Source organism: Pseudomonas sp. NPDC089534, assembly GCF_044749305.1.
Taxonomy (GTDB): Bacteria; Pseudomonadota; Gammaproteobacteria; order Pseudomonadales; family Pseudomonadaceae; genus Aquipseudomonas; species Aquipseudomonas ekonensis.
The window spans coordinates 55245-112915 of sequence record NZ_JBIVHR010000003.1 but is presented as its reverse complement, the minus strand read 5'-3'; the positions used below and the strand labels follow the sequence as shown (position 1 = coordinate 112915).

General features: G+C 64.7%; 47 protein-coding genes (1 of these 47 only partly in view). 20 read left to right on the top strand and 27 right to left on the bottom strand.

The window, feature by feature from the left end; all coding sequences use genetic code 11:
• Positions 1-9630 carry the 5' portion of an amino acid adenylation domain-containing protein gene (locus ACIP0B_RS01890; RefSeq protein ID WP_400829347.1) on the bottom strand. Its footprint begins 3438 nt before the window's first position, so only the first 9630 of its 13068 coding nucleotides appear in the window; the start codon lies at positions 9628-9630; the stop codon falls past the left edge of the window.
• A gap of 306 nt (positions 9631-9936) precedes the next feature.
• Positions 9937-16338: an amino acid adenylation domain-containing protein gene (locus ACIP0B_RS01885; RefSeq protein WP_400829345.1), complete on the bottom strand. Its 6402-nt coding sequence runs from the start codon at positions 16336-16338 to the stop codon at positions 9937-9939.
• A gap of 474 nt (positions 16339-16812) precedes the next feature.
• On the opposite strand from ACIP0B_RS01885, the gene ACIP0B_RS01880 reads away from it, so the two are divergent.
• The 4 genes from ACIP0B_RS01880 (at position 16813) to ACIP0B_RS01865 (ending at position 20314) form a co-directional block, all read left to right on the top strand.
• Complete coding sequence (locus tag ACIP0B_RS01880; RefSeq protein ID WP_400829343.1) at positions 16813-17607, top strand: helix-turn-helix transcriptional regulator; 795 nt, start codon at positions 16813-16815, stop codon at positions 17605-17607.
• 68 nt (positions 17608-17675) lie between these two features.
• Complete coding sequence (locus tag ACIP0B_RS01875; protein ID WP_400829341.1) at positions 17676-19088, top strand: efflux transporter outer membrane subunit; 1413 nt, start codon at positions 17676-17678, stop codon at positions 19086-19088.
• A gap of 141 nt (positions 19089-19229) precedes the next feature.
• Positions 19230-19835, top strand: a complete 606-nt coding sequence (locus ACIP0B_RS01870; protein ID WP_400829340.1) for an SCO family protein — start codon at positions 19230-19232, stop codon at positions 19833-19835.
• Positions 19835-20314 (top strand): copper chaperone PCu(A)C, encoded by a 480-nt coding sequence (locus ACIP0B_RS01865; protein ID WP_400829339.1) that lies wholly within the window; start codon positions 19835-19837, stop codon positions 20312-20314. The genes ACIP0B_RS01870 and ACIP0B_RS01865 overlap by 1 nt, the downstream gene beginning before the upstream one ends.
• Positions 20315-20364: 50 nt before the next feature.
• On the opposite strand, the gene ACIP0B_RS01860 is transcribed toward ACIP0B_RS01865, so the two are convergent.
• The 4 genes from ACIP0B_RS01860 to ACIP0B_RS01845 all read right to left on the bottom strand — a co-directional run bounded on the left by ACIP0B_RS01860 (position 20365) and on the right by ACIP0B_RS01845 (position 22727).
• Positions 20365-20781 carry an organic hydroperoxide resistance protein gene (locus ACIP0B_RS01860; protein ID WP_400829337.1) on the bottom strand — a complete coding sequence of 139 codons (417 nt, stop codon included), beginning with the start codon at positions 20779-20781 and terminating at the stop codon, positions 20365-20367.
• Between the two features lie 161 nt (positions 20782-20942).
• Positions 20943-21956, bottom strand: coding sequence for an ABC transporter substrate-binding protein (locus tag ACIP0B_RS01855; RefSeq protein ID WP_400829335.1), 1014 nt, complete (start codon positions 21954-21956; stop codon positions 20943-20945).
• Between the two features lie 127 nt (positions 21957-22083).
• Positions 22084-22281, bottom strand: a complete 198-nt coding sequence (locus tag ACIP0B_RS01850) for a hypothetical protein (protein ID WP_085586371.1) — start codon at positions 22279-22281, stop codon at positions 22084-22086.
• Positions 22278-22727 (bottom strand): hypothetical protein, encoded by a 450-nt coding sequence (locus ACIP0B_RS01845; protein ID WP_170930065.1) that lies wholly within the window; start codon positions 22725-22727, stop codon positions 22278-22280. Before ACIP0B_RS01845 ends, ACIP0B_RS01850 begins: the two co-directional genes overlap by 4 nt.
• A gap of 433 nt (positions 22728-23160) precedes the next feature.
• Between ACIP0B_RS01845 and ACIP0B_RS01840 the strand changes: the two genes are divergently transcribed.
• Entirely contained in the window at positions 23161-23430 is a 270-nt protein-coding gene (locus ACIP0B_RS01840) for a hypothetical protein (protein ID WP_400829333.1), read from the top strand.
• Between the two features lie 27 nt (positions 23431-23457).
• On the opposite strand, the gene ACIP0B_RS01835 is transcribed toward ACIP0B_RS01840, so the two are convergent.
• The 3 genes from ACIP0B_RS01835 to ACIP0B_RS01825 form a co-directional block, all read right to left on the bottom strand.
• Entirely contained in the window at positions 23458-23640 is a 183-nt protein-coding gene (locus ACIP0B_RS01835; RefSeq protein ID WP_400829331.1) for a hypothetical protein, read from the bottom strand.
• A 112-nt stretch (positions 23641-23752) separates the two neighbouring features.
• Complete coding sequence (locus ACIP0B_RS01830; protein WP_400829355.1) at positions 23753-24976, bottom strand: methyl-accepting chemotaxis protein; 1224 nt, start codon at positions 24974-24976, stop codon at positions 23753-23755.
• Between the two features lie 604 nt (positions 24977-25580).
• Positions 25581-25985 carry a TraR/DksA family transcriptional regulator gene (locus ACIP0B_RS01825; protein ID WP_065260998.1) on the bottom strand — a complete coding sequence of 135 codons (405 nt, stop codon included), beginning with the start codon at positions 25983-25985 and terminating at the stop codon, positions 25581-25583.
• A gap of 442 nt (positions 25986-26427) precedes the next feature.
• Here ACIP0B_RS01825 and ACIP0B_RS01820 point away from each other — a divergent pair, with 442 nt between their 5' ends.
• The gene (locus ACIP0B_RS01820; protein ID WP_400829328.1) at positions 26428-27303 is read left to right on the top strand and encodes a MurR/RpiR family transcriptional regulator; all 876 of its coding nucleotides are present in this window, start codon (positions 26428-26430) and stop codon (positions 27301-27303) included.
• A 67-nt stretch (positions 27304-27370) separates the two neighbouring features.
• Here the strand turns inward: ACIP0B_RS01820 and ACIP0B_RS01815 are convergent, their stop codons facing one another.
• A complete protein-coding gene (locus ACIP0B_RS01815) occupies positions 27371-28741 on the bottom strand; it encodes a hypothetical protein (protein ID WP_400829327.1) in 1371 nt (456 codons plus the stop codon).
• Positions 28742-29062: 321 nt separating this feature from the next.
• Between ACIP0B_RS01815 and ACIP0B_RS01810 the strand changes: the two genes are divergently transcribed.
• The 5 genes from ACIP0B_RS01810 (at position 29063) to ACIP0B_RS01790 (ending at position 33056) form a co-directional block, all read left to right on the top strand.
• Positions 29063-29668: a glutathione S-transferase gene (locus ACIP0B_RS01810; RefSeq protein WP_400829325.1), complete on the top strand. Its 606-nt coding sequence runs from the start codon at positions 29063-29065 to the stop codon at positions 29666-29668.
• Positions 29669-29670: 2 nt separating this feature from the next.
• A complete protein-coding gene (locus ACIP0B_RS01805; protein WP_400829323.1) occupies positions 29671-30774 on the top strand; it encodes a DNA alkylation repair protein in 1104 nt (367 codons plus the stop codon).
• Positions 30775-30988: 214 nt separating this feature from the next.
• Positions 30989-31648 (top strand): hypothetical protein, encoded by a 660-nt coding sequence (locus ACIP0B_RS01800; RefSeq protein ID WP_400829321.1) that lies wholly within the window; start codon positions 30989-30991, stop codon positions 31646-31648.
• An 87-nt stretch (positions 31649-31735) separates the two neighbouring features.
• Complete coding sequence (locus ACIP0B_RS01795; protein WP_400829319.1) at positions 31736-32929, top strand: DUF6166 domain-containing protein; 1194 nt, start codon at positions 31736-31738, stop codon at positions 32927-32929.
• Complete coding sequence (locus ACIP0B_RS01790) at positions 32922-33056, top strand: hypothetical protein (protein ID WP_400829317.1); 135 nt, start codon at positions 32922-32924, stop codon at positions 33054-33056. Before ACIP0B_RS01795 ends, ACIP0B_RS01790 begins: the two co-directional genes overlap by 8 nt.
• Positions 33057-33183: 127 nt before the next feature.
• On the opposite strand, the gene ACIP0B_RS01785 is transcribed toward ACIP0B_RS01790, so the two are convergent.
• The 3 genes from ACIP0B_RS01785 to ACIP0B_RS01775 form a co-directional block, all read right to left on the bottom strand.
• Positions 33184-33825 (bottom strand): hypothetical protein, encoded by a 642-nt coding sequence (locus ACIP0B_RS01785; protein WP_400829315.1) that lies wholly within the window; start codon positions 33823-33825, stop codon positions 33184-33186.
• Positions 33826-34019: 194 nt separating this feature from the next.
• On the bottom strand, positions 34020-34379 hold the full coding sequence (locus ACIP0B_RS01780) for a DUF6124 family protein (protein WP_400829313.1): 360 nt from the start codon (positions 34377-34379) through the stop codon (positions 34020-34022).
• A 554-nt stretch (positions 34380-34933) separates the two neighbouring features.
• Entirely contained in the window at positions 34934-35275 is a 342-nt protein-coding gene (locus ACIP0B_RS01775; RefSeq protein ID WP_400829311.1) for a hypothetical protein, read from the bottom strand.
• A gap of 170 nt (positions 35276-35445) precedes the next feature.
• Between ACIP0B_RS01775 and ACIP0B_RS01770 the strand changes: the two genes are divergently transcribed.
• The gene (locus tag ACIP0B_RS01770; protein WP_400829309.1) at positions 35446-36816 is read left to right on the top strand and encodes a hypothetical protein; all 1371 of its coding nucleotides are present in this window, start codon (positions 35446-35448) and stop codon (positions 36814-36816) included.
• A gap of 36 nt (positions 36817-36852) precedes the next feature.
• Positions 36853-37221 (top strand): hypothetical protein, encoded by a 369-nt coding sequence (locus tag ACIP0B_RS01765; protein WP_400829307.1) that lies wholly within the window; start codon positions 36853-36855, stop codon positions 37219-37221.
• Between the two features lie 28 nt (positions 37222-37249).
• Here the strand turns inward: ACIP0B_RS01765 and ACIP0B_RS01760 are convergent, their stop codons facing one another.
• The 4 genes from ACIP0B_RS01760 to ACIP0B_RS01745 form a co-directional block, all read right to left on the bottom strand.
• Positions 37250-38323 carry an NAD(P)/FAD-dependent oxidoreductase gene (locus ACIP0B_RS01760; RefSeq protein WP_400829353.1) on the bottom strand — a complete coding sequence of 358 codons (1074 nt, stop codon included), beginning with the start codon at positions 38321-38323 and terminating at the stop codon, positions 37250-37252.
• Between the two features lie 79 nt (positions 38324-38402).
• Complete coding sequence (locus ACIP0B_RS01755; protein ID WP_400829305.1) at positions 38403-38765, bottom strand: DUF6124 family protein; 363 nt, start codon at positions 38763-38765, stop codon at positions 38403-38405.
• Positions 38766-39256: 491 nt separating this feature from the next.
• Positions 39257-39565, bottom strand: coding sequence for a cupredoxin family copper-binding protein (locus ACIP0B_RS01750; RefSeq protein ID WP_400829303.1), 309 nt, complete (start codon positions 39563-39565; stop codon positions 39257-39259).
• Between the two features lie 14 nt (positions 39566-39579).
• The gene (locus tag ACIP0B_RS01745; protein ID WP_400829301.1) at positions 39580-40548 is read right to left on the bottom strand and encodes a metallophosphoesterase family protein; all 969 of its coding nucleotides are present in this window, start codon (positions 40546-40548) and stop codon (positions 39580-39582) included.
• A gap of 153 nt (positions 40549-40701) precedes the next feature.
• On the opposite strand from ACIP0B_RS01745, the gene ACIP0B_RS01740 reads away from it, so the two are divergent.
• Complete coding sequence (locus ACIP0B_RS01740) at positions 40702-41214, top strand: sigma-70 family RNA polymerase sigma factor (protein WP_400829299.1); 513 nt, start codon at positions 40702-40704, stop codon at positions 41212-41214.
• Entirely contained in the window at positions 41207-41950 is a 744-nt protein-coding gene (locus ACIP0B_RS01735) for an anti-sigma factor family protein (RefSeq protein ID WP_400829297.1), read from the top strand. The genes ACIP0B_RS01740 and ACIP0B_RS01735 overlap by 8 nt, the downstream gene beginning before the upstream one ends.
• 82 nt (positions 41951-42032) lie before the next feature.
• On the opposite strand, the gene ACIP0B_RS01730 is transcribed toward ACIP0B_RS01735, so the two are convergent.
• Entirely contained in the window at positions 42033-42467 is a 435-nt protein-coding gene (locus ACIP0B_RS01730; protein ID WP_400829295.1) for a hypothetical protein, read from the bottom strand.
• 107 nt (positions 42468-42574) lie between these two features.
• A complete protein-coding gene (locus tag ACIP0B_RS01725; RefSeq protein WP_400829293.1) occupies positions 42575-42787 on the bottom strand; it encodes a DUF4287 domain-containing protein in 213 nt (70 codons plus the stop codon).
• 223 nt (positions 42788-43010) lie between these two features.
• Here ACIP0B_RS01725 and ACIP0B_RS01720 point away from each other — a divergent pair, with 223 nt between their 5' ends.
• Complete coding sequence (locus ACIP0B_RS01720; protein ID WP_400829291.1) at positions 43011-43451, top strand: carbohydrate-binding module family 20 domain-containing protein; 441 nt, start codon at positions 43011-43013, stop codon at positions 43449-43451.
• Between the two features lie 148 nt (positions 43452-43599).
• On the opposite strand, the gene ACIP0B_RS01715 is transcribed toward ACIP0B_RS01720, so the two are convergent.
• Positions 43600-44484 (bottom strand): LysR family transcriptional regulator, encoded by an 885-nt coding sequence (locus ACIP0B_RS01715; RefSeq protein WP_400829289.1) that lies wholly within the window; start codon positions 44482-44484, stop codon positions 43600-43602.
• A 133-nt stretch (positions 44485-44617) separates the two neighbouring features.
• Between ACIP0B_RS01715 and ACIP0B_RS01710 the strand changes: the two genes are divergently transcribed.
• Positions 44618-46264 carry a GMC family oxidoreductase gene (locus tag ACIP0B_RS01710; protein WP_400829287.1) on the top strand — a complete coding sequence of 549 codons (1647 nt, stop codon included), beginning with the start codon at positions 44618-44620 and terminating at the stop codon, positions 46262-46264.
• A gap of 127 nt (positions 46265-46391) precedes the next feature.
• Positions 46392-48014 (top strand): MFS transporter, encoded by a 1623-nt coding sequence (locus ACIP0B_RS01705; protein WP_400829285.1) that lies wholly within the window; start codon positions 46392-46394, stop codon positions 48012-48014.
• Positions 48015-48286: 272 nt separating this feature from the next.
• Here ACIP0B_RS01705 and ACIP0B_RS01700 read toward each other — a convergent pair whose 3' ends face one another.
• The 6 genes from ACIP0B_RS01700 to ACIP0B_RS01675 all read right to left on the bottom strand — a co-directional run bounded on the left by ACIP0B_RS01700 (position 48287) and on the right by ACIP0B_RS01675 (position 54449).
• Positions 48287-48745, bottom strand: coding sequence for an REP-associated tyrosine transposase (locus tag ACIP0B_RS01700; protein WP_400829283.1), 459 nt, complete (start codon positions 48743-48745; stop codon positions 48287-48289).
• A gap of 382 nt (positions 48746-49127) precedes the next feature.
• The gene (locus ACIP0B_RS01695; protein WP_400829281.1) at positions 49128-49496 is read right to left on the bottom strand and encodes a DUF427 domain-containing protein; all 369 of its coding nucleotides are present in this window, start codon (positions 49494-49496) and stop codon (positions 49128-49130) included.
• 202 nt (positions 49497-49698) lie between these two features.
• Complete coding sequence (locus ACIP0B_RS01690; RefSeq protein WP_400829279.1) at positions 49699-51105, bottom strand: serralysin family metalloprotease; 1407 nt, start codon at positions 51103-51105, stop codon at positions 49699-49701.
• Positions 51106-51303: 198 nt separating this feature from the next.
• Positions 51304-52065, bottom strand: coding sequence for a hypothetical protein (locus tag ACIP0B_RS01685; protein WP_400829277.1), 762 nt, complete (start codon positions 52063-52065; stop codon positions 51304-51306).
• 24 nt (positions 52066-52089) lie between these two features.
• Entirely contained in the window at positions 52090-53574 is a 1485-nt protein-coding gene (locus ACIP0B_RS01680) for an alkaline phosphatase D family protein (protein ID WP_400829275.1), read from the bottom strand.
• A gap of 8 nt (positions 53575-53582) precedes the next feature.
• On the bottom strand, positions 53583-54449 hold the full coding sequence (locus ACIP0B_RS01675) for a lipase family protein (RefSeq protein ID WP_400829273.1): 867 nt from the start codon (positions 54447-54449) through the stop codon (positions 53583-53585).
• 311 nt (positions 54450-54760) lie between these two features.
• Between ACIP0B_RS01675 and ACIP0B_RS01670 the strand changes: the two genes are divergently transcribed.
• Together ACIP0B_RS01670 and ACIP0B_RS01665 are read left to right on the top strand one after the other, a co-directional pair.
• On the top strand, positions 54761-56707 hold the full coding sequence (locus tag ACIP0B_RS01670; protein ID WP_400829271.1) for a DNA topoisomerase III: 1947 nt from the start codon (positions 54761-54763) through the stop codon (positions 56705-56707).
• A gap of 44 nt (positions 56708-56751) precedes the next feature.
• A complete protein-coding gene (locus ACIP0B_RS01665; RefSeq protein WP_400829269.1) occupies positions 56752-57255 on the top strand; it encodes a GNAT family N-acetyltransferase in 504 nt (167 codons plus the stop codon).
• Between the two features lie 13 nt (positions 57256-57268).
• Here the strand turns inward: ACIP0B_RS01665 and ACIP0B_RS01660 are convergent, their stop codons facing one another.
• Complete coding sequence (locus ACIP0B_RS01660; RefSeq protein ID WP_085580026.1) at positions 57269-57640, bottom strand: hypothetical protein; 372 nt, start codon at positions 57638-57640, stop codon at positions 57269-57271.
• Positions 57641-57671: the final 31 nt, after the last annotated feature.

Here is a 57671-nt window from a genome sequence, read left to right as displayed (position 1 = left end):
CCAGATCTGCGCCAGCGCGGTCTCGACCGGGCCCTGCGGCGCTTCGTAGCCACGGCTCAGCCAGGCGTCCGGCCCCGGCTCGGGCAAGGCCTTGCGGTCCAGCTTGCCGTTGGCGGTCAGCGGCAAGGCGTCGAGCCGCACATAGGCCGCCGGCACCAGCGCCTGCGGCAGCAGGCTGTGCAGATGGCTGCGCAGCGCGTCGATGCCGACCGCTGCCTGGGCGGTGAACCACGCCAGCAATTGCCCGTCGCGCACCAGCGCCACGGCCTCCTGCACCGCCGGATGGCGGGCCAGCGCCGCTTCGATTTCCCCCAGCTCGACCCGCACGCCGCGCAGTTTCACCTGATCGTCGTTGCGCCCCAGGTAGTCGATGTTGCCGTCGGGCCGCCAGCGTGCGAGGTCGCCGGTGCGGTACATGCGCGCCTGCGGTTCATCGCTGAACGGATCGCCGAGGAACCGTTCGGCCGTCAGCTGCGCCCGGTTCAGGTAACCCCGCGCCACCCCGGCGCCGGCCACGTACAGCTCGCCGGCCACGCCGACCGGCACCGGACGCTGCTGCTCGTCCAGCAGGTAGACCCGGGCGTTGGCCATCGGCTTGCCGATGTGCAGCGTACCGCCCGCCTCGACCGGGCCGGAGGTGGCGACCACGGTCGCTTCGGTCGGGCCGTAGTTGTTGACCACGGCGAAGGTCTGTTCGCGGTCGAACCGGCGCAGCCGGTCGCCGCCGATCAGCAAGGTGCGCAAGGTCGGGTGCTGCAGTTCGCGGCTGAAGGCGTATTCGGCCACCGGCGTCGGCAGGAAGCTGACCTGCAACGGCTGCGCCCGCCACCAGTCGAGCAGTTCGTCCAGGTGTTCGTTGCCGATCGCGGCCGGCGGCAGGTGCAGGGTCGCGCCCATGCACAGCGCCGGCCAGACTTCCCAGGCCATGGCGTCGAAGCCGAACCCGGCGACGCTGGCGGTGTGGCTGCCGGCGTGCAGGTCGAAGGCTTCGGCGTGCCAGTGCACGAGGTTCTCCAGGGTCGCGTGCTCGACCATCACGCCCTTGGGCTGGCCGGTGGAGCCGGAGGTGTAGATCACGTAGGCCAAGTGCGCCGGGGTCAGGGTCGGCAACTGCGGATTGCGGTCCGGCTGCACTTGCCAGTCGCCGGCGTCCAGGTTCACCACGGGCAGTGCGCCGGTCAGGTGCAGGGTCGCTGTCTGCGCCAGCGCCGCCACCGGGGCGCTGTCCTGCAACAGGTAGGCGATGCGCTCGGCCGGGTACGCCGGATCCACCGGCACATAACCGGCGCCGGCCTTGAGGATCGCCAGCAGCCCCACCAGCATGTCCGGGCTGCGGTTCACGCAGATCGCGATGCGGTCGTCCGGCCGCACGCCGAGGCCGAGCAGGTGATGGGCCAAACGGTTGGCGCGGCGGTTGAGCTGGCCGTAGGTCAGTTGTTCCGCACCTTGGATGACCGCAGGCGCCTGCGGGTTGCGTTCGGCCTGGGCCTCCACCAGGGCATGGATCGTTGCGCCGCGGGGATAGGCCGTCACCGGCGGGTTGAAGCCTTCGAGCAGGCGTGCCTGCTCGGCGGTCGAGAGGATCGGCAGACGGTTCAGCGCCACGTCCGGCGACTGCTCCAGCGCGTCGGCCAGGCGCTCCAGCGCCGTGTGCATGTAGGCGCAGATCCGCTGCGCGCCGATCCCGCCCGCCGCCAGCACCGCGAGGGCGAACCCTTCGCCCAGGTCATCGACGCTCAGGGTCAGCGGGTAGTTGCTGCGCTCTTCGCCGCCGAGCAGTTGCACGCCCTCCCAGATCCCTTCGCCGTCGCGGGCCTGGTGTTCGGCCGCGCTGTAGCGGTAGTTGAGCAGCGCGCTGAACAGCGGCGACGATCCGGCCACCCCGCTGCAACGCTGGGCCAACGCCAGCGAGGCATGCTCATGGCCGAGCAGCGCGGTGAGCCGGGCATGCACGGCCCTGACGCCGTCGCGCACGCCTTGGCCGACATCGACCCGCAACGGCAAGGTGTTGATGAACACCCCCAGCGTCCGGTCGGCGCCCTCGCCGCCCTGCATCCGGCCCATCAGCACCGTGCCGAACACCACGTCGCGCCGGTTGGCCAGCACGCCCACGACCTGGGCCCAGGCCAGGTGCATCAGGCTCGCGGCGCTGACGCCCAATTGCCGCGCCTGGTCGCGCAGGCGAAGGCTCAAGTCGTCGTCCAGCGGTTGCAGGGCTTCCTCGATGTCGCGTCCGTCGCCCTGCACATCGTGCAGGCCGAAAGGCAGCGTCGGCTCGTCGATGTCGCCGAGCATCTCGCGGAAGAACGCCTCGTGTTCCTGTTGGCCCGCACCCAAGCGCGCCTGGGCCACATAGTTGCGGTACGGCGTCGGCGCGGCCAGCGTGTCGGCGCGGTCGAACATGAACGCGCGCATTTCCTGGCCCACCACTTCCATGGCGGTGTGGTCGAGGATCAAGTGATGGAACAGCACGATCGCCACCACCCGGCGCTGCGCCGGGTCCTCGGCGTAGACCATGCGCAGCAGCGGCGCGCGGCTCAGGTCGAAGCGGTGATGGCGGGCGTCGAAGCGTTGGTGCAGCTGTTCGAGGATGTCGCCGTCCGCAGGCGCCAGCGCCACGTGCTGCAACGCCAGGTCGGCGTGGCGCCAGACCACTTGCTGCGGGCTCGGCAGACCTTCCCAGACCACGCTGGTGCGCAGGATGTCGTGACGGGCGATGACCTTCTGCAACGTGGCGGCGAAGGCATGCAGGCGCTCGACGCTGTCGAAGGCCATGCGCGATTGCAGCAGGTACGGGTCGCCCTCTTCGGCGCTGAGGTGGTGATAGAGGATGCCCTCTTGCAGCGGCGCCAGCGGGTAGATGTCCTGCACGTTGGCGGCGCCGAACGGCACCGTGGCGACGATGCGGTCGATGGCGGCCTGATCCAGCTCGGTCAGGGTGAGCATGCCCGGGGTGATGTGCGTGCAGCCGTCGGCAATGCGGTTGGCCGGCACGTCGATCTCGCGCCCGCTGCCCACCGCAGCAGCCAGCGCCGCCAGGGTCGGCTGGCTGAACAGAGCGCGCACGTCGGTGCTCAGGCCGATCCGGCGCATGCGTTCGATCAGGCTGACCGCCAGCAGCGAGTGGCCGCCCAGCTCAAAGAAATGGTCGTGCCGACCGACGCGCTCGACCTTGAGCAAGCTGGCCCAGATCTGCGCCAGGGCGATTTCGACTTCGCCCTGCGGCGCTTCGAAACCACGGCTGATCAGCGCCTCCCGATCCGGCGCCGGCAAGGCCTTGCGGTCCAGCTTGCCGTTGGCGGTCAGCGGCCAGGCGTCCACCCGCACGAAGGCGGACGGGATCATGTAGTCCGGCAGTTGGCCTTGCAGGGCCGCGTGCAATTCGGCGGCGGTCGGCGGCGAAGCGTTGTCGCGCGCAATGAACCAGGCCACCAGGCGCTTGTCGCCCGGCTCGGCCTCGCGCACCAGCACCACGGCTTCGCTGACGCCGGCGCAGGCGGCGAGCCGGGTCTCGATCTCGCCGAGCTCGATGCGGAAACCGCGCACCTTCACCTGATCGTCGTTGCGCCCCAGGCACTCCAACTGCCCCGGCGCCATCCAGCGGGCGAGGTCGCCGGTGCGGTAGAGCAACGCACCGGGCCGGTCGCTGAACGGATCCTTGAGGAATTTCTCGGCGGTCAGGTCCGGCCGGTTCAGGTAACCCAGCGCCACGCCGTCCCCGCCGATGTACAGCTCACCGGTCGCGCCGCACGGCACCGGCTGTTGCCGGGCGTCGAGCACGTACACCTGGGTGTTGGAGATCGGCCCGCCGATGGACACGCTCTCGGCGTCCGCCGCCACGTCGCGCACCTCGAAGGTAGTCGCGTAGGTGGTGGTTTCGGTCGGCCCGTAGCAATGCACGATGCGCAGGTCCGGCGCCTCGGCCCGCAGACGGCGGAACGCCGCCGGGTCCCCGCGCTCGCCGCCGCACAGCAGGATGCGCAGGCCTTTGAGCGCCTGCGGGATCAACTGCACGTACTGGTTGAACAGCGCGGTGGTGACGAACAGCACCGTCACCCCGGACGCCGTCAGCTCACGGCCGAACGCCTGCGGATCCAGCAGGGTCCGATGATCGATCACCACGACCTGGCCGCCGTTGAGCAGCGCGCCCCAGACGTCCATGGTGCTGGCGTCGAACGCCGGATTCGACGCGAACGCCACCCGGTCTTCGGCATTGAAATCGGCATAGCCGTTGTTGATCACCAGCCGCGCGATGGCCCGGTGCGGCACCAGCACGCCCTTTGGGGTGCCGGTGGAGCCGGAGGTGTACATGATGTACGCCACCGATTCGGACGATTGCCGCAGTTCAGGGTTGTGGGCCGGGTGATGGTTCAGCGCCAGTGTGTCGAGGTCCAGGCGCCACGATGCGTAGTCGGCGGCCTCGTCGGTGCGGGTCAGCAGCAGGACCGTCCGGCTGTCCTGCGCCATGAACGCCTGGCGCTCGGCCGGGGCGTTGATGTCCAGCGGCACGTACACCGCCGCGCACTTGCCGATCGCCAGTTGCGCCACCAGCAGGTCCAGCGACCGGGGCAGCAGCGTCGCCACGCTGTGGCCCGGCTGCACGCCCAGCTCGATCAGGTAGTGGGCAAGCTGGTTGGCACGGCGGTTGAGTTCGCGGTAGCTCAACTGCACATCGCCCTGCACCGCCGCCAGCGCGTCCTGACGCAGCGCGGCCTGTGCCTCGAACAGACGGTGGACGGTCTGCTGGCACGGGTATTCGCGCCCGGTCAGGTTGAAGCCGATCAGCAGCCGCTGACGCTCGCCCGCCGACAGCACCGACACCTGATGCAGCGGCTTGGCCGGGTCGTGTTCCAGTGCGTCGGCCAGCCCCTGCAGAGCCGTTTGCAGCAGGTGGCAGACCCGTGCGCCGTCCACCGCCGGCACGGCCTGCACCGTCAGGCGCAGGCCTTGGCCGAAGTCGTCGACGTTGACCGCCAGCGGGTAGTTGCTGCGTTCGCGGGAACTGAGGACGTGGATGCCGTCCCAGTCCAGTCCCGGTGCCTGCGGCGCGCTGTGACGGTAGTTGAGCAAGGTGCTGAACAGCGGCAACGCGCCCGGCACGCCGCTGCAGCGCAGGGCCTGGGCCAGTGACGCCTGTTCATGGCCGAGCAGTTGCGCCAGCCGCTCGTGGGTCGCGCGCACGCCCTCTTCCACTGAAACCGCCCCGGCGCCGACCCGCAGCGGCAAGGTGTTGATGAACATCCCCAGCGCCCGGTCGGCGCCCTCGCCGCCCTGCATCCGCCCGAGCAGCACGGTGCCGAACACCACGTCGTCGCGGCCCGACATCTGCGCCAGCACCTGGCCCCAGCCCTGGTGCACCAGGCTCGCCAGGCTGATCCCGCGCCGCCGGGCCTGCTCGCGCAGGCGCCCGACCAGGCTGTCGTCCAGGGCCATTTCGCTCTCGATGACGGTGCTGCCGTCGCCGTGCACGTCGTGCAGGCCGAACGCCACGGTCGGCTCTTCGATGTCGCCGAGCATCTCGCGGAAGAACGCCTCGTGGGCGTCGGCCCCGGCGCCGAGACGGGCCTGCGCCACGTAGTTGCGGTACTGCACCGCCGCCGGCCCTTGGGCGGCGCGGCCGTTGAGGGCGTCGCCCATCTCCGCCACCAGCACCTCCAGCGCGGTGTGGTCGAGCACGATGTGATGCAGCAGCAGGATGCCGATCCAGCGGTTGCGTTGCGGATCCTGGGTGTAGGCCAAACGCATCAGCGGCGCGCGTCTGAAGTCCAGACGGAAGCGGCGCGGATCGAAGCGCTCCTGCATCTGACGCAGGACATCGCCGGCCTGCGGATCGGCATCGACCCGCTCCAGCGCCAGCGGCGCCTCGCGCCAGACCACCTGCACCGGCTCCTCAAGGCCCTCGCTGACCACACTGGTGCGCAGGATGTCGTGGCGGGCGATGACGCTGTTCAAGGCCCGCACGAATGCCTTGACCTGCGCCAGCGTGTCGAAGGCGAACTGCGCCTGGAGCACGTAGGGGTCGCCCTCGGCGGTGGCCAGGTGGTGATAAAGAATCCCGGCCTGCAACGGGGCCAGGGCATAGATGTCCTGCACGTTGGCGACCCCGCCGGGCACCGTTTCGACGATGCGGTCGATGGCCGCCTGATCCAGCGTGGCCAGCGGCAGCCTGTCCGGGGTGATGCGGGTGCAGCCTTGCTCGATGCGGTTGGCCGGCACGCTGACCGTCTGCGCCGCGCCCAGGGTTGCCGCCAGCGCGGCCACGCTCGGCTGACCGAACAGCACGCGCACGTCGCAGTGCATGTCCTGCTGACGCATGCGTTCGATCAGTTTGACCGCCAGCAGCGAATGGCCGCCCAGCTCGAAGAAGTTGTCGTGCCGGCCGACCGTCTCCAGCCCCAGCAGCGCCTGCCAGATCGCGGCGATGCGGGTTTCGGTTTCGCCCACCGGCGCTTCGTGGCCACGGCGGGCGAAGGCTTCGCCGTCGGGCGGCGGCAACGCCTTGCGGTCCAGTTTGCCGTTGGCGGTCAGCGGGAACGCGTCGAGCCGCACGAACGCGCTCGGCACCATGTAGTCGGCCAGCGACAGCAGCAAGCGGTCGCGCAGTTGCGCAGCGCTCGGCTCAACGCCCTCTTCGGCCAGCCAGTACGCCACCAGGCGCCGGTCGCCGGGGCTGTCCTCGCGGGCGATCACCACCGCTTCGCGCACCCCTTCGCAATCGGCCAGGCGCGCTTCGATCTCGCCCAGCTCGATGCGGAAACCGCGGATTTTCACCTGATCGTCGTTGCGCCCCAGGTATTCGAGGCTGCCGTCCGCCAGCCGGCGCGCCAGATCGCCGGTGCGGTACAGGCGGGCCTCGGCGCGGTGGCTGAACGGGTCGGCGATGAAGCGTTCGGCGGTGAGGGTCTCACGGTTCAGGTAACCCCGGGCCACCCCGGCGCCGCCGACGTACAGCTCACCGGCCACGCCGACCGGCAACGGCTCGCGGCGGGCGTCGAGCACGTACAGTTGCAGGTCGGGGATGCGCACGCCGATCGGGCTGGCCCCGACCGATTGCGCATCCGCCGCCTCCAGCGGCCGAAAGGTCACGTGCACCGTGGTTTCGGTGATGCCGTACATGTTCACCAGGCGGGTGCCGGCGTTGCCGACCCGTGCGTACCACGGTTTGAGCGATCCCGGCTCCAGCGCCTCGCCACCGAAAATCACCTCGCGCAGCGAGTGCTGCAACGGGCTGCGGCCCTGGGCGGCGATCATCTGGCGGAATGCGCTCGGCGTCTGGTTGAGCACAGTGACGCCGGCACGGCACAGCAGCGCGTAGCACTCGTCCGGCGAGCGGCTGATGCGCTGCGGCACCACCAGCAACTGGCCGCCGAACGCCAGCGCGCCCCAGATTTCCCACACCGAGAAGTCGAAGGCAAAAGAGTGGAACAGCGCCCAGACGTCCTGCGGGTTGAACTGGAACCAGTCGTGGGTCGCGGAAAACAGCCGGGCCACGTTGCGGTGTTCGACCATCACCCCTTTGGGCAGGCCGGTGGAGCCGGAGGTGTAGATCACATAGGCCAGGTGCGCCGGGGACAGTTCCAGCACCTGCGGGTTGACGTCCGGTTCGCCCTGCAGGTCGTGGTCGTCGAGGTCGATCTGCGGCACCGAAGAGGCCCCCAGCCGATCCCGTGCCCCGGCCTGCGTCAGCACCGCCACGGGCGCGCTGTCTTCGAGGGTGAAGGCGATCCGCTCCAGCGGGTAGGCGGGATCGATGGGCACATACCCCGCGCCGGCCTTGAGCACGGCCAGCAGGCCGACGATCATCTGCGGGCCCCGTTCGACGCAGATCGCGACCCGGTCGTCGGGGCGGATGCCCATGGCCAGCAGGCGGTGGGCCATCCGGTTGGCCTGACGGTTGAGTCCGCCGTAGCTGTAAGTCTTCTCTTCGAACAGCAGCGCCACCGCCTCTGGCCGGCTCTGCGCGTGGGCTTCGAACTGCTGATGGATCAGCGGCGTGTCGGGGAACGTTTCCAGCGGCGCGTTGACGCCGTGCAGCAGGTACTCGCGCTCGGCGGCCGGCAGGATGTTCAGGCTGTGCAGCGGCGCCTGCGGACGATCCTGCAAGGCGTCGGCGAGGCTTTCCAGCGCCGTGTGCAGGTAGCCGGCGATGCGCTCGGCGCCCAGGGCCTCGTCGGCCAGCGCGGTGATGCGCAGGTCTTGGCCGAGGTCGTCGATGTTGACGGTCAGCGGGTAGTTGGTGCGCTCGCGGGCGCCCAACACCTGCACGCCCGGCGCCAGGTCGATCACCTCGGCCACTTCCTCGGCGCTGCTGTGCCGGTAGTTGAGCATGGCGCTGAACAGCGGCGTCGGCACCGCCACGGCACTGCAGCGCTGGGCCAGCGCGAGAGACGCCTGTTCGTGGGCCAGCAGCGCGGTCAGGCGCCGGTGGGTCGCCAGTACGCCGTCGCGCACGCTGGCGTCGCCAACATCCACCCGCAGCGGCAAGGTGTTGATGAACATGCCCAAGGCCTGTTCGACGCCGTCGCCCGCCTCCATCCGCCCCAGCAGCACGGTGCCGAACACCACCGCCGTGCGCCCGGACAGCTGCCCCAGCACCCGCGCCAGCGCCAGGTGCATCAGGCTGGCCACGCTCACCCCCAACTGCCGCGCCTGCCCGCGCAGGCGCAGGCTCAAGCCGCCGTCGAGCATGCGCCAGGCCTCTTCGATGCCCTGGCCGTCGCCCTGCACGTTCTGCAGGCCGCCGGGCAGCGTCGGTTCGTCGATGTCGGCGAGCATGTCGCGGAAGAAGGCTTCGTGCGCCTGCCCGTCCGCCGCGAGACGGGCGCTGGCCAGGTGGTTGCGGTACGGCACCGCCGCCGCGACGTCGGCGCTACGCCCGAGCAGGTACGCCTGGATCTCGCGGCGCACCACGTCGAGCGCGATGTGATCCATGATCATGTGGTGGAACAACAGCAATGCGACTACCCGGCCGTTGGCCGGATCCTCGGCGAACGCCAGCCGCAGCAGCGGCGCCTGCTGCAGGTCGAGGCGGAAATGCCGCGGGTCGTGCCGCGCCAGCAGTTGCGTCAGCACGTCCTCGCGCCCGTCCAGGGAGACTTCTTCGCAGACCAGCGCAGCCTCGCGCCGGACCACTTGCAGCGGCTCGTCCAGCCGTTCCCAGACGAAGGCCGTGCGCAGGATGTCGTGGCGGCCGATCACCCAACGCAGCGCGTCGGCGAACGCCTCCAGCCGTTCGCGGCCGTCGAAGGTGAACCGCGCCTGCGACACGTAGGGATCACCCTCGGCCGCCGAGAGATGCAGGTAGAGCATGCCCTCCTGCAGCGGCGCCAGCGGGTAGATGTCCTGCACGTTGGCCGCCCCGCCCGGCACCGCCGCGACGAGGCGGTCGAGGGTGTCCTGATCCAGCGCCGCCAGCGGCAGCATGTCCGGGGTGATGCGCAGCGCCGGGCTCTGCCAGTCGCCGCCGTGGCGGGCGACCAGTTCCAGCAATTGCGCCTTGTGTTCGGCGAGGCTGTCCCACAACGCGTCGTCCAGCGCGTCGTCGCTGCCCAGAATGACCAGATCTTCATCGTCCTGTTGAAGGCGGATCGCATGGGTGGAGAGTACAGCCATCAGTTCACTGAATCGCATGGAGGTAACCTGCTGTAATTTCGGAAAAAGAAGCGCGCAGCATCGAGTCCGTGCCCGCTGCGCACAGCCTGGGAAAGCTAAAACATCGGGCCCCGTGGGGCTGACATGGGAAGCGGGGACATGTCCCGCGGGCTCCCGCCGACAGGCGAAGCAGGCCCCTGCGGCGAGGGAGCTTGCTCCCGCTGGACTGCGAAGCAGGCCCCTGCGCGCTCAAGACACACAGAAAGGGCCGCTGCGCGCCCCAGCGGGAGCAAGCTCCCTCGCCACAGTTCCCCTTGCCACAGGCTCCCGTACCGCCGGGGACGGTCAGAGCCGCCGCTTGCGGTCGAGCACCGGAATGGTGGTCTGCGGGATGTCCACCTGCCGGGCCTGGCCGTGGGTGTGCGCCGCCAGGGCCGCCAGCGTCGGCTGGCTGAACAGCGTGCGCGCATCCACGTGCAGCCCGGCCTGGCGCATGCGCGCCACCAGGCTCACCGCCAGCAGCGAATGCCCGCCGAGCTCGAAGAAGTGGTCGTTGCGCCCGACCTGATCCAGGCCGAGCACGTCGGCCCAGATCTGCGCCAGGCGGGTCTCCACATCGCCCTGCGGCGCCTCGTAGAGACGGCTGAGCACCGCCTCCGACCCCGGAGCAGGCAAGGCCTTGCGGTCGACCTTGTCGTTGGGGGTCAGGGGCAGCGCGTCCAGCCTCACATAGGCCCCCGGCGCCATGAACTCGGGCAGGCGCTCCAGCACATGGGCGCGCAAGGCCTCGATGGTCGGCGACACGAAACCCTCGCGCACGGTGAAGTACGCCACCAGCCGCTCATCGCGCACCGTCACCACCGCTTGGCGCACCGCCGGGTGCTCGGTCAGCCGCGCCTCGATCTCGCCCGGCTCCAGACGCAGGCCGCGCAGCTTGATCTGGAAGTCGTTGCGCCCGAGGAACTCCAAGTGGCCGTCCGCGCGGTAGCGCACCAGGTCGCCGGTGCGGTAGAGCCGGTCGCCCGGCACGAACGGACTGTCGATGAAGCGTTCGGCCTGCATCTGCGCCAACCCCAGGTAGCCCCGCGCAACGCCGACGCCGCCGATGTGCAACTGGCCGCCGACGCCCATCGGCACCGGTTGGTCGCGGGCATCGAGGACGTACAGGCGAGTGTTGCTCAGGGCCTTGCCGATGGGGATCACGCTGTCCGGCACCGGCTCGTGGGGCTCCAGTGTCCAGCCGGTGCTGTCCACCGTGGTTTCGGTCGGGCCGTACACGTTGTGCAGGCGCACCCACGGCAGGCGTCGGCGCACGGCACGGGCCAGCGCGACGGTCAGTTCGCCGCCGCCGTTGAGCACGTCGGTGAGGCTGGTGCACTGGCTGACGTCGTCCTGCTCGATGAACTGCTGCAGCAGCGCCGGCACAAACTTGACCACAGTGACGCCCTGCTCGCGGATCGCCTGCGTCACATAGGCCGAATCGCGGTTGCCGTCGGGCCGCGCCAGCACCAGGCGCAAGCCTGCGCACAGCGGCCAGAAGATCTCCCACACCGAACTGTCGAAGCTGAACGGCGCCTTCTGCAGCAGCGCGCCCTGCTCCGTCGGCGGGCTGATCCGCGAGCCCCAGTGCACCATGTTGCACAGGCTGCGGTGCTCCACCATCACCCCCTTCGGCGTGCCGGTGGAGCCTGAGGTGTAAATCACGTACGCCAGGTGCGAAGCGCTCAGGCCCGGCACCTGCGGATCGCCGGCCGGCGCATCTTGCCAACCGCCCCGGTCGATCTCGATCAGCGGCACGCCGGGCTCGCCGAGCAGCTGACGGGTCGCCCCGTGCACCAGCAGCGCCACCGGCGCGCTGTCCTGCAGCATGTAGCGCAGGCGTTCCAGCGGGTAGTCCGGATCCAGCGGCACATAGGCGCCGCCGGCCTTGAGGATGGCGAGCAGGCCGATCACCAGTTCCAGGCTGCGCCCGACGCAGATCGCCACCCGCGAATCCGGCTGCACGCCGAGCGTGCGCAGGTGATGGGCGAGACGGTTGGCCCGTTCGTTCAGTTCGCGGTACGTGAGGGCCTGCCCTTCGAACTGCAGCGCGACGGCGTCCGGCCGGCGCCGCACCTGCGCCTCGAACAGGACATGGGCGGGCTGTTCGAGCGGACAATCCACTTCGGTGGCATTGAGCCCGACCAGCAGTTGCCCAAGCTCTGCCGGCGGCAACACCGGCAGTCGGTTCACGGCCAGTTGCGGGTTCTGCTCCAGGGCCTCGACCAGCGCCTTCAATGCGGTCTGCGCGTACTCGCCGATCCGCTGCGCACCGATGCCCGCCACCGCCCGGGTGGTCAGGCGCATGCCGTCGCCCAGGTCATCGACGCTGAGGGTCATCGGGTAGTTGGTGCGCTCCTCGTTGGCCAGGGTCTCGATGCCCGCCCACGCCTGAACGGCAGACGCGTCCTGCGTGCGTTCGTCCGTGTGCCGGTAGTTGAGCAGCGCACTGAACAGCGGCGACGGCGACGCCACCCCGCTGCAGCGCTGGGCCAGCGCCAGCGACGCGTGCTCATGCCCCAGCAGCGCCGTCAGCCGGGCGTGGGTCGCCTGCACGGCGGCGCGCACGCCCAGGTTCACATCGACGCGCAGCGGCAGCGAGTTGATGAACACCCCCAGCGCCCGGTCGGCGCCCTCGCCGCCCTGCATCCGGCCCATCAGCACGGTGCCGAACACCACCCGCTCCTGTCCGGAGGTCGCCGCCAGCACCCGTGCCCATGTCAGGTGCAGCAGGCTCGCCACGCTCACCCCCAGTTGCCGGGCCTGCGCACGCAAGCGAAGGTCCAGGTCCGCCGGCAGCGCCTGCTGCGACTCTTCGATGCCGCGTCCGTCGCCCTGCACGTTCTGCAGGCCGAAGGGCAGCGTCGGCTCGTCGATGTCGCCGAGCATCTCGCGGAAGAACGCTTCGTGCTCCTCTTCGCTGACGCCCAACCGGGCCTGGGCCACATAGTTGCGGTACGGCACCGCCGGCGCCGGCGGCTCGCTCAGGCCCAGCAGGCTGGCCTGCATTTCTGCGCGCATCACCTCCAGCGCGATGTGATCCATGGCCAGGTGATGGAACAGCAGGATCGCGACGATCCGTCCATGGGCCGGATCCTGCGCGTGGATCAGCCGGATCAAGGGTGCCCGGCTGATGTCGAGGCGGTAGCGGCGGGCGTCGAAGCGCTCGTGCAACTGGCCCAGGATGTCCCCCTGCGCCGGGTCGAGGACAACTTCCTCCACCGGCAGTTCGGCCGAGCGCCACACCACCTGCACCGCAGCGTCCAGCCCTTCCCAGAGCACGGCGGTGCGCAGGATGTCGTGACGCGCCATAACCCCGCGCAGCGCCTGCGCAAAGGCGTCGAGACGCTCGGCGCCGTCGAACGCCAGATGCGATTGCAGCAGGTACGGATCGCCCTGCTGCGCCGTGATGTGGTGATAGAGGATGCCCTCCTGCAACGGCGCCAGCGGGTAGATGTCCTGCACGTTGGCCGCGCCGCCGGGCACCGTGGCGACGATCCTGTCGAGGGCCGCCTGATCCAGTCGCACCAGCGCCAGCATGTCCGGCGTGAGGTGCGTGCAGCCGGGCGCGATGCGGTTGGCCGGCACTTCGACCTCACGGCCGCTGCCCACCGCCGCCGCGAGGGCGGCCAGGGTCGGCTGACCGAACAGCACGCGCACGTCGCTGCTCAGGCCGGCCTGGCGCATGCGCTCGATGAGCCCGACCGCCAGCAGCGAATGCCCGCCCAGTTCGAAGAAATGGTCGTGACGCCCCACCCGCTCGACCTGCAGCACTTCGGCCCACAGCTGCGCCAGCAGGGTTTCGGTGTCGCCCAGCGGCGCTTCGTATTCGCGGCGGACCTGCGCCTCCGGCCCCGGATCCGGCAAGGCCTGGCGGTCCAGTTTGCCGTTGGCGGTCAGCGGCAGCGCCTCCAGACGCACGTAGGCCCCCGGCAGCAGCGTGCTCGGCAGGCGGGCCTTGAGGTGTTCGTGCAGCTCGCGGATGTCCAGCGCCCGGCCCTCGGTGAACCAGGCCAGCAACTGGCCGTCGCGCACCTGCACCACGGCCTCGCGCACGGCGTCGTGGCTAAGCAGCGCCGCCTCGATCTCGCCGGGCTCGATGCGCACGCCGCGCAGCTTCACCTGATCGTCGTTGCGCCCCAGGTATTCGAGGGTGCCGTCGTTGCGCCAACGGGCGAGGTCGCCGGTGCGGTACATCCGCCCTTCGGCGAACGGGTTGTCGAGGAAGCGCTCGGCCGTGAGTTCGGGTCGGTTCAGGTAGCCACGGGCGACGCCTGCGCCACCGACATACAGCTCACCGGCCACGCCGACCGGCACCGGGCGCTGCCGGTCGTCGAGCAGGTGCACCGTGCCGTTGGCGATCGGCTTGCCGATGTGCAGGGGCTGGCCTGCCGCGACCCGCCCGGAGGTGGCGACCACCGTGGCTTCGGTCGGGCCGTAGTTGTTGACCACCTCGAACGTCTGCTCGCGGTCGAAACGGCGCAGCCGGTCCCCACCGATCAGCAGCGTGCGCAAGGTGGGATGGCCGAGCTGACGGCTGAAGGCGTATTCGGCGACCGGCGTCGGCAGGAAACTCACGTCCAAAGGTTGCGCACGCCACCAGTCGAGCAGCGCGTCGATGTCTTCGCCGCCCTCCTGGAGCGGGGCCAGGTGCAGGGTCGCGCCGACGCACAGCGCCGGCCAGATTTCCCAGGCCATGGCGTCGAAGCCGAACCCGGCCAGGCTCGACGCATGGCTGCCGGCGCGCAGGCCGAAGGCTTCGCAGTGCCAGTCGATCAGGTTCGACAGGGTGCGGTGCTCGACCATCACGCCCTTGGGCAGGCCGGTGGAGCCGGAGGTGTAGATCACGTAGGCCAGGTGCCGGTCGGTGAGCGCCGGCACATCGGGCCTGGCCGGGTTGATCGGCCAGCGGCGCCGGTCCAGCTCAACCACCGGCACGGCGGAGGTCGGCAAGCGCTCGCGCAGATCGCTCTGGGTCAGCACCGCCACAGGAGCGCTGTCCTCCAGCAGATAGCGCAGACGCTCGGCCGGGTGCGCCGGATCCACCGGCACATACCCGGCGCCCGCCTTGAGGATCGCCAGCAGGCCGACCAGAGTGTCCAGCCCGCGACGGGCGACCACCGCCACCCGGTCGTCGGGCCGCACGCCGAGGCCGATCAGATGATGGGCCAACGCGTTGGCCTGCCCGTCCAGGTCGGCGTAGGTCAGCGGCCTGCCTTCATGAATGGCCGCCAGGGCCTGCGGACGCTCCGCCGCCTGCGCCTCGAAGCGCCATTGCACGGGCTGGCCCCGGCGGAAGTCGGTGCGGGTATTGTTCCAGCGCTGCAGCAACGCCGTTTCCGCCGGTGTGCCCAGGCTGAAGCCGTTCACCGCCAGGGCGGGATCCTCCAGCCCTTGCTCCAGCACCCACAGCAGGCGCTCGGCCAGGGCCTGGATGTCGTCGGCGTCGAAATAGGCTTCGTTGTAGACCAGGTACAGGCTGTCCTTTTCGTTGCTGCGGTTGCTCAGCAGATGGACCGACAGCGGCGTGCCCTCCTCGTGGTTCGAGACTTTGACCACCTCCCCTCGGGCCTCGCCGTAGCGGTATTCGTGGATGTCCTGCTCATAGGACACCGTCAGCTCGAACAGCTGCGAGCGATCCTCGCGCAGCAAGCCCAACGCCCGGTTCATCTCGCTGAGGGGAAAGCGCTGGTGGCGGAAGTCCTGTTTCAGCTCATCGCGGATCGCCACGATCAACTGGCTGAACGACAACTCGCGGCCGAAACCCATGCGAACCGCGCTGACCTGAGTGAACAGACCGAGGGTGGACTTGAAGCGGGCGCCGGAGCGGTTGAGCAATGGCACCCCCACCACCCATTCGTCGCGCTGGGCGGTGCGGCTGAAATAGACGTGCATCGCCGCCAGCAGCACATGGAACGCCGAGGCGCCGTATTCCCGCGCCACCTGTTTCATGCGCTCGTGCAGGCTGACGGGGAACGGCTGGGAAAAGATCCGGCTCGGCGCCGCTGCCGGCCCGTGGCGTTCCTGATGACGGGGCAACAGCAGGCGCTCGGGCACGTGGCGGTACTTGTCCAGCCAGTAGGCACGGTCTTGCGCGTACCGCGCACTGCCGTGATAGCGCGCATCGTCGAGGATGAAGTCAACGTAGGACGGCGCCTCTTGGGGCGGCTGATCGCCGCGGGCCAGCGCGTTGTAGATCTCGTCCAGCGACTTGAGCATCTCGCCGAACCCCCAGCCGTCGGTGATCAGGTGGTGGGCCAGGATCGACAGCCAGTGCCGTTGCGGGCCGAGCCGAATCAGCAGGAAACGGAACAGCGGCCCGCCGTCCAGCGTGAAGGGCTGCTCGATGCGCTCCTGGATCAGCGCCCGCGCCGCCGCTTCAGGGTCGGGATGGCTGGAGAAGTCGTGGAGCGGCATCGGCGCCGGCAGCGACCGCGCAAAGCGCTGCAGCGGCATGCCCTGCTCGCCCGCCCCCGGCAGCAGGATCGTGCGCACGGCATCGTGACGGGCCACCAGACGTTCGAGCGCCGCCTGCATCAGTTCAGGCTCCAGCGGGCCGCTCAGGTCGACATAGCCGCCGATGTTGTACAGCGGCGAATCGCCCTGACGCAGTTGATCGAGCCAGATGTCACTCTGGGCGGCGGTCAGCGCAAAGGTTTCGGCGGTCGCGGACAGTCCGTCCGCCGCATCGGCAGCAAATGAGTTCATAAGATCCTTCTCATGTGATTGTGCGGGTATTCAAGCATCGGCCCCGCAGCCCGCGTGACACGTGAAACCCGGACACCCCTGGCCGGCCGAAGTCCGGCCGTGTTCCCTTGCGCAGCGCAGGCTTCAGCGCCCCCTCCTCAAGTTCCGAAAGGAAAGGCTGAAAATCCTGTAGGACAATTGCCATACATTCCGCAGGCTCCAGAGCTCACCGTAACGCTCGACTGCGCTGAACCCCCCGGTTTACGGGCTCTGGAATTAACCGTTCAGTCACTTGTGTTGCTATCGATCCTAATTCACGTAGGAATCATGGACGCGCCAATTCAGAAAAGATGGCAATTTGTGTCCCCGCTTTCCCTTACAGACGCAAGACAAACCCATAGGCTTAAATCCCGTTTCAAGGAGAAACGGTGACTTGCAGGCGCGTGTGCACGGCAGACGATTCGGTAATGGCGTTAAATCAAGGATGACAAAGATATGAATCTGACCGGCAGTATCCGCAACACGGAAAACCCGCACTTCTACTGGCAATTGGGGGAGCTGATCGCCAGCACCGGGGACGAGCGCTTCGCCACCAACATGTTCCAGCTGGTCGATACCCTGGTGCCGGTCAACCGGGTCGACCTGAGCGAATGGACGCTGGACGAACGTCAGGCCAGCGTGGTCGAAGTCAAGGCGCTGGGCAGCGCCGGCCAGCCGCAGACGTTCCCGCCCCCGGATCCCTTGCAGCGCCCGGACGAACACCCGCTGCTGCAGAAAATGATCGAGATGAACGACTCGCTGCTGATTCAGCTCAAAGCCTCGCTCCCGCACCGCCACCCGCACTTGGGTGTCCATCAGTGCAATCTGGTGTCGCGCAATTCCAACCGCCGCTGCGTCATCTCGTTCTGCCGCCCCCATACGCACCGGGTGTTTTCCCTGCCGGAACTGTCGTTTCTCAAGAGCCTGTCCGACACCCTGCTGCCGCTGATCGAGCGCCATGCCCAGATCAGCCGGCAAGCCATCGCCCGGCAGCCGCGGCCGCCCGTGGCCGACCAAGACCTGGCCCCGTTGCAGCAGGTGTTCGACGAACGCCTGACGCTTTGCGAAATCAATCTGTCGGTGCGGGAAAAGGAAGTCTGCCTGGGCCTGCTCACCGGCGGCACCGTGCCGCAGTTGGCCGAGCGGCTGCGGGTGAAGAACAGTTCGGTCGAGACCTACCTCAAACGCGCAGCCGCCAAGCTCGGCGTCAGCGGACGGCACGGTCTGGCGAAATGGATGGCCGGCGCCTGACCCGGTGATCCGCCCCTTGCGGGCGCACGCTCGTCGGTGCCCGCCCCTTGCGTAGATGAGGCTGTCGGATGTCCAGGTTGTCCCTTTCCCTGCTGTGCGCCGCCCTGCTGCTGGGCGGCTGTTCGTTGATGCCCGAGTACCGGCGACCCGATTCGCCTGCGGCGGCGCACTATCCGCAAGGGCCCGCCTACGCGGCGCCGACGCGGCCGGCGGCAACCGTCGATGACTGGCGGGGGCTGTTCAATGACCCGGCCCTGGAGCAGTTGATCGACAGCGCCCTGCTCAACAACCGCGACCTGCGGGTGGCGGCGCTCAACGTCGAGGCCTTTCAGGCGCAGTACCGGATCCAGCGCGCCGACCTCTTCCCGGCGGTGTCGGCCACCGGCAGCGAGCTGCGCCGGCGCATGCCGCCCAGCGTCACCCAGACCAAGGCGATGATCACCTCGACCTACTCGGTGAACCTCGGGGTCAGCGCCTACGAGCTGGACTTCTTCGGCCGGGTGCGCAGCCTCAGCGAGCAGGCGCTGATGACCTGGCTGTCCACCGAAGAGGCACGGCGCAGCGCGCAGTTGAGCCTGGTGGCCAACGTCGCCAGCGCCTACCTGACCTGGCGCGCCGACCAGGAGCTGCTGGCCCTGGCCCGGGAAACCCTGGCCGCCGACGAACAGAGCCTGCGCCTGACCACCCGCAGCCGCGAGGCGGGCAAATCGTCGGCGCTGGAGCAGATCCAGGCGCAGACCAGCGTCGACAGCACCCGCGCCAGCCTGGCGCGCTATCAGCGGCAAGTGGCCCAGGACCTGAACAGCCTGACGCTGCTGGTGGGGGCGCCGATCCCCGAACACTTGCCGGCATTGCCGCTGGCCAATGACCTTGTGACGCAATTGCCGGCGGGGTTGCCGTCGGACCTGCTGCAGCGCCGCCCGGACATCCTTCAGGCCGAGTACAAGCTCAAGGCGGCCAACGCCAACATCGGCGCGGCGCGGGCGGCGTTCTTCCCCAGCGTCAGCCTGACCGCCAATGCCGGGACATCCAGCACCGACCTGGCCGGGCTGTTCAAGGGCGGCTCCGGCGCCTGGACGTTCCAGCCGCAGCTCAGCCTGCCGATCTTCAACGCCGGCAGCCTGCGCGCCAGCCTGGACTACGCGAAGCTGCAAAAGGACATCACGGTGGCCGAGTACGAAAAGTCGATCCAGACCGCGTTTCAGGAAGTGGCTGACGGCCTCGCGGCGCGCAAGACCTATCAGGATCAGCTTCAGGCCCAGCACGATCTGGTGCAGGCCACCCAGGACTACTACGACATGGCGCAGCACCGCTACCTGAGCGGCGTCGACAGCAGCCTGACGTTCCTCGACGCCCAGCGCTCGCTGTTCAGTTCCCAGCAGGGCCTGATCAACGACCGGCTGGCGCAACTGGTCGCCGAAGTGAACCTGTACACCGCGCTTGGCGGAGGCTGGAAGGCGCCGTCGGACACCGCCCGCTGATCGCGGCCATTTGTCGCACCATGTGTCTAGACCGCCGTTCGGCAGCCGGGAGCGCTCCCCGTTTTGCTATCATGCGCCGCTTTTACGGTAACCCCGCCCGGACGGCTGCACGCCGACGGGCTCGCAAAGGGCGCTAAATCAATGACCGCTTTGTTGACTCGCCGCAAGGTGCTGGCAGGCATGGGCGTGCTGGGCCTGGGCCTGCTCGCCGGCTGCGACACCCGTGGCGAACTGTCGTACAAGTACGGCAAGGATCTGAGCAACAAGATCCTGGGACGCACCTTCAAGCTCAAGGACACCGAAGGCAACACCCTGACGCTGTCGAGCTTTCGCGGCATGATGCCGATGGTCTTCTTCGGCTTCACCCAGTGCCCGGCCATCTGCCCCACCACGCTTGCCCGCGCGGCGAAGATCAAGAAGCTGATGGGCAAGGACGGCGACCGCCTGCAAGTGATCTTCATCACCCTGGATCCCGAGCGCGACACGCCGCAGATCCTCGACACCTACGTCAAGGCCTTCGACCCGAGCTTCGTCGCGCTGTACGGCACGCTGGAAGAGACCAAGGCCACCGCCAAGGAATTCGACGTGTTCTTCGAGAAGGTGCCGGCCGGCGACACCTACACGATCTCCCACACCGCCACCAGTTACGTCTACGACTCCCGGGGCGAGCTGCGCCTGGGCCTGTCCCAATCGCTTTCGGCACAAGAGTGCACGGAAGATTTGCTTACCGTTATGGAGGTCTGCTGATGCACCCCGTTCTGAACACCCTCAAACGCGCCGCTTTCGCCCTGTCCCTGCTGGGCCTGGCTTTCCAGGCGTCGGCGCAGACCAAGGTCGATGACGCCTGGGTGCGTGCGACCGTCGCCAGCCAGTCGGCGACCGGCGCATTCATGACCGTCACTGCCGACAGCGACAGCAAACTGGTCAGCGTGGCGTCGCCGGTGGCCAAGGACGTGCAGATCCACGAGATGAGCATGAAGGACGACGTGATGAAGATGGGCCCGGTGTCCTCCGTCGACCTGCCGGCCGGCAAGGCCGTCACCTTTGACCCGAACGGCTACCACGTGATGCTGATGGGCCTGACCGGCCAGGTGAAGGAAGGCGACAGCGTGCCGCTGACCCTGACCGTCGAGAACGCCAAGGGCGAGAAGGAAAAGGTTGAAGTGAAGGCCGCCGTGCGTTCGCTGACCCACATGGAAGGCCACGATCACAGCAAGATGCATTGATCCCCGGCTGAAGCGGCCCGCCCGCGCAACGCGGGCGGGCCGCCTGGGGCTCAAACCAGTTTCACCTCGACCTGGATGTTGTTGCGCGTGGCCTTGGAATACGGGCACACCTGATGCGCATCCTCCACCAGTTTCTGCGCGGCGGCGCGCTCCATCCCCGGCAGGCTCACATTGAGCCGCGCCTGCAGCAGATACCCTCCGGCATTGGTGCCCAGGTCCACTTCGGCATCCACGGCCACATCGGCGGGAATGCTGATCTTCTGTTGCGCCCCCACCGCCTTCATCGCGCCGATGAAGCACGCCGACCAGCCGGCGGCGAACAGTTGTTCCGGATTGGTGCCGCCGCCGTTGCTGCCGGGCGACGACAGCTTCACGTCGAGGATCCCGTCGGAACTGCGCGAGGCGCCGTCACGTCCGCCGGTGGTGTGGGTCTTTGCGGTGTACAGCACTTTTTCGATCTGGCTCATGGCGATCTCCTGATTCGGTGGCACAGCGTGTCGTCTCGGCGCACCCCGTCATGACCTTCAGGCACGCCACCCCTTCGCACAGCCTTCTCACTATAGACGCGGGTTCGCATCACGCCTGCGAAGCGGACGTGCGGGATTCGGGCCGAGCCGGATGCCCAGGCCTACTTCAGGTCCGCGGCCACCTTGTCCGCCACATCCTTGGGCAACCACGCCTGCCACACCTGCGGATGATCCCGCATGAACGCCAGCGCCGCCTCACGCGGCGGCGTGTGCTTCTCGCTCATGTCGGCGAGGGCCTTGTTCAGCGCATCGATGGGAAAATCGACCTTGGCGAAGAACGCGGCGATCTCCGGATGCGCCTTCTGGAACGGCGCCGACACGCCGATCGACAGCTTCGAGGCCAGCGAACGGGTCGGTTTCGGATTGGGGTTGTCGGCGTCGGTCAGGGTCTTCCAGGCTTCGGCGTCGAAGGGCGGTTCCTGCAGTTGGATCAGCTTGAACTTGCCGAGCAGCGGCGTCGGCGACCAGTAATAGAACAGCACCGGCTTGCCCCGGCGGATCGAGGAGCTGATTTCCGCATCCAGGGCCGCGCCGGAGCCGCTGCGAAAGTTGGTGTAGGCGTCCTGCAGCCCGTAGGCGATCAGCTTCTGCTTGTTCACCACTTCCGAGGTCCAGCCGATCGGGCTGTTGAGGAAACGTCCCTTGGCCGGGTTCTCGGGATCCTTGAACACATCCTTGTACTTGATCAGGTCGCCGACGCTGCGCAGGTCCGGCGCCAGCGGCTTGATGCCCTTGGCCGCATCGCCCTTGACCACGTACTCCGGCACCCACCAGCCTTCGGTGGCGCCCTTGACCGTGTCGCCCAGGCTCGCGACCTTGCCTTCGGCCTCGGCCTTGACCCACACCGGGCTGCGGCCGGCCCATTCCTCGCCGATGACCTGGATGTCGTTGTTGGCCAGCGCCGTCTCCAGGGTGATGGTGGTGCCCGGCAAGGTGTCGGTGGGCAAGCCGTAGCCTTTCTCGACGATGATCCGCAGCACGTCGGTGATCAGGCTGCCGCTCTCCCAGTTCAGGTCGGCGAAATGGATCGGCGTTTGCGCAGCGTTCGCCGCCGGCGCCGCCAGCAGGACCCATGCGCTCAGGCAGGCGAAGAACCACTGTCGAAATCCGTTCATGCGTTGCACCTCGTGCTGTTCACAGCAATGGCAGGACGGCCTGACAGAAGACCGCAAGCCTCTGAATACTCAGTCAACTGACTGTAGACGAGGTTCCTGCTTTTTCAGGGCATGACACGGACGAGGATCAGTTTTCAGACATTTCCTGCAAGCGCTGCAACTCGCGTCTGACCATGCTGGCGTATTCGGCCGGGCGCAGGCCGTAGATCTGCGAGGCCACCCAACCGAGCCAGGCGCCTTTCAGCTCAGCCTTCGCGGCATACAGCCTGCGGGCCTCCTCACGGGCGCGGTCGAGGTGCTGCCCATGAAAGTCGGCACGGCTCACTCGCTGGCCTTGAACGTCACCAGTTCGCCCTTGCGCCACTTGGCGGCCTTGGCGGTGACGGCCTTGAGGGTCTTGGTCAGGCCTTCGGTCAACTGCGCGTGGGCGGCAAACACCGTCACCACGTTGTGGCCTTCCTTGAACACGATGGCATGGCCGTCGGCGGTGGTGACGAAGGCGTAGTCGCCCAGGCCGTACACCACCAGTTTGATGTCGCGAAAGCGGATGTCGAACTTGCCGCCTTCACGGCTGGGCAGCACGGACGCGCTGAAATGATCGCCGACCTTGAGCTTGAGCCCCGGCTTGTCGTCCACCACCAGGGCGCTTTCGGTGTCGATTTCGGCCACATAAATGCCTTCGGCGTTTTGCTCGGTGACGTACACAAAACGCGATTGGAACTGCTTGACCAGCTTTGCCCGCAAATCGCCCAGCACGAACAAGGCATGCATATCGAGGTTACTGACTGCCAAAGAAACATCCCCACACTTGAATAGAGTGCCGCACGCCAGAAAACGCGCACGGCAAAAAAATGACGGCCGGGCCGACGGTGTTGCCGAATGAATCAGGTGAAAGCCTGAGCGGGGCAGCGCGCCCCTTCATCGCGAGGTTCGGTAAGACTAACGGAATGCCGCTCGCGGAATCTGCCCTGAAGTTCGCCGGACGTTGAAGGAAAACGCCTCGCCAGGGGCCGGACAAAACCGACTACGAACTTTAGGGAAAAAACTTACTAAAAAAAGCACTTTTCCGACATATCGCCGGTAAAAAATCGCTTTAGATAAACAACGTTCGCCAACAGGCATTGGCGATTCTAGAGCACCGAGGCTCGATACGACTACCCGCAACGGCAAACCAACGCCGATCCGACCATGAAAAGGACTTCACATGTGCACACTGACCCACTTCGCCCTCCCCGCGCAATCCCGCCCCGATGCGCTGCTGTTCTCGCCAACCTTGGACGGGCAAGGCCTGCCGGCAGATGAACCCGCGCCGCACGGGCCGCTCTATCGCGTGGTGCCCGCCGGAACCGGGTTCTTTCATATCAAGGAAACTTCGACGGGCCATGTAAGAGGTTTCCGCAGGGATCACAATCAGGCCTGCGCCCTCGCCCGCGCAATGGAAACGCAGGCCCTGCGCCCGCAGGCCGGTCTGTAGCCGCCATCCGTGCAGGCTGCCTTCAGGTCAGGCGTCCAGTTGCGCCAGCCAGGCAGCCTTGCACTCCTCCGCTTCGTCACGGCTGGCGAACGCCGTTCCGCGGGGCTCGCCGTCGAGCAGCACCACCCAGCACACACGCTGCCCCTGCGCGCGCAAGCCGGCGGGCACCGCGCTGCCGATCACCGCTGCCACATCGACCCTGCATCGCATGTTGACCTCCCAAACTCATTAGCAACCTAACAATATAGGCATGTTAATGGCTCCGCCCGAGAGGATACAGCCGTCAAGGTGCACAGCTTCGTTGCAGGTGCAGCAACAATGCTCAGCGCGGGTTCTCGGGTTTGTAGCCCAGGCGCAACCCGCCCCAATGACGACCCTTGACCATGATCGGCACCGACAGATCGTGCATCAGCTCACCGGTGTCGCGGGTGTAGGTCTGCAGCAAGACCGGCTGCTGATGGCTGCCGCAACGGATGCCGGTGCGGTCGGCAAACTTGCGTTTGGTGCGGTTATTGACGGTGTCGACCTGCACGTCGCCGGTCAGCGGTTGGCTGAACACCTGATTGTGGGTCGGCACGTAGCCCTGCTGGGTGCAGGCGATGGCGAACACCAGGCCCTCATGGCGCGGCAGCAAGGGTTCCTGGATCGCCGGCAGCACCTGGTCGGTGTAGCGGTCGAACCGGGTCTGATACTTCTCGGGCCGCGTGCCGGGGATCGGCTGATAGTGACGGTCGAACAGGTCGTCGAGGCTGATCCGCCCCTGTTCGACGTCGGCCTCGAAGCGCGCAGCGATCTGCGCGGCCCCTTCGCGGGCCAGGTCGTAGATGCGCTGGTGATAGTCGTCCAGCCCGACTTCGGCCAACCGTTCGCTGATGGTCTCGGCCTGGCCTTCCATCTGCACGGCGGCGTCGGCGAGTCGGCGGGTCTGCTCGTCGCTGATGGCCAGGTCGGCGCGCATCTGCTCGATGGCGGCGAACAGGCTGTCGAGTTGCCCGCGGTTGGTCTCGGCGCCCTGGGCGATCTCGCCCACCTGGGTTTCCACCCCGGCCGCCAGCCGCGCGATGTTTTCCAGGTGCTGGCCGGTGTGTTCGACCTGCTCCACGCCCGTGCGCAGGTCATCGGAGAGCTGGCGGATTTGCTCCACCACCTGCGCGGTACGTTGCTGGATGTCGGCCACCATTTCGCCGACCTCGTCGGTGGCCGACGCCGTGCGCGCCGCCAGGCCGCGCACCTCGTCCGCCACCACCGCGAAACCGCGTCCGTGCTCGCCGGCGCGGGCCGCCTCGATGGCGGCGTTGAGCGCCAGCAGGTTGGTCTGGCTGGCGATGGACTGGATCACCAGCGTGACGCGCTGAATGTCGTCGCTGCGCTGGCTCAGGGCTTCGATCAGCTCGCGGCTGTCGTTGGCGCGCTGGCTGAGCTGATGCATGCGCGAAATGGAGTCGACCAGCACGGTGCGCCCCGCGGCGCTGCTGTGGTGCGCCTCGCTGGCGGCACCCAGCGCTTGCCGGCTGAGCTGCGAAGTGGCCTGTTCGGTGGCGATCATCACCTCGGCGTTGCTGACGATCTGCTGCGCCGCGTCGAGCTGGGATTGCAGCTTGCCGGCCAGGGCCTTGACCGAGAACGCCACGCCGGCGGCGGACAGTGCGTTATGGCTGGTGGTGTAGGAAAGGTCGCGGGTGAGCTCGGCCATCGCGCTGCCGGTCTCGACAGGCCGGGCCTCAGGGGTGGCGCGGGAACGCAGGCGCGGCAGCCAGACAATCAGCACCGCCAGCGGCATGCCCGCGTACAGCGGCCAGCCCCCCAGCGCCATGCCCGCCAGCAACAGCATCAGGGCGATGCTTTGCAGCGTCGGCGACAGCCAGCGGTTTTTCGGCAAAACAACTGGTGCAGGCAGAGCCTCAACCAGAGATCCTTCTCTCGTCATTTCGTAACCCCACGCGTGTTCTCATTGTTGTGGCTGCATTAAACGCCACTACAACGCCATTATCTATGGTCCGTTAGTCGTGGGGTCTGTGGCAGGTCAATGGAACGGCGGGTTTGTTACAGGCGGCAAAACGCTTCGCGGGCAAGCCCGCTCCCACAAAGGTCCGGACATCACCGTAAACCTTGTGGAAGCGGACTTGCCCGCGATGACCGCGTCGGCGCAATCAGGCCTGACGCTGGTGCTTGTCGATCTGCTCGTGACGCTCTTGGGCTTCGATGCAGTATTTGGTGGTCGGGCTGATCAGCAGGCGTTTCAGGCCGATCGGCTCGCCGCTGTCGTCGCACCAGCCAAAGCTGTCTTCCTTGATGCGCTCAAGGGCTTGTTCCAGTTGCGGCAGCATGCGCTGGTCGCGGTCGATCGCGTTCACCAGCCAGGTGCGCTCTTCTTCCACCGAAGCGGCGTCCGCCGGGTCAGCCGGGGTGTCCAGGCTTTCGATGGCAATACGGTTCTGCTCAATGCGCTCGTGGGTTTCGACTTTCATGTTCTGCAGCAGCTCAGTGAAGAAAGCGTGCTGCTCGGCATTCATGTAGTCATCTGCCGGCATGGCCAGCAACTTGTCCTTTGTCATTGATATCTCTAATAAAAAACGTGCATTAAGGCGAATTAGGGAGCGTTCCGGCGAACCGCCTGCGGTCATCGGAAAGGCATCGTTTATTGCAAACGCCACCCGGCACTCAATTTACGAAGGGGCGGCAGTCTAAGGCCCGATTGAGGCCTCAGCAACTGGAAATACAGGGAATTTGTCCGACAAAGCCCGGAAACCGCCCGCAGACGGGGTCCGCAGCGGCCATCGGAGTGCGTTTATAGCAAGAAATTCGGTCGAGCGGCTGTATATAGAAGACAAACGGCGATCGGGCGTGGCGCTTTGTCGCACCCACCCGTGAGCGCGCAGGCAGGCGCAGTGCATCGTTTCAGCCGTGAAAGCCTGCGTTCGGGCTTCACAAATCGGCGCCCGGACTGGCTATTCTCAAGGGCCGTGCGCCTGAAAAGAACAGTCAGAAGGATTGCCCATGCCGCCCACCGATCAGCCGGTCAACGCCGAGCGCCTGCTGCAGCGGATCACCGACGAACACGAATCCCTGCCGCGCCAGCTCAAGCGCATCGCCCGCTACATGAGCCAGCAGAGCGAGCGGATCATGCTCGACCGCATCAGCGACATCGCCCATGAATGCGAAGTGCACCCGTCGGCCATCGTGCGCTTCTGCCAGCGCTTCGGGTTCAGCGGCTTCAGCGAGATGCAGGCGCTGTTCCGCGAGGCCTACACCCACAAGACCACACCGGCGCAGAGCCACCAGAAACGCATCCGCACGCTGATCGCCGACAAGTCCCAGGCCACCAGCGACGGCGACCTCGCCCGCGAGTGCATCGCCGCCACCCTCTCCGGCATCGAACGGCTGGGCCTGGAACTGGACGACGCCGCCTTCGAAAAGGCCGTGGACCTGCTGGCCGGCGCCGACCACATCCATGTGATCGGCGTGCGCCGCTCCTTCGCGGCGGCCGACTACCTGGCCTACAACCTGCGCCACACCCAAAAGCGCATCCAGCTCATCTCCGGCCTGGGCGGCAGCTACCGCGAGCAGATGCGCAGCGTGCGCGCCAACGACCTGGTGGTCGCCATCAGCTACACCCCCTACGCCAAGGAAACCCAGCACTGCCTGCGCCTGGCCCGGCAGCAGCAGGCCAACACCCTGGTCATCACCGACAGCCACCTCTCGCCGCTGACCAAGGGCGCCGGCGCGGTGCTGCTGGTCAATGAGGGGCGCTCGTTCGCGTTTCGCTCGTTGAGCGCGACGTTGTGCCTGTGCCAGGCGTTGTTCATTGCGCTGGCGTACCGGTTGGGGTTGAAGGTGGAGGAGATGCAGGAGCAGGTGGGATTCGAGGATTGAGCACTGCCGGAAAACTGCGCACCGGCAGTGCTTGGCGAGTCAAACCGTGGTGCTGAGCCACGGCCCGTCAGGGCTTAGTGGCGGGCGATATCAGTTCCTCGAGAAAAGGGAAAGGGAACGGCCTCACCTCCATTTTTTTAAACAGAGGGACGGCATTCGTCCCCGGGGCCGGCTTAAAACCGCCTGACGCATCCGCCACCGTCTGGGAGTCCTGCAGCGACCCAACGCTGTAGTGAATGCCTCGATAACCAATGGCGACGGGACGCGCAAACGCCTGACGCAAGGTCAGGCCCAGCGCAGAGGACTTGACCACCGAGCCCGTTACCCCCGGCAGGTCCGGCGCCACCTTGTTCACTTGTTGGCGCAACTGCGCATTCACTTGCACCAGTTCATCCTCCACTTTGTCTATTTCAGCCTGCCGATCCGCCGGGACGGCGGGCGCAGCCGCGACTTTGGCTTTTGGCTCGGGCTCGGGCTCGGGCTGATCCGGTTTGGCCGGATCTTTGGCCTTGGTGACCGCATCTTCCTTTGTCTGCACCTTGCCCGCCCCATCGCCCCCGCCAGCGGGCGCAGGCGGCGTCGAGCCCTCAGGAGGGCGACGAAGCTTGATCAGTTGCGCCTCCAGCGCTTTCTTCTTGTCGCTCAGGTCCACCATGGCCAAGGTCAGCGCCGAGAACGAGGCGCTCATCCCTTCCTCCGAGGAGACAATGACATCGATGGCCCGCGTCAGATAGACATCCGTGACCAACACCAACACAGGCGCGGAACCATCCGAAAAACGGGACTGAGTCGCCTGCAGATCCTCGGCGGCCTCACGCATCATTCGATGGTCCGTCAAGCTGTAACGCGTCGGCGCCAAACTCTCAAAACGACGCTTGGCCAGCAAATAAGTGACTCCGTAGGTTTCCGCCGCCGGCACCGAGTAGGACACGCTGTACTGGGAGCGGCGACCAAAACCGAGCAATGCGCCAATCGCACTGCTGGTCACGTTCACGCCCACATCGCTCTCGGCCAAGGAAGCAAAGGTGAAACCGGGAAAGGCCACCTGACTGTTGATCACTCTCTCGCGGACCTTCAGCGGCAGCACTTTGCGCGTCTGGACTGACGTGCCGCTGCCGTCCTCGTAAGTGTCCGTCGACTCAAACATCACCGTCGGCGCGGACTGGTAAAGCTCTTCGCTCAAGTCGATGTGATCGATCCGCACCGAACCCAGCACGTAATCGGCCGTTTTGATTTTGTGGCCCGCCTTCACCGCACGGGCGATGAAAACATCCCCCACTTCAAACTGCGCACGGGGCGGGTAAATCGCCTTGATCCCCAATTGCTCTGTATTGGTCGACCAGTTTTCAGCCACGACGCCCTTTTCCGGCTTCGAACTGCCACACCCGACCAACCCCACGCCTACCAGACACACAATCAAAGGTTTGAAACACTTCATGCGATCCGCCTCATTCATGCATCCAAGGGATGATCTGCCAAGTCAGACGTGCGCAGACCGGTGCCTCAACGACCCAGAGGTTCATGGACTGCAAGGGAGGGGACGCCAACGAGCACTCAATCAGAGAACCTGAACTCGTCTACCTTTGCCATCCCTGGTCGATGCTGGCACTTTGACTATAGAACCGGAACCACCCCCGGCAAGGTCGGTAAGGCCCTTTATTTTCGGGTATTTCATCCCCGTTACGGCGTGCGGGTGTAGTCAACCGCCAGACCGAACCGCTACATTCGACCCCCATAACAAACACTCAGGGAGCTGCACATGAAACTGATCGGAATGCTCGACTCACCCTACGTGCGCCGCGTGGCCATCTCCGCCCAATGCCTGGGCATCGAGCTTGCGCACGAACCGGTGTCGGTGTTCCGCCATTTCGAGCGCTTCCAGCAGATCAACCCGGTGGTCAAGGCCCCTACCCTGATCCTCGACGACGGCCAGACGCTGATCGACTCGACCCTGATCATCGACTACCTCGAAACCCTTTCCGGCAAATCCCTGCTGCCCACCCACCCCGCCGCGCGCGTGCGTGCCCTGCACCTCATCGGCCTGGGCCTGGCCGCATGCGAAAAAGCCGTGCAGCTCTATTACGAGCGCAACCTGCGCCCGGCACAAATTCAGTACCAACCGTGGGTCGAGCGGGTCGAAGGCCAACTTGCCGCCGCCTTCACCGCCCTTGAGCTCGAACTGCAACGGCAACCGCTGCCCACCGACGGCGCACTGATGCAGGACGGCATCACCCTGGCCGTCGCCTGGAGCTTCACCGGCCTGGTCGTCCCCGACCAGATCGACGCCGCCCGCTTCCCCCACATCGCCCACTACACCGCGTACGCCGAAGGCCTCGACGCCTTCGCCCGCACGCCGATGAACTGACCATGAGCGCCCCCGCCACCGCCGCCCCGGCGCTCAAGGAAATCTTCAACGCCGAACGCCTGCGGCACATCGCCGACGAGATGAGCGCCGTGTACCCGGCGTTCAAGGCCAAGGCCTTCCTCAAGCAGGCCAACGACGGCCTCGCCGAGCTCTCGGTGATGCAACGCATGGCCCGCGTCAGCGAATGCCTGCACGCCGTGCTGCCGCTGAGCTACGAAGACTCGCTCGCCGTCCTGCGCGACCTCGCGCCCCGGCTCAACAGCGCCTTCGTCAGCATGACCCTGCCGCACTACGTCGCCACTTACGGCGGCCACGCGTTCGACACCTCGCTGGACGCGCTCCACTACTTCACCGCGTTCGGCTCCTCCGAATTCGCCATCCGCCACTTCCTGCGCAGCGACCTGTCCCGCACCCTCGAACGCATGCACGACTGGGCCCGCGACGACAACCACCACGTCCGCCGCCTCGCCAGCGAAGGCAGCCGCCCGCGCCTGCCCTGGTCGTTCCGCCTCGAACCGGTGCAGGCCGACCCGCAACTGGCGGCCGGCATCCTCGACCGGCTCAAGGCCGACGACAGCCTCTACGTGCGCAAATCCGTGGCCAACCACCTCAACGACATCACCAAGGAACACCCGCACTGGGTGCTCGACACCGTCGAAGGCTGGTCGCTGGACAACAAACACACCGCCTGGATCGCCAAACACGCCCTGCGCAACCTGATCAAACAAGGCAACCCCCGCGCCCTGAGCCTCATCGGCGCCGGCGCGAAAGCCGAGGTCGAGTTGCTGGACTTGAAAGTGGAACCGGCGGTGGTGCGGCTGGGGGACACGATCACACTGTCCTTCACCGTGAAGTCCACCGTGCCCGAGGCGCAGCGGTTGGTGATCGATTACGCGATCGACTACGTGAAGGCGAACGGCGGGACATCGCGCAAGGTGTTCAAGTTGAAGGGGCTGGATTTGGCGGGGTTTGGGGAGGTTGAGGTGGTGCGGCGGCAGCAGATCAAGGATTTTACGACGCGCAAGCATTATGCGGGGTGGCATGGGGTGGAGGTGATGGTGAATGGGGAGCGGTTGGGGGGTGGGGGGTTTGAGGTTGGGGGATAGATGGGGTGGGTGCCGGGAGAGTTCTTTTTGATTTGGGGAGCGTCTGCGTTCGGCCAAAGGCGATCATTGAGGATCTATAGAACGGAGGCCATTCAGGAGTGACCAGCTAGTCTCAATGACCGGCACAAATGCAACATCATCAAGTGTGGGGTTGAGCAAGACAACCATGAAATGGACTGATAGCATCTAGCTATCAATCAGAGGAAGGGATCCCATGCTGAAGAAAGTCGCGTCATCCATTCTCGTCGCCGGCACCCTGCTTGCCTCCGCCCAAGGGGCTTTCGCCGAAGAAAAACTGTTCAAGAACTACGTCTACCAGACCCCACTCGCAAAATTCACCGAAGCTGCCGGTTACTACGACTGCTCTCAGGATGTCGGCGGGACCGCGAGGTGCATCGACGATGTGGATTTCCTGGAAGAGAAATTCACCGTCGCGCTGATCTTTTCCGGGGACAAGCTGATGATGGTTTCACTCATCAGCCCGTTTGATCAGAACTTGTACGTCAAAGCCATCGCGGGGCTTTCCAAATCATTCACGCTGGTATCCATGAGCGATGAAAAATCCATCCTGGATATGTTTGATACCGCGAGAAAGTCGAGAAGCTCTGAAGAGCTGACGACGAAAATTTCCAATTTTGAACAGGTCGGTCTGGCGTCTGGGAATCTGACCTACACCTTCCTTGAAGGGTTGAACGCCAAAGGGCAAACCAATGCTGTGAGTGCGTTGGCTGCTGCGCCAGAAAATATTCGGTCCGCTGAGTTGGTGATGGCAGGGCAAGGTGCGGATTCAGGGATGATTATTCGGTTTACGTTTCCGCGTTTAGAGGCGAATAAGATTATGGCTGAGGCTAAGAAGCCTGTTGAATCGTTTTAATTAGTTGATTGACTGCGATTTTGAAAGTAAAGGGGAAAGATTTATTAAAAATAGATCCTTCCCCTCTTTTACGAAAGGCTAACAACCATGAGTACATTGTCAAAGCGACAAGAAAATCGTGAGAAAGGCGAAATTCTTACCCAAGGATTTCTAGCTAATGATTTCTGGATACTAAAAAGACCTGTAGATGTTGACGGGGCTGACTTTTTAGTACAGAACACAGCTGAAACACTGCGCGAACTACGAGATCGAACGAAGGGCATAGAAACACTAGGAATCATACAAGCAAAATACTTTGAAAAAAGAAACATGGTACAAATTGAAAAAACGTATGTCCTTGATGATGGCGAGGCACGAAATGAATTTTTTTGCTTCATCCATACTCATGGAGAAGACGGAGAGCACATTTATTATTTCTTTTCAGCATCTGAAATAGCCAATACATTTTACGAAAGCAAATGCGGGAAGTTTTACAGATTCAAAATAACCAAATCCCGAGATTACTCAAATTTTAAGAACATCAAACAAAACATCATATCAAAAAGAATTAAACTAGGAATCCTGAGCACTACCACAGCAAAAAACATTAACCATATGAGAAAGCAGTTTAAGATATACGCCACACCAACTTTATACTACGACGAAAAGCCAGATTTTCTATATCACTTCAAAGTCATCGAGAATGTTCACATAGTCATATGTACTCAACGGGGGGCATCTGCTCATTTACTGGAAATGCGGCGCGATCTTTTCCCTAATCAGGGCGGTTTTTTTTGGGGCGGGAATGGAACCGGACCAACGTTTCTTGCAACAAGCTTGCTTGCTCATCATTTCAATGGCAAAGAGGTAAAAAAAGAAGACATAAACAGCTTAGTCAAAAATCTATTACAAAAGCTAGATAGAGATGAAGAGTACAAGATAACAACGCACGAACTAGTTCAGGCCATTAGTAAAAAAATGAGTCGAAGAGAGCTCATGAAAGAGTTAGAAACTGAATGGCTAGGCCCATCAAATGAGAGTGGGCTTGAAATAGTTGAAGTTCTAGAGCGAAACGGGCACTTAGTACGAGTCAAATGTCAAATGGGTGAGGAGTACGATCTTGAAGCAAACATAAACAACAATAACTACGAGCACATTGACTACCCCCTCCACCAGATTGCCACATCAACGGATGTAAAAAAGCCAATACTCTTCAACTTCGCCCATGTTGAGCGAGACACATCTGACTACAAAATTACCGACATCGCACTTTCAGCTTATTACAGACTCTATAATGACTAAACTCAAAGCGTGCCCTGACACTGCCCAAGCCCTAGTAGCTACATCTAAAAAGGGTAAAAAGTTGACTGTTTTATTAAAAATCACTTATAAACCACCAAGAAAAAAAGGGGACAGCTCTATTTTTTGAGAATAGATCTGTCCTCTTTGCTCACAACCACGCTTAGGCCTCAAGCACTCCCCCGAAACCCTCTATCCCCAAACACGGATCATTTCGGCAAGCATCGACTCAATCAAATCCGAGCTGGTCAGTCTTTTCATAGCTCGATACTCCTGTAAATAGAAACAGAAGCTTGAAAGGCCACAGCTGCTTTGCACCACGAATCGCGAGCTCCGTTAAAATTGCAACCAGGTGGAGATGCCGCAAAGGCTGCAAAAAAAGGAATACCGATGGACGAGAGCCGCGCTTGAGCTTTATGGCCTAACGCAACCACAAAAGCTTGAGATAACAGATCCAGTTGAGGCTTTAAATAGCACATAGAGCAAGTTCGCCAAGCAGATGCGCTGACCTGATCACCTTCCTTAGGTGCAGAACATAGAAGTGATTCCGTCATCCATGTTTTTTGAAGCTGGCGATCGAATGAATCGTTAGGAAAGCACAGGTTCAAAATGTGGCGAACATTTCTATGAAACAGATCCGTTCCATGTGCCATACATTGATAGGTGTATTCCAGCGCAGTATCTATCGACTGGTGCTTTTCTGTTTCATTGGGGTTGCCCGGTTCTGCAAACACCAGCACCAATTGCACCTCACGAGCGGTACCAGTAGCCCCAAGAAAACCACGCGGCACGTGACCTTCCTCTGGCGCCCATCTAAGGGAACTGCAGGCCCCGAGGAAATTGCCGCAAGGGGCATAGGCAGGCTCAATAATCTTCAGCAACTCACGGCAGGGCTTCATTCCGCAATCTCCTATTGCGAATTTCCTTCAAACAGCCACTTAGAGCTTAGTCCACTGCTCGCTCCTGACCGACAACAGTCATCCTGGTCGGCATCGCGCCGACCAAAAACGAAGGAGCTTGCAGCCAAACAACGTGACTGCAAGCTCCCAAAAACGACACATCATCAGCCAGCCATTGAGCTACTCAGTATTCACTACTTCGGCTCAACATTATCCAACGCCTGCCCCACCGCCACCTCCCCCAACATCACCAACTGCGCAATCCCTATCGCGGTTCTGCGATGGCCAGCATCCAGCAAGGCGGCAAAGTTGTTGAGCATTTCGGAGGCGGCACCGAGGTTTTCGCAGGCGTTAGCCAGCAGGGACTCGGTGTCGTAGGCCGGGTTGGGCAGGTACATGGGTTCGGCGGTGTGGGCGCTGGCCATGATGGGTGGGATTGGGTTGAGGTAGTGGTCGAGGGCGCGTTCGGCGGCTTCGTTGAGTTTTCTGGAATCGATGGATTCGTAGGGGGATGCCGGGTCGAGGGCTGGCGGATTGGGTGTGGGTTTGATCATGGCGAGTCTCCTGGTTTTCCGGTCGGAGCGGCCGCCATCACTTGCAGATGATGGGTGGCAGCTGTGTGCGGGTCTGCAAGACCGGGAAACCAGGCACCCGGCAGACCCGAAGGTCTCCCGCACAAAGCCGCCATTGAGCGGACACAGGAAAGCGTCCTTTTTGGCTAGGCTGTGCGACTGGTTTTCCGGCGGGCTTGCAGACCCGATCACTGATGGGCAGTGACGGAAATCAAGTTACGGGGAGCGTCCCAGACGCACAAGCCGGCGGATTCTGGCTCAGCCGTAGGCCATGGCGCAAGGCATCGTGGGCATTGGCCGGTGTCTGAATGCTTCACTTAAACAGCGCCGATTCCGACCGTTTAAACCGGCCAGAATCCGGATCGTTTCAGCTTGAAACCGGCCCCTCCGGAAGAAGGGAGACGGTCTTACGAGAGGCGTTGCGAGGATTACGCAGTCCTTCCGGCCGGAACGACAGCGGCCGCTGATCAACAGCCCCAGGCGCCCGACGCCAAAGTCGCTTTGAAGAAAAGGAATGACTTGTGGGATGGCCTTTCTCACTCCGTCTCAGGACACTTGAACGCCCATGAGTAAACCTTCATTCCTCTCACCTCCTCCCCAACAACCCCCACACCAAGACAAACCCCATCCTTGATGTAATTGAAGCTGCAATACCTAACCCCCTCCGTACAAGACTCAATCTCCGAATAGCCCTTCCTCACAAGGACGCTCTCCACCCCGAACTCACCCGCGTAGGTAGGGTTCGGCTTCCACCCACTGTTGATCAACGCCTTTCTGGCACTGACAAACGGCATCCCTTCTTTGATAGGAAAATCGACTGCCTGAGCAGAGAAGCTGACCACACAAACGAGGCCGACAAGCATTTTTCTAAGTTCCATTTAGCCTTACCACCAAAGCCCTTATGTGTTTTTTCCAGTTCATCCTACTCAGTGCAGGGCTGACCCGATGGTTTCCAGCGAGCCGTTCCAAATCACCCCCTGAACAGGCATGCTACCCCCCACGCCACCGTTCAAACTCAGGGATATTCAGCTTCATGTGGAAAAGTTGGTTGCAACGATTCATCGGCAAAACACCTGCCACGGCAGACACCCTACGCCACACAGCCGCAGATGCAGCCCCAGCCCCAGCCATCGCAACCCCAGTCACCACAGCCACGCCACCCGATCCCTCCCCCGTCCGTGACTGGAGGTCGCTCATCACCTCGTGGAGCGGGTTCGACCGGGAGACCGGCCTGCGGGTGGTCAGGTCTTCTCTGTCGGCGGAACGGTTGGCGGCGATCATCGTGCGGCTCAATGACTGGGTGCCTCAGGTTCGTGCAGTCGCGCGCGAGGCTTTCGAAGACTACCTGACGCCGCCGCATGCCGGTTGGCTGGTCGCTCAGATGCCCGCCATTCTGGCGCTTGAGCATCGCCATCGCGACGACCACCGTTCGACGCTCAACAAGCTTGAAGCATTGCTGGCAACACCGGAATGCGTCGAGCTCTGCGCGGCAGGTTTCGACGTCAGCCGAGGCTCGTGCGCGCGGTTGCTGTTTCGCGTGCTCGTTCAGACGAAGGTTGAGGATGAGCGGGAGACGTTTCTGGTGGCGTGCCTTCACCACGTCGATTTCAGCGTGCGCCGGTTGGCGCTCGGCAAGGCGATGGAGCTTGAGCCGGCGTCGGCCCAGCGGGCCATCGCGTTCGGGCTCGCCAGCAAGAGCAGCATCCTCAGGAGGCAGTCGTTCCTGGAAGCGATCCGCTTGCAGACCGGCCGCACCCAATTGATCGAAGCGTTCTTGATAGATCCGTCGCCGGCGGCCAGGTCCACTGCGCTCTGGGCCGCCGGAAAGTACGGCGTCGACCCGTCGCAGATGCTGCAGGCCCAGTTGGCGGGCGAGCTGCCTGCCACAAAGGCTCGCTGGCTCGGTCTCCTCGGGTTGGCGCAGGACCTGAAGATGCGCATTCCTGAACACTGGAAGACCGCGGCCTTAAGCCAAAGCAGCGGCGCGGTGCGTTCGATCGTGTTGATGCTCGAAGGGGAAGGCAACCCTGAGCGGCTGATCGCTGCGGTCGCAGAACCGGCCCGGGCCGTTTTTGAGGCCGGCGTCCTGGGTTTACGCACTCAGCCTTGGAGCGTCATCGGCTCGCCGTTCACCCATCAGCTCGACACGATTTGGGCAACGCTGTCACCCTCCCGACGCCTGGCGCTCCTCGAACTGATGCCCAAGTGGAGCCAGGCAGGGTATCTGCTCAAGCAGCTTGACCACAGCCCTTGCGAGCCGTCGGCGCTTGAGCAGCTCAGCGTTTGGGTCGACAGCCAGCCCTACGCCATCAACGACCGCGAGACACCAAAGGACGAGCGTGACCGGATCGTTGAACAGTTGAGGGCAATGGAGGCCGCTCGGACATTGCCTGCGGGCTCGGTGTCCAGGCTGATTTGAAAGGGCGTTAGCCCCAAACGCGAAGAAGGAACACTCATGCAGGTCATCACCCTCGATCGAGACAGCGTGCATGCCGGGGATGACCTGCACAGTCACAGGACTTCGATCAGGGTCGACCCCGCCGCCACGCTGGGCGACCTGTTCGAAGCGATACGAGGCATCGGCTACCTTCCCGGCATCAGCGGCGAACAGGCGACCTGGATCATTTGTTCATCCGGCAAACCCATCGGTGTTTTTGCTCAGCAATGGCCCACCCCTCAATGGGTTGTCCCGGCCGAGCGCACTGTCGGTCAATTTTTTGCGGATGCCGAACCTTCGCTGCTGTTCAGGTATTGGTGCCAGGCGGATCCCGACGCTGTCTTTTCCCAGATCAAAGCGGGGAATGAGCCGCCGTCCCGGTTCTAGGATTTGTCCGAGACCTGCCAGCCCCCCACTAAGCCCGGAAAAACCGATCCGGCCGACAAGGCCCAAGCTCACCGGCCACCCTCCCACCCACAATTTCCTCACTGACAAGCCGCCCCACCACCGCCGCCAACACAACCCCAGGGTGCATGGCGCACACATAAACACCGCCCACATTGGGCAGATAACCAATGACGGGAACGCCATCGGCCGGCATGGGCCTGAGGCCGATGCAGGCCCACTCCGGTTCAAGGGACTCCGCCCCATGGAGTGCATTCTGGATGGCCAGGGCCGTTCGACGGGCGATCGCTGCCGGTTGGTTTTGTGCGGTGTCGTCCAGGTAATCCTCTGCCGCCAGCAGCGCGCCGTCCGCGCTTTGCCGCACTTCCATGTCGGGGCTGGAGATGAGGGTGTGAACGAGGTTGGGCGGTGCGCTGTAGCGGATGAAAATGGCGGGCGAGGCGTTGATGGGCAGGGGCGCGCCGAGCCTTTCTGTCAGCTTCGCGGTGGCTGTGCCGGCGGCCAATACGATGACATCGGCGTGAAGCGTGCCTTGGGTGGTTTCGACGGCGGTCACCCTTTCGGCCTGGGTCACGAAACCGAGCACGCGCGTCTGGGTGAGGATGTTCGCTCCGTGTGCCTCGGCGCCCGCGATCAGTGCGTGCGAGGCGGCCACGGCGTCCAGCGCGCCTTCTTGCGCCGCGTACCCGGCGGATTGAGGCGGGTTCTTGAGGTTGGGTTCAAGGTCGAGGATCTGCGAACGGGTCACCCGGTTGGCCGGCGGTGCGTCGCCCGCCGCCGTGCCGTAAGACAAGGCGCCCGTCCAGCGTATGTTCAGGTCCGGCACCTGGGTTTCGAGCCGGCGGTATTCCTCGATGGCAGCCCTGCGCAGTGGCGCAATCGGGTCGGGTTCGGGGTGCGAGGTGTTGATCCAGGCGAAGGAGCGGCCGGTCACGCCCGAGGCGATCTCTTCGGCCTCGACCACGGTGACCTGCGCACCGTGCCGGGCCAAGTGATACGCCAGCGATGCGCCGACGATGCCTGCGCCCACGACGATGATTCGTTTGCCCTGACCACTGTCCATATCAACCTCCGTTCTGTCGATGTGCCGATGGTAGGACAGAGGGGCCTGCAACCCAAGCCATCAGAGGCAGGCCCCACCGTCATCGCAAAACGCGTCAGCCCTACCCCCTCGGCTCGACGTTATCCAACGCCTGCCCCACCGCCACTTCCCCCAGCATCACCAACTGCGCGATGCCGATCGCGGTGCGGCGGTGGCCGGCGTCCAGCACGGCGGCGAAGTTGTGGAGCATTTCGGAGGCGGCGCCGAGGTTTTCGCTGGCGTTGGCCAGCAGGGATTCGGTGTCGTAGGCCGGGTTGGGCAGGTACATGGGTTCGGCGGCCCAGGCGCTGGCCATGATGGGTGGGGCTGGGTTGAGGTAGTGGTCGAGGGCGCGTTCGGCGGCTTCGTTGAGTTTTCTGGAATCGATGGATTCGTAGGGGGATGCCGGATCGGTGATGGGCGGATTGGGTGTTGGTTTGATCATGGTGAATCTCCTAATTGGTGAAAGGAGCCTTCACCCTCGCTACCAAACGAAGGTGGCGGCCAATACGCGGGTTGGTAGACCGGTAACTAGGAACCCGGCGCACCCGAAGGTGCCCTGCGCATGGCCACCATAAAACGCAGACTTTCAGCGAGTCTGGAGGGGGTGACGCAATGCGACTAGTTAATCCGGGCTACCAAACCCGATCACTGTTTCCCAGTGACCCGAAAACGATAAAACCCGCACCCCAGCCGCACAAGCCGGCGGATTCTGGCCCACGCGTAGGCCATGACGCAAGGCATCGTGGGCATTGACCCATGACCGGATGCGTCGCTTAAACAGCAGCGCCGGCGGCTGTTGAAACGGGCCGCAAACCGAACCGCTTCAACGTGAAACCAGGCCCCCTCCGGGCGAAACGAGCCAGGCAAAAGCGTGGCCCCGCAGGGCCACGCCTTCACCGCAGGCCACCGTGCGGGGCACGCTTGGGCGGGTGCTCATTGGGTCACCACGATCTTGCCGATCATCTGCGGGTGCAGCACGCAGAAGTAGTCGAACTCGCCGGGCGTCTCGAACACCCAGGAAAACGTGTCATCGGTGTCCAGCGCCCCCGAGCGGAACGCCTTGTGGGTTTCCGCCACGGTGTGGGGGATCTGGTCGTCGTTCACCCACGTCACTTTGGTGCCCACCGCCACGGTCAGGTCCTTGGGGCCGAACATGAACTCCTTGATGTCGATCTTCACGTCCTGCGCCCACGCCGGCATCGACAGCATCAGGCCCACCACGGCCAACAGTCGCGTTTTCATTTGCCTGCCCTCCCCTAGACCAGCGTCGAGTCGATCAGCGCCAACGGGTGTTCGCCCTGGGTCGCCCGCACGTCGGTGAGGCCCAGGTAATTGCGCAACTGGTCGGCGGCGACGGTCATCGGCCCCGGCGACGGCGCCGCGCCCGGTGCCGGCTGCGGGTACGCCGTGCCGCGGGCGGTGTGGAAGGTGATGTTGCCTTCGACCTTCTGGATGACCTGGTGGATGTGCCCGTTCAGCACCGTGACCGAGCCGTACTTGCGCAGCATCGCGATGGCCTGGTCGCCGTCCTCGGTGCCCCAGCCCCAGGGCTGGTAGATCGTCCACAGCGGAATGTGGGTGAACACCACGACGGGCGTGCTGCTGGTCACGGCCCGCAGGTCGTCGGCCAGCCAGGCCAGTTGCTCGGCGCCGAGGTTGGCTTCGTGGCCGGCCTGGAAGTTGAACACGTTGACCAGCGCGATGAAGTGCACGCCGTGGTCGTCGAAGCTGTACCAGCCGTTGCCCTGGGTGCCCTTGCCGTAGCGTTCCAGGTAAAGCTTGCCGCCGCCCTCGTCGAGGGTGTCGTGCTCGCCCGGCACGTAATGCACGGGGGACGGCAGGCCTTTGAGCAACTGCGCGGCGGTGTCGAACTCTTCGGCCTTGGACAGGTGCGTGATGTCGCCGGTGTGCAGGATCAGCGCGGGCCGCTTGGGCAGCGCGACGACTTTGTCGATGGCCGCTTGCAGGGTCTTGGCCGGCTCCGGGTTGGCTTCCTTGTTGAAGCCGATGTGCGAGTCGCTGATCTGCACGAAGTGAAAGGTGCTGTCCAGGGCCTTGGGGTCGCTGACGTTGCCCGCCGCGTCCAGCGCGAACGCCCGGGGAACGCCGCCGCTCAGGGCCCAGAGCACCCCGGCGCCGGCCCACGCCGAGCATTTGAGCAGTGTGCGGCGGTCGGGGTTGGCCGGACCGTCGGTGCGCCGGGAATGTTTTGATCGAATGTCCATCGGTGTGTCCTCGCTGGCGGGCTACAGTGATGTAGCCGACAGGGAATGAACCTTTCGGGGCGCGGGTTTATTCCGCGCCGAAAAACAAATTCTTTTCAGGGAATAAAAAGCGAAGCATCACGGTTATAGGGGTGTGACGGTGCGGGAATCACTATGACGCGATTCGAGGAACTGATTGCGCCCCATCTGGACGCCGCCTATAACCTCGCGCGCTGGCTCACCGGCAACGACAGCGCCGCGCGCGACGTCGTGCAGGAAAGCGCCTTGCGCGCCTTCCGGTTTTTGCAGCGCTTCGCCGAGGGCAGCGCCAAGGCGTGGTTCCTGACCATCGTGCGCAACGAAAGCTACACCTGGCTCAAGGCGTCGGCCGGGCACCGCTGGGTGGCCATCGATGACGACCTGAGCGCCGACGAAACGGCGCCCGCCCACCAGCAGGGCCCGGAGCTTGCGGCCATCCACACGGAAAACGCGGCGTTGCTCCAGCAGGCGCTGTGCGCCCTGCCGCCGGCCTATCGCGAGGTGATCGTGCTGAAGGAGCTGGAAGACATGCCCTACAAGGACATCGCCCTGGTGGTGGACATTCCCATCGGCACCGTCATGTCGCGGCTCGCCCGGGCCCGCGCCCTGCTCAAGCTCGAACTGCTGAAGTTGCACGATCATGAATGAATTCGACTGCACGGTTTGCCGCACCCAGCTGCACGGTTACCTGGATCAGGCACTCGACCCGGCGGCAGCGGCGCAGGTCGCGGCGCACCTGGCCACGTGCGTCGGGTGCGCGCAGTTGCATGACGAGTACCGATCGCTGAAGACTGCCGTGAAGCGCCACGCGGCCTATTACCCGGCGCCGCCCGGATTGGCGGCCAGTGTGTTGGCGACGACGGCACCGGCCCCGCGCACCGCCGGGCGCTGGCGCTCATGGTTCGCGCCGGCGTTTTCCGCCGCCGCATTGGCCCTGGCGGTGGTGCTTTACGTGGCGACGCCGGGCGGCGAACAGCCGCTGATGGACGAGGCGGTCTCCAGCCACGTGCGCTCGCTGATGGGCGGGCACCTGAACGATGTGGTGTCCTCCGACCGCCACACCGTGAAGCCCTGGTTCACCGGCAAGCTCGACTTCTCGCCGCCGGTGGCCGACTACACGGCGCAAGGCTTCCCGCTGCTGGGCGGGCGGCTGGACTACCTGCAACACCAGACGGCAGCAGCCCTGACCTATGGCCGGGCCAAGCATGTGATCAATGTGTTCATCCTGCCCACGCCGGGGGCCGATCAGCCGCAGCAGGTGCAGACGATCCGCGGCTTCAACGTGGTGTCGTGGCAGGCGGACCACCTGCGTTTCGTGCTGGTGTCCGATGTGGAGAAAGGCGAGCTGGAGGCATTGAGCCGGTTGCTGGGCAACGGCGCCTGAGGCGGCCGACCGCATTCGTTTCAGCTTGAAACCGGCCCCCTCCGGGCGAAAGGAGCCGGCCTTGCGAGAGGCATTGCGAGGGTTACACCTGACCTGCGGCCGGCACGACCGGAACGACAGCGGCAACAGCCGCAACCGGCGCGACCACCGGCGTTTCCTGGGCCTGCTTGACCGCGACTTTCTTCAGTTCCTTGGCCTGGTTGGCGTAGGTCAGGGCGGCGTTCCAAAAACCGGATCCGCCGCTGGCCAACAGGCCTAGGCAAACGACGCCGAAGTCACTGTGCAGAAAAAAAGGAATGTCTTCCGGGATTGCGGCACGCGACAGCAGCACGGTGACCACACCGCCGGCGACCGCCAGTATCTGGAGGTAGGAGCGACGCCTGCCCTCCGCCTTGGGATCATCACTCGTCTGGTTCAGGATCGGAATGAATCCTTTCACGATTTCAACCAGCCGTTCGGTCGCGACGCTCATGCCCAGTACGAAACCAATCAGCGAAATCAGACTTTCCGTGCCCATCACAGGTCTCCTTGTGTTGTGCGCAGGGTTCATGGGGGGTGGCATTACATGGCCACCACCCAACTATAGATCCTGTCATTTATTGAGCAAGGCCGGAACGTCTGCCGTTACTTGCCCTGCGCCAGGTGGTGGGCGACCAATGCGTTGGCGTGGCCATGGCCCAGGCCGTGTTCGGTTTTGAGCCAGGCGACCAGCTCCATGTGTTTCTTGCCGCTGACGGAGGCCAACAGGCCGAGCCAGTGGCTGATGGGCTGGCCGTACTTTTTCTCGATGGACGGGAAGTACGAGGCCGGGCCTTTGGTCTTTGTGTCTTCGCTCATGGTGCGGGCTCCCTGTGGACGGCGGAGCGCCGAAGGGGCGCGCCTTGCCGTGCCACAGAGTGAAGGCCAAGACCCTCGGGCCGTCCAGCAGCGGTTTGTCCATCCGCACAAACCGCACTTGACGGTATCGCAAAGCGGTCTAAAAGACTGTCATTTCTGTCAGGTCACTTCTGGCCGTGACGGCGCTACGTTGGCGACACCAGAACCACTGGAGGTCGCCACCATGGACTTGACTCGTTGCCTGTTGCCTCTCGGCGTGTTCGCCCTGGCGGCTGCGCCCGGATTCGCGAGCGGCCAAGACATACAGCTGACCTACAAACTTCCCGTGGTCTTCAAGTGCGTGAACAGCCCGACAGAACCGGGCTACAGCGTCTACGCCGTCGGCAACCTCCCGGATCTGGGGAACTGGAAGCCGGCGGATGCCAAACCGCTGACCCTCATTCCCAACTCAATGAAGAACGGCAACCCCAAAATCAACGACTGGACGGGAACCCACTACATCGACGGCTCCAAACCTGGCGACGAGTTGGAGTGGAAGTGCATCGTCCGCAGCGAGAAAGACAAGGACGACAAGAACGTGGTGTGGCAGCCGGGAGCCAATAACAAAGTGACGTTAACGTTCGGGAACTCCCAGAGCGTCGGCGATTTTGCCCCTAGGCCCTGATGCGCAATCGCTTGAGCGACTTTCGAAGGGCCGGGCGTGCTGTGCAGGCCTCGCTTTTGGGGGCGCTTCGCACCCCAGCGGGAGCAAGCTCCCTCGCCACAGAGGCCATGTGCTGTGTCTATGCAGACCTGCAATGTTCTGTGTCTATTCAGCCCTGCAACAACCCCCGCTCCGCCTCGCACAGGCTCACCACGTAATCCCAGACCACCCTTAGCCGCACCGACTTGTGCAGCTCTCGCCGCGTGCTGATCCAGTAGCTGCGCTCAATGCTTTCGTCCGGCAGCAGCGGCACCAGCTCCGGGTCGGACGCGGCCATGTAGCACGGCAGCACGGCGATCCCCAGCCCCGAGCGCGCCGCCTGCTGCTGGGCGATCACGCTGGTGCTGTGGAACACCACACGGGGGTTGCGGCAGAAGCTGTTGAGGAACATCAGTTCCTGGCTGAACAGCAAATCGCCGACGTAGCCGATCCACGCGTGGCGGCCGAGGTCTTCGCGGCTGCGCAGCGGCGGTGCGCCGTCGAGGTAGGCGCGGCTGGCGTAGAGCGCGAGGCGGTAGTCGGTGAGTTTGCGGGTGACGAGCATGTCGGCCGCCGGGCGTTCCAGGTGGATGCTGATTTCCGCCTCGCGGTTGAGGATGCTGACGAAGCGCGGCACGGCCACCAGTTCCACCTCCAGCCCCGGATACCGCTCGAACAGCCCGCCCATGCGGCTGGCCAGGAACATGATGCCCAGGCCCTCGGTGACGCCGACGCGGATCTTGCCCAGCGGCGCGGTGGATTGGGTGATTTCTTCCTGGGCCAGCAGCGCGACGTTTTCCATGGCCTCGGCGTGCTTGAGCAGCGCCTCCCCCGCCGGAGTCATTTCGTAGCCCTGGGCGTGCTGGACGAACAGCGCGGTGCCCAGGCTCTTCTCGATGGCCTCGATGTGCCGGGCGACGGTGGCGTGGGTGGTGTTGAGCCGGCGGGCGGCGGTGAGCAGGCGGCCGCTGCGTTGCAGCTCCAGAAAGAAGCGCAGGTCATTCCAGTCGAACATCGCTTGTCCTTGTTGGCTACGCGGGAGGGGCGCTGTTTGAAAACGCACAGCGGCTGCGCAAAAACTAACATTCTTTTGACGAAAGCTAACAACTAGGATGATCGACAACAAAAACAAGAAGCGAGGTCAGGGAATGCAGACTTCCCTTGATGAGTACGACTACATCGTGGTCGGCGCCGGTCCTGCCGGCTGCCTGCTGGCCAATCGGCTGTCGGCCGATGCCCGGCACCGCGTCCTGCTGCTGGAGGCCGGCGGGCGCGACAACTATCCCTGGATCCACATCCCCGTGGGTTACCTGTTCTGCATCGGCAACCCGCGCACCGACTGGTGCTTCAAGACCGAGGCGCAACCCGGCCTCAACGGCCGCGCGCTGAGCTACCCGCGCGGCAAGGTGCTGGGCGGCTGTTCCTCGATCAACGGCATGATCTACATGCGCGGCCAGGCCGGCGACTACGACGGCTGGGCCGCCGAGGGCAACCCGGGCTGGGCCTGGCGCGACGTGCTGCCGCTGTTCAAGCAGAGCGAAAACCACTTTGTCGGCGCCGCCGAGTTCCATGGCGACCAGGGCGAATGGCGGGTGGAGCAGCAGCGCCTGTCGTGGCCGATCCTGGACGCGTTCCGCGAGGCGGCCGAGCAAAGCGGCATTGCCCGCACCGACGACTTCAACCAGGGCGACAACGAGGGCTGCGGCTATTTCCAGGTCAACCAGAAGGCCGGGGTGCGCTGGAATGCGGCCAAGGCGTTTCTGAAGCCGATCCGGGACCGAGCCAACCTGACGGTGCTGACCGGGGTCGAGGTGGACCGGGTGCTGTTCGAGGGCGGCCGGGCGAATAAGGTCAGCGCACGCTGGCAAGGCCAGGCGAAGGCGTTCAAGGCGCGCAAGGAGATCGTGCTGTGCGCCGGCGCCGTGGGGTCGCCGAACATTCTGCAGCGTTCCGGGATCGGCCCGCGGGCGTTGCTGGAGCGCCTCGGCATCGGCGTCGCCCATGAGCTGCCGGGCGTGGGCGGCAATCTGCAGGATCACCTGCAACTGCGGTTGATCTACAAGCTGGAGAACGCCCGCACCCTCAACCAGATCGCCGCCAGCCCATGGGGCAAGCTGGGCATGGGCCTGCGCTACCTGTATGACCGCAGCGGGCCGCTGTCGATGGCGCCGAGCCAGTTGGGCGCGTTCGCCCGCTCGGGGCCGGAGCAGACCTCGGCCAACCTTCAATACCACGTGCAGCCGCTGTCGCTGGAGCGCTTCGGCGAACCGCTGCACCCCTTCCCCGCCTTCACCGCCTCGGTGTGCGACCTGCGTCCGCAGAGCCGTGGCCGGGTGGAGATCCGCTCGGCGGATCCGCAGGTGGCGCCGCTGATCGAGCCCGGTTACCTCAGCCATCCCGAAGACCTGCGCGTGGCCGCCGACGCGATCCGCCTGACCCGGCGCATCGTCAGCGCCCCGGCCCTGCGCGCGTTCAACCCGGTGGAGTACCTGCCCGGCGCCGGCCTGCAGACGGAAGAGGAGTTGCACGAGGCGGCCGCGAAGATCGGCACGACGATTTTCCATCCGGTGGGCACCTGCCGCATGGGCCACGGTGCGGACGCGGTGGTGGACGCGCAGTTGCGCGTGCACGGCGTGCCGGGCCTGCGCATCGCCGATGCGTCGATCATGCCGCGCATCACCTCGGGCAACACCTGTTCGCCTACGCTGATGATTGCCGAGAAGGCGGCGCAGCTGATCCTTTCACCGACCGTCGCCCCAGATCTTGTGGGAGCCAGCCTGCTGGCGATCTCCTGAAATACCGCTATCGCCAGCAGGCTGGCTCCCACAGGGGACGCTGCACCCGCTTCACAGACATCGCGCTTCATCCGGACACGCAATACCAGTGGAAACAACAAAAACAATCACTGTGAGGGATACCGATATGTCAGAACACGTTCAGCCGCTGGACGCCGTGGGCGCCACGGAGACCACCCCCGATACCCGCAAGGTCATCTTCGCCTCGTCCCTGGGGACGGTGTTCGAGTGGTATGACTTCTTCCTCTACGGCGCCCTGGCGGCGGTGATCAGCAAGCAGTTCTTCGCCGGGGTCAACGAGACCACGGCGTTCATCTTCGCGCTGATGGCGTTCGCCGCAGGCTTCATCGTGCGGCCGTTCGGAGCGCTGGTGTTCGGTCGGCTGGGGGACATGATCGGGCGCAAGTACACCTTCCTGGCGACGATCATCCTGATGGGCGTGGCGACGTTCGCCGTGGGCCTGCTGCCGACCTACGCCAGCATCGGCATCGCTGCGCCGATCATCCTGGTGGTGCTGCGCATGCTCCAGGGCCTGGCCCTGGGCGGCGAGTACGGCGGCGCCGCGACCTACGTGGCGGAGCACGCCCCCATCGGCAAGCGCGGGTTCCACACCAGTTGGATTCAGTCCACCGCCACCCTCGGCCTGCTGCTGTCGCTGCTGGTGGTGCTCGGCTGCCGCTACTTCACCGGCGATCAGTTCGAGGTGTGGGGCTGGCGCATTCCGTTCCTGCTGTCGATCGTGCTGCTGGGCATTTCCACCTGGATCCGCCTGAGCCTGCACGAGTCGCCCGCGTACCTGAAGATGAAAGAGGAAGGCAAGACCTGCAAGGCGCCGATCCGCGAGTCGTTCGGCAAGTGGGAAAACCTCAAGGTGGTGCTGACCGCCCTGTTCAGCATCAACGCCGGGCAGGCGGTGACCTTCTACGCGGCACAGTTCTACGTGCTGTTCTTCCTCACCCAGTTCCTGAAGATGGACGCGGCGGTGGCCAACAGCCTGCTGATCGTCAGCGTGGTGATCGGCGCGCCGTTCTTCATCCTCTTCGGCTGGCTGTCGGACAAGGTCGGGCGCAAACCGGTGCTGATGATCGGCCTGCTGCTGGCCACGGCGCTGTACTTCCCGATCTTCAAGTCCCTGGCCCACTACGCCAACCCGGCCATCGACCAGGCCAGCCGCCAGGCGCCGATCACCGTGTCCGCCGACCCGGCCACCTGCACCTTCCAGTTCGATCCGGTGGGCAAGGCCAAATTCGACAGCCCGTGCGACAAGGTCAAGACCTTCCTGGTCAAGCAGGGCCTGCCCTACAACAGCGAAGCCCTGCCGGCCGGCAGCGGCGTGCAGGTCAGCGTCGGCGACGTCAAGCTCGACGGCTTCGACGAAGCCGCCCTGCGCGGCGCCGTGACCCTGGCCGGCTACCCGCAGCAGGCCGACATGCAGCAGATCAACAAACCGATGATCGTCGCCCTGATCGTGGCGCTGATCATCATCTCGGCCATGTGCTACGGCCCCCTGGCGGCGCTGATGGTCGAGCTGTTCCCGACCCGCATCCGCTACACCTCGATGTCGTTGCCCTACCACATCGGCAACGGCTGGTTCGGCGGCTTCCTGCCGACCGTGTCGTTTGCGCTGGTGGTGTACACCGGGGACATCTTCTACGGCTTGTGGTATCCGGTGCTGATCACCGGGGTGAGCCTGGTGGTGGGGATGCTGTGCCTGCGGGAGACCAAGAACATTGACTTGAACAAGAACTGAGCATCACCTGAAACCCGCTTGTGGTGAGGGACTGGCCACGATTTGCGGTGGGCTCGCTCCCGCTCGATTTGTGGTGAAGGATCTGCCCCCCTCAATGTGTGGTGAAGGATCTGCCCCCTCTATCTTGTGGCGAGGGAGCTTGCTCCCGCTCGGCGGCGCAGCCGTCGCAAAACCTGAGACCGCGGTGTGCCTGGCAGACGGAGGGGGCTGCTACGCACCCCAGCGGGAGCAAGCTCCCTCGCCACAGTCGCAACCTGTATCGGTGTCGGGGCTCACAGCCAGCAGGCATCCCACAGCGGGTAGTCTCCGATCCTGTCAACCAAGCCTGCCCGCAAAGGATTGGCCACGATGTATCGGGCAAATGGCTGAAGCTCTTGTCCATCGCGGATGGCACGGTCGTGATAACCGCTTTGCCAGAACGCCCCGCGCTCCTGCAATGCACGGTTGATCGTGAGCGTGCTACGGGATTTGACCTGCTGCATGACGCGCTCCACCCTGCCGTGCTCCAGTTGGAACAGCCAGTGAAAATGATCGGGCATGACGCCCCAGGCCATCGAATTGACCGCACCGTGATCATGGCATCGGCGAAGCTCGGCCACCAACAGCCGTCCCAACCGCCAATCCTCGAAGATCCTTCGCCGCCGATAGACGGCAGCCGTGACGAGATAGGCGCGTCCGTTTTCGGAGCACCGGCCTTGGCGCAGTCGGTGTGAGTTGGGGCGTACAGGCATCGCTTTGCGTTCCTTGGGATGAGTGTCCCAATCAGGCTAGCGCCCGGTTTCACGAGCCGGATCTGAGTCAACCGTAGGAACTTTCCGATTCAATCTCTGTGATGAGAGCGCTGCCCTCCTCAATTTGTGGTGAGGGAGCTGCTTCCCCTCAATTTGTGGCGAGGGAACTGCTTCCCCTCGATCTGTGGCGAGGGAGCTTGCTCCCGCTCGGCGGCGCAGCCGTCGCAAAATCTGAGACTGCGGTGTGTCTGGCAGATGGCGGGGGGGCTGCTGCGCAGCCCAGCGGGAGCGAGCTCCCTCGCCACAAGAGCGGATCGGTGTCAGGGCTCACAGCCAGCAGGCGTCCCACCACAGGCAGTCACCGATTCTTTCCTTGGCAACATCAAAGGTCGGCGGCGATCACCTCGAACTTCACCTGATCGGGATAGAACGCCACATAGTCGCGGATCGCCGCCACCGACACCTTGGGGTGCTCGTAGGTCCACACCGCATTGGCGCCTTCATGGCCGGGCACCTGCAGGCTGAAGTAGTTGGCGTCGCCCTTGTACGGGCAGTAGCTGGTGTGGTCGGTGCGGGCGAAGTATTTCTCGTCGATGTCTTCGCGGGGGACGTAGTACACCGGCGGGTAATTGGCTTCGTTGAGGATCAGCACGTGGGAGGATGCGGCCACCTGGATGCCGTGGAATTTCACCAGCAGGCAACCGGAAAGCTCTTCGAGGGAGATGACGGGGCTGGGGCCTGGACGTTTCATCGGTCTCTCCTGGGTCGTGAGGCAAGCAAGCTTGCCCGTGGCGAGGGAGCTTGCTCCCGCCGGGTTGCGAAGCAACCCCTAACCTGCAATCGCGATACATCAGGTATATCGCATCTGCGGGCTGCACGACGGCTGCGCCGCCGAGCGGGAGCGAGCTCCCTCGCCACAGGAAGCCCGATTGCCAGACTTGGGAGGGCTCAGGTCACGCGACGATGTCGCTTGCCGCCGCCTGCCCCACCACGCCCACGGCGAAGTCCACCGAACCCTGGCCGGTCAGGTCGATCATCAGGCTGGTCTGGTTGGTCTGCGCGAAGTAGGTGAGGATCGCATCGCCGGCATGGCCGGTGAAGCCGCTCACGAAGTTCAGCGTGGCCGCGCCGGAGGCGAAGCCGGCGATGCCCGACAGGTCGATCTTGTCCAGGCCGCTGGTGAAATCCATGATCCAGTCCGGCGCGGTCATGGTCGAGTCGCTGGCCGCGCCGAACACGAAGGTGTCGGCCCCTTCCCCGCCCCACAGCGTGTCGCCGCCGCCGGCGCCGTAGATCAGGTCGTTGCCGGCGCCGCCCACCAGTTCGTTGGCCGCCGCGTTGCCGATCAGCAGGTCGTTGCCCGAGCCGCCGATGGCGTTTTCCAGGGTCACGCCATAGGCGATGGACACGTTGCCCACCAGGCCGCCGACGTCGGAGAACGAACCTTCATTGAGGTTGATCTTCTGGTTGTGGCTGAAGCCGGAGAAGTCCAGGGTGTCGTTGCCGCCGCCGTCCCACACCGAGAACACCACTTTGGAGCTGTTGGAGGTGGCGCTGTAGAAGTCGCGCTCGGCGTTGGAGTTGAAGCCGTAGACGGTATCGTCGGCACGGGTCTGCAGGTTGGCGCCGTAGAGCTTCTGCACCGCCACGATGTCGTCCAGCAACGGCGCCGAAGCATAGGCGCCGCTGCCGTCCTTGCTGAAGTTCTGGGCGGTGTTGCTTTCGCTCCAGTAGCTCATGAGGCTGTAGCCGCGGGTGTCTTCGGCGTACTTGGCGTCGCCGTAGGTCGGGTTGCCGTTGCCGGCGTTGTAGGCGCCGGGGTGCGACAGGCCGAGGGTGTGGCCGATTTCGTGGGTCAGGGTCTGGCGCCCGTAGTTGTTGGTGCCCGGGGTCTTGTTGACCTGATACTGGTCGTTGATCAGGTACCAGGACTGGCCGTCGTAGCTGCTGCCCTGTGGCAGGTAGGCGAACGCCGCGCCGCCGGTGCTGACGTCGTAGTTGCCGAACGTCATGTGGCCGTCGCCGCCGTTGCCTTCGGTGAAGGTGACGTTGGCCACGTCGGCCCAGGATTGCATGGCGAGCACGGCCTGGGCTTTCTGCAGGGCGCTGAACTCGCCGAAGTTGCCCAGTTTCGGGTTGTAGTTGGCAGGCTTGTCGGTCAGGAAGGTGTAGCTGAGGTCGATCTTGCCGTCGCCGTTCTTGTCCTGCCAGGACATGCCCTTGCGCAGGATCTCGGCGGCGGCCTGGTCGGCGGTGAACGACGGTTTGCCGTTGACCTGACCGTCGCCGCGGTCGTACAGGTGGCGGAAGGTGTCGATTTCGGTAAAGGCGTTGCTGGCCTGGGAAGAGGCTTGAGGCATGGTGTACGTCCTTGTTTCAAAATGGTCGGTGTCCGACAGACCACGGCGATCTCCGGCGAGACCGTCCTGTCACTCGCCCCTGCCGTCGCGAAACGGCAGGCGCGGTGAACCTGACACAGCCCGAAACAGGGCGCCAATCAATTTCTCGATAGTCCTGCCCGCGTCCCCGCTCTTCCCTTCACCTCAGTTGCCGTCGTCTCACTTGCCATCGTGGATGTTGTAGTCGTGCGGCGCGGTGTACCGGCCCTTGGGCGGCGCAACATTGTTCTTGGTGAAGTATTCGTACCAGTACATCGCCGTCGCCCAGATCGCCTCGGGGCTGGAGGCGCGCGACTCAAGACCGGGCGTAAGGTCCAGGCCGGTGGCCGCGTACAGGGTCTCCAGCATGCAGGCCGACGGCAGCCCGATGCCGTCGTGAATCGGGTTGGGCGTGCGCGCCACGCCCCAGGAGAACGCCAGCCAACGCACGACGTGCTCCAGCGCATCGACATAGGCCCGGCCCTTCTCGAACAGCTCGCGCTTGCTCAGCACGTCATCCTGCGAGCGTGGCCAGGCGATCACGGCGATGTTTTTCCAGCGGCCCTCGTCCTCCAGCAGTTGCACCGGGGACTCCACCACACCGTTGCGCTCGGTGGCGAACACACCGCCTTCGGGCTGGAACAACGGCACGTGCAGAATCGTCGAGTGCGCCACGCCCTTGGACGACAGCTTCAGGAAGGCCGATGTCGACCAGTAGGACGGCAGCAGGTCAAAGCGCAGGTGCGACTGGCCGGTGCGCAAGCGCCAGGCCATCGTGTCGTTGGCGCCGGCCAGCAGCACATAGGACTGGTCGGGATTCTTCTTGTCCGCCAGCTCGCCGACGGCGCGCTCCAGCCAGCCGACGTTGTCTTCCTTGGTCTTGCGCTTGAGGGTGCTGATCTGCGGGTTGGGCCGCGCGACCTCTGTGAATTTGACGGGCATGTCGGTTCTCCATGAACAGTGGCGTCAGGCATTGAGCAATGTGAAAGGGCCGGCGGACGACTCCGGTGTGGGTGGTGCGGTGATCGGGTAGTAGGTGACCTTCAGTTCCACGCCGAACCCCGAGCGGGCAAATTCCACCAGCGCGACATGGTTGCCCCGCCAGCCTTGCGGCCGCACAGGCTCGACCGAACGGAACGCCTTGCCGCCGAAAAAGGCCGGCGCGTCTTCGGGGTCGGCATGCAGCGGCCATTGCTGGCGGTTGCCGATCACCCCCCGCAGAACGTTGCCCGCCTTCTTCAACTGATCCACCACCGGTGTCGGCACCAGGCTGGTGGGCGAGCAGATCACCTCGGTCAGGCAGGTGCGCGAGGTCTTCGTGTTGCTGGCCTGCATCACCCGGCTCCAGTGCACGTCGCCGGTGAGGAACACCACCTGGATGCCGTGCTGTCCCAACAGGTCCAAGGTGTCGATGATCATCCGGTACTGGGTTTCGTAGTTGGCCAGCTCGGCATCGCCGATCTCGTCCAGGAACGCGGCCGAGGCCGACAGCGTTTGTCCGGAAGCCAGCACGCCGATTCTCGGCTGACCCTTTTGCTGCGAATTGATCAAGCCATTCGCCCACGACTTGAAGTCGGCCTCGGCCTGCGCCGGCATCAAGCCCTGGGGATGCTTGAAATCGGCCAGGCGCTGGCTGCGCATGTCGAGAAACAGCATGGACAGCGGTTCGATGTCCAGGCGGAAGCTGGTTTTCGCCGCCGGGTCGGTGCCGCCTTGTTGATAGTCGGCATAAAGGTCCCGGGCCGCTTCGGCCCAGAGGTTGACGGCACCCGACGGTGTCGGCGCGGTCTGTGTGCCGTCCTTCCAGAACTGGCTCCACGGATAGTTGTTCCAGAACTCATGGTCATCGGGCAGACAATAGGCCGGCGCCTTGCTCAGCCCCTGCTGCAGGCCGACCCCGCCGGTCATTTCCGACAGCCAGTTGCGCCGGTACTTGTCCGATAAGGCCTGGCGCAGGGCATCCTCCGTCTGCGGCAGGTGTTCCCAGGCAGGGGCGTCGAGGTAGACCTGGTCGCCGGCAAACAGCGCCATGTCCGGCTTGACCTTCAGGCCTTGAATGAAGCGGCCGACGTCCACCCCGTCGGTCACCGAGCAGTAGCACGAGGCGAGCAGAATCTTGAAACTGCCTTTGAGCCTTTCAGGGACGCTGGCGGGCAGTGACGTCACCCGTAAGAAGTACGGTTCGAGACCGCCGCCGGCGCTGATCCGGATGCGATGCTCCTGACTGAAGCCCCGTGCCTGGAAGGTGAAGACGGCCTGGTAATTGGAATGGGGCCTGCCGGCCTCCCGGTCGCGGATCGGTGAGAACACACCCGCGACCTTCGGTACGAACGGCACCGAGTCGATGGAAAAGTCCACGGTCGTCGGTGCGTTGGCGACCCCGAACACGCCCACCCACAATTTGATTTCATTGAGGGCGCCCAGCAGGGGACGAGCCATCAGATAGGCCATTGCAGCTCCTAAGGCCAAAAGGCACGGATGTAGTTGTGCGGGGCGTGATCGGCCAGTCGGCGCAGGGCCGCATTGCCGAACGGATCACGCAGGAATATCGCCGGGTACTGCGCGCTGGCGATCTTGCGGTCCTCACGCAGTTCGTCGTAGGTCGGTGCATCGAGTCGCTGGCCGTGACGGTCGATGTGAATGGCCGCCGCCACGTGCGCGTAATCGAAAAAATGGCCTGGAAGGGTCGGCACCCCGTCGCAGCAATTGACCACGCGGATGATCCGCAGCGATGCCCGGGACTCCAGGGCATCGGCAAAGCGCTCGTCGCCGACCATGGGGCAGCCGATGGTCGTCAGGCTGTCGGCATTCGCCCGGTGCGCCAGCAAGGTGGCCAAGGCACCGCCCAGGCTGTGGCCGCAGATCAGCAGACGGGGACGCGGCGCCGCCAGCGATTGCAGCCAGGCGTTCACCTGCGGCCACAACGCCCTGGCGCCCCGCAGGAAACCTTGATGGACACGGCCGTCTCCGATCAGGGGGCATTCGACGAGCCTGATCTGGGCATTGGTCAGGAAGTCCTGGAGGTGATCGATCTGCGTGCCGCGAAAGGCCAGCACCGCCAGTCCGGCGCCATCGACCGTGGCAAAACCGTAACTGTCGGTCGGCAGGTCGAAAAACAGCGTGGCCGCCTTGAAACCCGCCGACACCAAAGTGCTGTCGAGCGCTCCCCTGAGAACGTCGCTGTCTTCGGCACGCACATAGGCCAGCCGGGACATTTCCATCGCCAGGGCCGTTTCGTCGGGCCATGGCGCGCCCGACAGCAAGGAATGTTCGCGCTCAGGATAAAGCAACGTCGCGTTGCTCGGGTCGTAGGCCAACTGCGTCATGCAAATGCCCTCTCGATGCCACTCGCCGAAGTGACCGGACACCGTCGAGAAACGAAGTGTCCGTCGCCTGACTCATTCGGAGTCTCGTCTCGAGAATTCGCCGCAGCACACAGCCATCGAACGAAACGAACGCCACCGAAAACGCCGCTGGCGATCTGATAGCCCAGTTAAGCAAAGACCGGCAGGAACGCAAGGGCCGCCGAAACCTTCGGTAACGCCGAAACTGTACATCCATACAGATAAAAGTTGCCCATCCGCGCAACTCCAGCCATCCTGTGCGCCTCTTCGGACTTTGATCGACGACGGTGTCCATGCGGCTGTACCTCTGCGAAAAACCTTCCCAGGCGAAAGACATCGCCGCCGTGCTGGGCGCCAAGCGCCGGGGCGACGGCTGCTGGCTGGGAACGGACGTCACGGTGACCTGGTGCATCGGCCACCTGCTGGAGACCGCGCCGCCGGACGCCTACGACGCCCGCTACAAGCGCTGGGTGCTGGCGGACCTGCCGATCATCCCCGACCGCTGGAAAATGACCGTCAAGCCGCGCACCGCCAGCCAGTACAAGGCAGTGAAGCGCCTGCTCGGCGAGGCCAGCGAACTGGTCATCGCCACCGACGCCGACCGCGAGGGCGAAATGATCGCCCGCGAACTGGTGGAGCATTGCCGCTATCGCGGGCCGATCCGCCGCCTGTGGCTGTCGGCCCTGGACGAAGCCTCGATCCGCAAGGCCCTGGCCGCCCTCAAGCCGGGGGCCGAGACCTTCAGCCTCTACCACTCGGCGCTGGGCCGCTCGCGGGCCGACTGGCTGATCGGCATGAACATGAGCCGTCTGTTCACCCTGCTCGGCCGCCAATCGGGCTATCAGGGCGTGTTGCCGGTGGGCCGGGTGCAGACGCCGACCCTGCGCCTGGTGGTGGACCGCGACCGCAGCATCGCGGACTTCGTGCCGGTGCCCTACTGGGCCATCGACGTGCAGTTGCTGCACGGTGGCCTGCCGTTCACCGCCCAATGGCGCGCACCGTCCGATGCCTGCGACGACCAGGACCGCTGCCTGAACCAGGCGCTGGCGCAGCAGGCGGCCGACGCGATCCGCAGCGCCGCCAGCGCCCGGGTGGTGAAGCTGCGCACCGAACGCCTGCGGGAAGTGGCGCCCCTGCCCTTCGACCTGGGCACCTTGCAGGAAGTCTGCTCGAAGAAGCTCGGCCTCGGCGCCCAGGAGACCCTCGACGTCGCCCAGGCCCTCTACGAAACCTACAAGGTCATCACCTACCCGCGCAGCGACTGCGGCTACCTGCCCCTGAGCCAGCACGCCGAGGCACCGGGGATCCTGGCGGCGCTGCGTCAGGCCGACCCGAGCCTTGAAGCCCTGCACGGCCACCTGCAGCCGCAACGCCGCTCCCGCGCCTGGAACGACGCCAAGGTCAGCGCCCACCACGGCATCATCCCCACCGCCGCGGCGAAACACCTCGAACGGCTCACCGGCAAGCACCGCGCGGTGTACACCCTGATCCGCGCCCGGTATCTGGCGCAGTTCCTGCCCGACCACGAATACGACCGCACCCAGGCGGATTTCGATTGCGCCGGCCAGGCCTTGCGCGCCGTCGGCAAACAGATCGTCGAACCCGGCTGGAAACGCGCCCTGCCCGAAGCGTTGGCGGCAGCCAAAGGGCGCGAGGCACCGGCACCGCAGACCTTGCCGGCGCTGCGCCAGGGCGACGACTGCACGGTGGCGGACGTGAAGCTCAAGGACCTGTGGACCCAGCCGCCCAAGCCCTACACCGAAGGCGACCTGATCAAGGCCATGAAGAACGTCGCCAAACTGGTGGAGGACCCGCTGCTCAAGCAGAAACTCAAGGACACCACCGGCATCGGCACCGAAGCCACCCGCGCCTCGATCATCCAGGGCCTGCTGGATCGCGGTTACCTGGTGAAGAACGGCAAGGCGCTGTCGGCGACACCGGCGGCGTTCAGCCTGATCGACGCCGTGCCGCGGGCCATCGCCGACCCCGGCACCACGGCGATCTGGGAACAGGCGCTGGACATGGTGCAGAGCGGCGAGATGAGCCTGGAAACGTTCGTCACCAAACAGGCGGCCTGGATGAGCAAGCAGGTCACCCGCTGCGCCGGCCTGAACCTGACCATCAGCGGCCCGCCGCCGACCGGCAAGGCCGCCGCGCCATGGAAGAAAAAACGCAAGAGCACCGGACGCAAAACCACCGGCGCCGGTAGACGCACCGCAAAAGCCGCCGCCAAACCGTAAACCGCGCACTAGAGTTCCTGTAGCGATTGTCAGGAACCCGCACCATGCCCAGCATCGAACTGCACGCCGCCCACCGCGACGACCACGACACCCTCGACAGCCTGATGCAGTTCTACCTGTACGACTTCAGCGAATGGTTGCCGCTGAAACTCGCCGAACATGGTTTCTTCCCCCTCGGGCCGACACTCGAGTACTGGCGCCACCCGGCCACCCGGGCCTTCCTGATCCGGGCGGACAACGAACTGGCGGGCTTCGTCAGCGCGGACGGCAACACGCACCTCAAAGGCGCCGAGCACAACCTCGGCTATCTCTTCGTCAGCCGGCGCTGGCGTGGCCGAGGCGTCGCGCAGTTTGTCGTCTCTGACCTCTTGAGCCGCATCCCCGGCCAATGGCAGATTTTCCACATCGACGCCAACCGCCCGGCGCAGCGGTTCTGGGCCGGGGCCATCCCGGCGCTGAGCGGCGGCGCGTTCACCTGCGAACGACGCGTGATAGACGGCTACCCCTGCACGGTCTACGGCTTCCAAAGCCCCGCCCCCATGGCCTGAGCGCCCCTTTTCCTCATTCCAAAACGACTTTGTCCGACAATATGTAGTGACCAAAAATAATCACTACAAAACCGTTGACGACGTCGTTCGGCTTTTGCATGATGCAGACGTCTCCCCGATCGGGAGCACTGGCAACACGCTTGAGCAAGCTCGTCTGACCGCCGAGTTGTTTTTTCCGGATACACGCTGCCCACAAGGCAGATTGAAGAAGCTGACCTGGCCTGAACGTCCAGTACAAGGACGGGAAACGCTGGCGAAAATTCTCAAGTCGCTTGTGGCGAACCCTGAAAAAGTCGTCAAGGAGCCTCCCGGTTTTCGCTGTTTCTCTTCGTTGTGACGCTATTGCGTAGCAGTTATTCAACACGACTACATGCAACAGACGCATGACCCCGTACTTATCACGGGCGACCGCTGAC

Excerpts from the sequence above, each read along its gene's own strand:
- ACIP0B_RS01885 (WP_400829345.1), bottom strand. The coding sequence starts at position 16,338 with ATGAACTCATTTGCTGCCGATGCGGCGGACGGACTGTCCGCGACCGCC.
- ACIP0B_RS01880 (WP_400829343.1), top strand. The coding sequence starts at position 16,813 with ATGAATCTGACCGGCAGTATCCGCAACACGGAAAACCCGCACTTCTAC.
- ACIP0B_RS01875 (WP_400829341.1), top strand. The coding sequence starts at position 17,676 with ATGTCCAGGTTGTCCCTTTCCCTGCTGTGCGCCGCCCTGCTGCTGGGC.
- ACIP0B_RS01870 (WP_400829340.1), top strand. The coding sequence starts at position 19,230 with ATGACCGCTTTGTTGACTCGCCGCAAGGTGCTGGCAGGCATGGGCGTG.
- ACIP0B_RS01865 (WP_400829339.1), top strand. The coding sequence starts at position 19,835 with ATGCACCCCGTTCTGAACACCCTCAAACGCGCCGCTTTCGCCCTGTCC.
- ACIP0B_RS01860 (WP_400829337.1), bottom strand. The coding sequence starts at position 20,781 with ATGAGCCAGATCGAAAAAGTGCTGTACACCGCAAAGACCCACACCACC.
- ACIP0B_RS01855 (WP_400829335.1), bottom strand. The coding sequence starts at position 21,956 with ATGAACGGATTTCGACAGTGGTTCTTCGCCTGCCTGAGCGCATGGGTC.
- ACIP0B_RS01845 (WP_170930065.1), bottom strand. The coding sequence starts at position 22,727 with ATGCATGCCTTGTTCGTGCTGGGCGATTTGCGGGCAAAGCTGGTCAAG.
- ACIP0B_RS01840 (WP_400829333.1), top strand. The coding sequence starts at position 23,161 with ATGTGCACACTGACCCACTTCGCCCTCCCCGCGCAATCCCGCCCCGAT.
- ACIP0B_RS01835 (WP_400829331.1), bottom strand. The coding sequence starts at position 23,640 with ATGCGATGCAGGGTCGATGTGGCAGCGGTGATCGGCAGCGCGGTGCCC.
- ACIP0B_RS01830 (WP_400829355.1), bottom strand. The coding sequence starts at position 24,976 with ATGATCGCCACCGAACAGGCCACTTCGCAGCTCAGCCGGCAAGCGCTG.
- ACIP0B_RS01825 (WP_065260998.1), bottom strand. The coding sequence starts at position 25,985 with ATGACAAAGGACAAGTTGCTGGCCATGCCGGCAGATGACTACATGAAT.
- ACIP0B_RS01820 (WP_400829328.1), top strand. The coding sequence starts at position 26,428 with ATGCCGCCCACCGATCAGCCGGTCAACGCCGAGCGCCTGCTGCAGCGG.
- ACIP0B_RS01815 (WP_400829327.1), bottom strand. The coding sequence starts at position 28,741 with ATGAAGTGTTTCAAACCTTTGATTGTGTGTCTGGTAGGCGTGGGGTTG.
- ACIP0B_RS01810 (WP_400829325.1), top strand. The coding sequence starts at position 29,063 with ATGAAACTGATCGGAATGCTCGACTCACCCTACGTGCGCCGCGTGGCC.
- ACIP0B_RS01805 (WP_400829323.1), top strand. The coding sequence starts at position 29,671 with ATGAGCGCCCCCGCCACCGCCGCCCCGGCGCTCAAGGAAATCTTCAAC.
- ACIP0B_RS01800 (WP_400829321.1), top strand. The coding sequence starts at position 30,989 with ATGCTGAAGAAAGTCGCGTCATCCATTCTCGTCGCCGGCACCCTGCTT.
- ACIP0B_RS01795 (WP_400829319.1), top strand. The coding sequence starts at position 31,736 with ATGAGTACATTGTCAAAGCGACAAGAAAATCGTGAGAAAGGCGAAATT.
- ACIP0B_RS01790 (WP_400829317.1), top strand. The coding sequence starts at position 32,922 with ATGACTAAACTCAAAGCGTGCCCTGACACTGCCCAAGCCCTAGTAGCT.
- ACIP0B_RS01785 (WP_400829315.1), bottom strand. The coding sequence starts at position 33,825 with ATGAAGCCCTGCCGTGAGTTGCTGAAGATTATTGAGCCTGCCTATGCC.
- ACIP0B_RS01780 (WP_400829313.1), bottom strand. The coding sequence starts at position 34,379 with ATGATCAAACCCACACCCAATCCGCCAGCCCTCGACCCGGCATCCCCC.
- ACIP0B_RS01775 (WP_400829311.1), bottom strand. The coding sequence starts at position 35,275 with ATGGAACTTAGAAAAATGCTTGTCGGCCTCGTTTGTGTGGTCAGCTTC.
- ACIP0B_RS01765 (WP_400829307.1), top strand. The coding sequence starts at position 36,853 with ATGCAGGTCATCACCCTCGATCGAGACAGCGTGCATGCCGGGGATGAC.
- ACIP0B_RS01755 (WP_400829305.1), bottom strand. The coding sequence starts at position 38,765 with ATGATCAAACCAACACCCAATCCGCCCATCACCGATCCGGCATCCCCC.
- ACIP0B_RS01750 (WP_400829303.1), bottom strand. The coding sequence starts at position 39,565 with ATGAAAACGCGACTGTTGGCCGTGGTGGGCCTGATGCTGTCGATGCCG.
- ACIP0B_RS01745 (WP_400829301.1), bottom strand. The coding sequence starts at position 40,548 with ATGGACATTCGATCAAAACATTCCCGGCGCACCGACGGTCCGGCCAAC.
- ACIP0B_RS01740 (WP_400829299.1), top strand. The coding sequence starts at position 40,702 with ATGACGCGATTCGAGGAACTGATTGCGCCCCATCTGGACGCCGCCTAT.
- ACIP0B_RS01735 (WP_400829297.1), top strand. The coding sequence starts at position 41,207 with ATGAATGAATTCGACTGCACGGTTTGCCGCACCCAGCTGCACGGTTAC.
- ACIP0B_RS01730 (WP_400829295.1), bottom strand. The coding sequence starts at position 42,467 with ATGGGCACGGAAAGTCTGATTTCGCTGATTGGTTTCGTACTGGGCATG.
- ACIP0B_RS01725 (WP_400829293.1), bottom strand. The coding sequence starts at position 42,787 with ATGAGCGAAGACACAAAGACCAAAGGCCCGGCCTCGTACTTCCCGTCC.
- ACIP0B_RS01720 (WP_400829291.1), top strand. The coding sequence starts at position 43,011 with ATGGACTTGACTCGTTGCCTGTTGCCTCTCGGCGTGTTCGCCCTGGCG.
- ACIP0B_RS01715 (WP_400829289.1), bottom strand. The coding sequence starts at position 44,484 with ATGTTCGACTGGAATGACCTGCGCTTCTTTCTGGAGCTGCAACGCAGC.
- ACIP0B_RS01710 (WP_400829287.1), top strand. The coding sequence starts at position 44,618 with ATGCAGACTTCCCTTGATGAGTACGACTACATCGTGGTCGGCGCCGGT.
- ACIP0B_RS01705 (WP_400829285.1), top strand. The coding sequence starts at position 46,392 with ATGTCAGAACACGTTCAGCCGCTGGACGCCGTGGGCGCCACGGAGACC.
- ACIP0B_RS01700 (WP_400829283.1), bottom strand. The coding sequence starts at position 48,745 with ATGCCTGTACGCCCCAACTCACACCGACTGCGCCAAGGCCGGTGCTCC.
- ACIP0B_RS01695 (WP_400829281.1), bottom strand. The coding sequence starts at position 49,496 with ATGAAACGTCCAGGCCCCAGCCCCGTCATCTCCCTCGAAGAGCTTTCC.
- ACIP0B_RS01690 (WP_400829279.1), bottom strand. The coding sequence starts at position 51,105 with ATGCCTCAAGCCTCTTCCCAGGCCAGCAACGCCTTTACCGAAATCGAC.
- ACIP0B_RS01685 (WP_400829277.1), bottom strand. The coding sequence starts at position 52,065 with ATGCCCGTCAAATTCACAGAGGTCGCGCGGCCCAACCCGCAGATCAGC.
- ACIP0B_RS01680 (WP_400829275.1), bottom strand. The coding sequence starts at position 53,574 with ATGGCCTATCTGATGGCTCGTCCCCTGCTGGGCGCCCTCAATGAAATC.
- ACIP0B_RS01675 (WP_400829273.1), bottom strand. The coding sequence starts at position 54,449 with ATGACGCAGTTGGCCTACGACCCGAGCAACGCGACGTTGCTTTATCCT.
- ACIP0B_RS01670 (WP_400829271.1), top strand. The coding sequence starts at position 54,761 with ATGCGGCTGTACCTCTGCGAAAAACCTTCCCAGGCGAAAGACATCGCC.
- ACIP0B_RS01665 (WP_400829269.1), top strand. The coding sequence starts at position 56,752 with ATGCCCAGCATCGAACTGCACGCCGCCCACCGCGACGACCACGACACC.
- ACIP0B_RS01660 (WP_085580026.1), bottom strand. The coding sequence starts at position 57,640 with ATGCGTCTGTTGCATGTAGTCGTGTTGAATAACTGCTACGCAATAGCG.